This window comes from Paracoccus sp. MC1862 (assembly GCF_016617715.1).
Classification (GTDB): Bacteria; Pseudomonadota; Alphaproteobacteria; order Rhodobacterales; family Rhodobacteraceae; genus Paracoccus.
Genome location: NZ_CP067225.1, coordinates 2721889 through 2776156, shown reverse-complemented (window position 1 = coordinate 2776156; position 54268 = coordinate 2721889). Strand labels below are relative to the sequence as shown.

57 protein-coding genes are annotated in these 54268 nt (G+C 68.5%); 26 read left to right on the top strand and 31 right to left on the bottom strand.

Translation table 11 applies throughout. From position 1 onward, the window contains the following. The 10 genes from JGR78_RS13695 to JGR78_RS13650 all read left to right on the top strand — a co-directional run bounded on the left by JGR78_RS13695 (position 1) and on the right by JGR78_RS13650 (position 8187). The gene (locus JGR78_RS13695; protein WP_182793142.1) at positions 1-516 is read left to right on the top strand and encodes a ferritin-like domain-containing protein; all 516 of its coding nucleotides are present in this window, start codon (positions 1-3) and stop codon (positions 514-516) included. Positions 517-605: 89 nt separating this feature from the next. After that, positions 606-1118: a ferritin-like domain-containing protein gene (locus JGR78_RS13690; RefSeq protein ID WP_182793143.1), complete on the top strand. Its 513-nt coding sequence runs from the start codon at positions 606-608 to the stop codon at positions 1116-1118. 28 nt (positions 1119-1146) lie between these two features. After that, entirely contained in the window at positions 1147-1659 is a 513-nt protein-coding gene (locus JGR78_RS13685; RefSeq protein ID WP_182793144.1) for a DUF4142 domain-containing protein, read from the top strand. 172 nt (positions 1660-1831) lie between these two features. Beyond that, on the top strand, positions 1832-2836 hold the full coding sequence (locus JGR78_RS13680) for a patatin-like phospholipase family protein (protein WP_182804523.1): 1005 nt from the start codon (positions 1832-1834) through the stop codon (positions 2834-2836). Positions 2837-3024: 188 nt separating this feature from the next. Further along, positions 3025-3261, top strand: coding sequence for a hypothetical protein (locus JGR78_RS13675; protein ID WP_182793146.1), 237 nt, complete (start codon positions 3025-3027; stop codon positions 3259-3261). A 138-nt stretch (positions 3262-3399) separates the two neighbouring features. Beyond that, positions 3400-4560, top strand: a complete 1161-nt coding sequence (locus tag JGR78_RS13670; RefSeq protein WP_200559340.1) for an acyl-CoA dehydrogenase family protein — start codon at positions 3400-3402, stop codon at positions 4558-4560. Then, the gene (locus JGR78_RS13665; protein ID WP_182793148.1) at positions 4560-5654 is read left to right on the top strand and encodes a CaiB/BaiF CoA-transferase family protein; all 1095 of its coding nucleotides are present in this window, start codon (positions 4560-4562) and stop codon (positions 5652-5654) included. Before JGR78_RS13670 ends, JGR78_RS13665 begins: the two co-directional genes overlap by 1 nt. Next, positions 5651-6493 (top strand): MaoC family dehydratase N-terminal domain-containing protein, encoded by an 843-nt coding sequence (locus JGR78_RS13660; protein WP_234450756.1) that lies wholly within the window; start codon positions 5651-5653, stop codon positions 6491-6493. The genes JGR78_RS13665 and JGR78_RS13660 overlap by 4 nt, the downstream gene beginning before the upstream one ends. A gap of 54 nt (positions 6494-6547) precedes the next feature. Next, positions 6548-7846 (top strand): ATP-dependent protease ATPase subunit HslU, encoded by a 1299-nt coding sequence (gene hslU / locus JGR78_RS13655; RefSeq protein ID WP_182806169.1) that lies wholly within the window; start codon positions 6548-6550, stop codon positions 7844-7846. 146 nt (positions 7847-7992) lie between these two features. Further along, positions 7993-8187 (top strand): PLD nuclease N-terminal domain-containing protein, encoded by a 195-nt coding sequence (locus JGR78_RS13650; RefSeq protein WP_182793150.1) that lies wholly within the window; start codon positions 7993-7995, stop codon positions 8185-8187. A 116-nt stretch (positions 8188-8303) separates the two neighbouring features. Here the strand turns inward: JGR78_RS13650 and JGR78_RS13645 are convergent, their stop codons facing one another. After that, a complete protein-coding gene (locus tag JGR78_RS13645; RefSeq protein WP_182806171.1) occupies positions 8304-8564 on the bottom strand; it encodes a hypothetical protein in 261 nt (86 codons plus the stop codon). Between the two features lie 208 nt (positions 8565-8772). On the opposite strand from JGR78_RS13645, the gene JGR78_RS13640 reads away from it, so the two are divergent. Next, positions 8773-9213, top strand: coding sequence for an exonuclease domain-containing protein (locus JGR78_RS13640; protein ID WP_255434995.1), 441 nt, complete (start codon positions 8773-8775; stop codon positions 9211-9213). Here JGR78_RS13640 and JGR78_RS13635 read toward each other — a convergent pair. Beyond that, positions 9169-10140, bottom strand: a complete 972-nt coding sequence (locus JGR78_RS13635) for an IS481 family transposase (protein WP_200559339.1) — start codon at positions 10138-10140, stop codon at positions 9169-9171. The two genes, JGR78_RS13640 and JGR78_RS13635, sit on opposite strands and share 45 nt — an antisense overlap. 84 nt (positions 10141-10224) lie before the next feature. Here JGR78_RS13635 and JGR78_RS13630 point away from each other — a divergent pair, with 84 nt between their 5' ends. Further along, on the top strand, positions 10225-10680 hold the full coding sequence (locus tag JGR78_RS13630; protein WP_182804168.1) for a BRCT domain-containing protein: 456 nt from the start codon (positions 10225-10227) through the stop codon (positions 10678-10680). Positions 10681-10698: 18 nt separating this feature from the next. Here the strand turns inward: JGR78_RS13630 and JGR78_RS13625 are convergent, their stop codons facing one another. The 7 genes from JGR78_RS13625 to JGR78_RS13595 all read right to left on the bottom strand — a co-directional run bounded on the left by JGR78_RS13625 (position 10699) and on the right by JGR78_RS13595 (position 14183). After that, positions 10699-11013, bottom strand: a complete 315-nt coding sequence (locus JGR78_RS13625; RefSeq protein ID WP_234450755.1) for a modification methylase — start codon at positions 11011-11013, stop codon at positions 10699-10701. Positions 11014-11044: 31 nt separating this feature from the next. Continuing rightward, positions 11045-11578: a lipocalin family protein gene (locus JGR78_RS13620; protein WP_182792674.1), complete on the bottom strand. Its 534-nt coding sequence runs from the start codon at positions 11576-11578 to the stop codon at positions 11045-11047. A 113-nt stretch (positions 11579-11691) separates the two neighbouring features. Next, entirely contained in the window at positions 11692-12339 is a 648-nt protein-coding gene (locus JGR78_RS13615) for a pseudouridine synthase (RefSeq protein WP_182792673.1), read from the bottom strand. Positions 12340-12348: 9 nt separating this feature from the next. Further along, a complete protein-coding gene (locus JGR78_RS13610; RefSeq protein WP_182792672.1) occupies positions 12349-12975 on the bottom strand; it encodes a LysE family translocator in 627 nt (208 codons plus the stop codon). Next, positions 12972-13361, bottom strand: coding sequence for a GFA family protein (locus JGR78_RS13605; protein WP_182804166.1), 390 nt, complete (start codon positions 13359-13361; stop codon positions 12972-12974). Before JGR78_RS13605 ends, JGR78_RS13610 begins: the two co-directional genes overlap by 4 nt. After that, positions 13358-13750, bottom strand: a complete 393-nt coding sequence (locus JGR78_RS13600; RefSeq protein WP_182792670.1) for a GFA family protein — start codon at positions 13748-13750, stop codon at positions 13358-13360. The genes JGR78_RS13605 and JGR78_RS13600 overlap by 4 nt, the downstream gene beginning before the upstream one ends. Further along, positions 13731-14183, bottom strand: a complete 453-nt coding sequence (locus JGR78_RS13595; protein ID WP_182804179.1) for a GAF domain-containing protein — start codon at positions 14181-14183, stop codon at positions 13731-13733. Before JGR78_RS13595 ends, JGR78_RS13600 begins: the two co-directional genes overlap by 20 nt. A 111-nt stretch (positions 14184-14294) precedes the next feature. Here JGR78_RS13595 and purH point away from each other — a divergent pair, with 111 nt between their 5' ends. From purH to JGR78_RS13570, 5 genes are all read left to right on the top strand, one after another. Further along, entirely contained in the window at positions 14295-15878 is a 1584-nt protein-coding gene (purH, locus tag JGR78_RS13590; RefSeq protein WP_182792669.1) for a bifunctional phosphoribosylaminoimidazolecarboxamide formyltransferase/IMP cyclohydrolase, read from the top strand. Further along, the gene (lspA, locus tag JGR78_RS13585; RefSeq protein ID WP_182792668.1) at positions 15878-16561 is read left to right on the top strand and encodes a signal peptidase II; all 684 of its coding nucleotides are present in this window, start codon (positions 15878-15880) and stop codon (positions 16559-16561) included. Before purH ends, lspA begins: the two co-directional genes overlap by 1 nt. 30 nt (positions 16562-16591) lie before the next feature. Further along, entirely contained in the window at positions 16592-17107 is a 516-nt protein-coding gene (locus JGR78_RS13580; RefSeq protein ID WP_182792667.1) for a DUF3035 domain-containing protein, read from the top strand. 282 nt (positions 17108-17389) lie between these two features. Beyond that, positions 17390-19042, top strand: coding sequence for a pitrilysin family protein (locus JGR78_RS13575; RefSeq protein ID WP_182792666.1), 1653 nt, complete (start codon positions 17390-17392; stop codon positions 19040-19042). Further along, a complete protein-coding gene (locus tag JGR78_RS13570; RefSeq protein ID WP_182792665.1) occupies positions 19039-20340 on the top strand; it encodes a pitrilysin family protein in 1302 nt (433 codons plus the stop codon). The genes JGR78_RS13575 and JGR78_RS13570 overlap by 4 nt, the downstream gene beginning before the upstream one ends. 72 nt (positions 20341-20412) lie before the next feature. Here the strand turns inward: JGR78_RS13570 and JGR78_RS13565 are convergent, their stop codons facing one another. Further along, complete coding sequence (locus JGR78_RS13565) at positions 20413-20592, bottom strand: hypothetical protein (RefSeq protein ID WP_182792664.1); 180 nt, start codon at positions 20590-20592, stop codon at positions 20413-20415. A gap of 138 nt (positions 20593-20730) precedes the next feature. Between JGR78_RS13565 and mutL the strand changes: the two genes are divergently transcribed. Together mutL and JGR78_RS13555 are read left to right on the top strand one after the other, a co-directional pair. Continuing rightward, positions 20731-22554 carry a DNA mismatch repair endonuclease MutL gene (mutL, locus tag JGR78_RS13560; protein ID WP_182804164.1) on the top strand — a complete coding sequence of 608 codons (1824 nt, stop codon included), beginning with the start codon at positions 20731-20733 and terminating at the stop codon, positions 22552-22554. 49 nt (positions 22555-22603) lie between these two features. Next, on the top strand, positions 22604-22951 hold the full coding sequence (locus JGR78_RS13555; protein WP_182792662.1) for a DUF3775 domain-containing protein: 348 nt from the start codon (positions 22604-22606) through the stop codon (positions 22949-22951). A gap of 441 nt (positions 22952-23392) precedes the next feature. Here the strand turns inward: JGR78_RS13555 and JGR78_RS13550 are convergent, their stop codons facing one another. From JGR78_RS13550 to JGR78_RS13530, 5 genes are all read right to left on the bottom strand, one after another. After that, positions 23393-24580, bottom strand: a complete 1188-nt coding sequence (locus JGR78_RS13550; RefSeq protein ID WP_182804162.1) for a PQQ-dependent sugar dehydrogenase — start codon at positions 24578-24580, stop codon at positions 23393-23395. A 383-nt stretch (positions 24581-24963) separates the two neighbouring features. After that, a complete protein-coding gene (locus JGR78_RS13545; protein ID WP_182792660.1) occupies positions 24964-26103 on the bottom strand; it encodes a saccharopine dehydrogenase C-terminal domain-containing protein in 1140 nt (379 codons plus the stop codon). Continuing rightward, positions 26100-27161: a saccharopine dehydrogenase gene (locus JGR78_RS13540; RefSeq protein WP_182792659.1), complete on the bottom strand. Its 1062-nt coding sequence runs from the start codon at positions 27159-27161 to the stop codon at positions 26100-26102. The genes JGR78_RS13545 and JGR78_RS13540 overlap by 4 nt, the downstream gene beginning before the upstream one ends. A gap of 61 nt (positions 27162-27222) precedes the next feature. Further along, positions 27223-28053 carry an NlpC/P60 family protein gene (locus tag JGR78_RS13535; RefSeq protein WP_182792658.1) on the bottom strand — a complete coding sequence of 277 codons (831 nt, stop codon included), beginning with the start codon at positions 28051-28053 and terminating at the stop codon, positions 27223-27225. After that, positions 28053-29447, bottom strand: coding sequence for a M17 family metallopeptidase (locus JGR78_RS13530; protein WP_370576532.1), 1395 nt, complete (start codon positions 29445-29447; stop codon positions 28053-28055). The genes JGR78_RS13535 and JGR78_RS13530 overlap by 1 nt, the downstream gene beginning before the upstream one ends. Positions 29448-29601: 154 nt before the next feature. Here JGR78_RS13530 and JGR78_RS13525 point away from each other — a divergent pair, with 154 nt between their 5' ends. Next, positions 29602-30624 (top strand): aspartate-semialdehyde dehydrogenase, encoded by a 1023-nt coding sequence (locus tag JGR78_RS13525; RefSeq protein WP_182792656.1) that lies wholly within the window; start codon positions 29602-29604, stop codon positions 30622-30624. 89 nt (positions 30625-30713) lie between these two features. Here the strand turns inward: JGR78_RS13525 and JGR78_RS13520 are convergent, their stop codons facing one another. From JGR78_RS13520 to JGR78_RS13505, 4 genes are all read right to left on the bottom strand, one after another. Beyond that, positions 30714-33845 (bottom strand): efflux RND transporter permease subunit, encoded by a 3132-nt coding sequence (locus JGR78_RS13520; protein WP_182792655.1) that lies wholly within the window; start codon positions 33843-33845, stop codon positions 30714-30716. Beyond that, the gene (locus JGR78_RS13515) at positions 33845-35104 is read right to left on the bottom strand and encodes an efflux RND transporter periplasmic adaptor subunit (RefSeq protein WP_182792689.1); all 1260 of its coding nucleotides are present in this window, start codon (positions 35102-35104) and stop codon (positions 33845-33847) included. Before JGR78_RS13515 ends, JGR78_RS13520 begins: the two co-directional genes overlap by 1 nt. A gap of 106 nt (positions 35105-35210) precedes the next feature. Further along, complete coding sequence (locus JGR78_RS13510; protein ID WP_182804158.1) at positions 35211-36320, bottom strand: N-acetylglucosamine-6-phosphate deacetylase; 1110 nt, start codon at positions 36318-36320, stop codon at positions 35211-35213. Then, positions 36308-37234 carry an ROK family protein gene (locus JGR78_RS13505; protein WP_182804156.1) on the bottom strand — a complete coding sequence of 309 codons (927 nt, stop codon included), beginning with the start codon at positions 37232-37234 and terminating at the stop codon, positions 36308-36310. The genes JGR78_RS13510 and JGR78_RS13505 overlap by 13 nt, the downstream gene beginning before the upstream one ends. Positions 37235-37517: 283 nt before the next feature. Between JGR78_RS13505 and JGR78_RS13500 the strand changes: the two genes are divergently transcribed. Beyond that, on the top strand, positions 37518-38537 hold the full coding sequence (locus JGR78_RS13500) for a polysaccharide pyruvyl transferase family protein (protein WP_182804154.1): 1020 nt from the start codon (positions 37518-37520) through the stop codon (positions 38535-38537). A gap of 84 nt (positions 38538-38621) precedes the next feature. Here the strand turns inward: JGR78_RS13500 and pnp are convergent, their stop codons facing one another. The 7 genes from pnp to JGR78_RS13465 all read right to left on the bottom strand — a co-directional run bounded on the left by pnp (position 38622) and on the right by JGR78_RS13465 (position 45150). Beyond that, entirely contained in the window at positions 38622-40769 is a 2148-nt protein-coding gene (pnp, locus tag JGR78_RS13495) for a polyribonucleotide nucleotidyltransferase (protein WP_182792652.1), read from the bottom strand. 150 nt (positions 40770-40919) lie between these two features. Further along, on the bottom strand, positions 40920-41636 hold the full coding sequence (locus JGR78_RS13490; RefSeq protein ID WP_182804152.1) for a sterol desaturase family protein: 717 nt from the start codon (positions 41634-41636) through the stop codon (positions 40920-40922). A 138-nt stretch (positions 41637-41774) separates the two neighbouring features. Beyond that, entirely contained in the window at positions 41775-42350 is a 576-nt protein-coding gene (locus tag JGR78_RS13485) for a hypothetical protein (protein WP_182792650.1), read from the bottom strand. A 157-nt stretch (positions 42351-42507) separates the two neighbouring features. Next, positions 42508-42777, bottom strand: coding sequence for a 30S ribosomal protein S15 (rpsO, locus tag JGR78_RS13480; protein WP_182792649.1), 270 nt, complete (start codon positions 42775-42777; stop codon positions 42508-42510). Between the two features lie 132 nt (positions 42778-42909). Further along, complete coding sequence (locus tag JGR78_RS18515) at positions 42910-43791, bottom strand: calcium-binding protein (RefSeq protein WP_182792648.1); 882 nt, start codon at positions 43789-43791, stop codon at positions 42910-42912. A 77-nt stretch (positions 43792-43868) separates the two neighbouring features. Beyond that, positions 43869-44504, bottom strand: coding sequence for a Smr/MutS family protein (locus tag JGR78_RS13470; RefSeq protein WP_182792647.1), 636 nt, complete (start codon positions 44502-44504; stop codon positions 43869-43871). A gap of 1 nt (position 44505) precedes the next feature. Then, complete coding sequence (locus tag JGR78_RS13465) at positions 44506-45150, bottom strand: Tim44/TimA family putative adaptor protein (protein WP_182792646.1); 645 nt, start codon at positions 45148-45150, stop codon at positions 44506-44508. Positions 45151-45256: 106 nt separating this feature from the next. Between JGR78_RS13465 and JGR78_RS13460 the strand changes: the two genes are divergently transcribed. From JGR78_RS13460 to JGR78_RS13450, 3 genes are all read left to right on the top strand, one after another. Beyond that, on the top strand, positions 45257-45766 hold the full coding sequence (locus JGR78_RS13460) for an FxsA family protein (RefSeq protein WP_182792645.1): 510 nt from the start codon (positions 45257-45259) through the stop codon (positions 45764-45766). 55 nt (positions 45767-45821) lie between these two features. Then, positions 45822-46367, top strand: coding sequence for a protein-export chaperone SecB (secB, locus tag JGR78_RS13455; protein ID WP_182792644.1), 546 nt, complete (start codon positions 45822-45824; stop codon positions 46365-46367). A gap of 77 nt (positions 46368-46444) precedes the next feature. Continuing rightward, a complete protein-coding gene (locus JGR78_RS13450; RefSeq protein WP_182792643.1) occupies positions 46445-47041 on the top strand; it encodes an HD domain-containing protein in 597 nt (198 codons plus the stop codon). A gap of 18 nt (positions 47042-47059) precedes the next feature. Here JGR78_RS13450 and JGR78_RS13445 read toward each other — a convergent pair whose 3' ends face one another. From JGR78_RS13445 to JGR78_RS13435, 3 genes are all read right to left on the bottom strand, one after another. Beyond that, positions 47060-47389, bottom strand: coding sequence for an H-NS family nucleoid-associated regulatory protein (locus JGR78_RS13445; protein ID WP_182792642.1), 330 nt, complete (start codon positions 47387-47389; stop codon positions 47060-47062). 70 nt (positions 47390-47459) lie between these two features. Next, positions 47460-48014 (bottom strand): ActR/PrrA/RegA family redox response regulator transcription factor, encoded by a 555-nt coding sequence (locus JGR78_RS13440; protein ID WP_182792641.1) that lies wholly within the window; start codon positions 48012-48014, stop codon positions 47460-47462. Between the two features lie 59 nt (positions 48015-48073). After that, a complete protein-coding gene (locus tag JGR78_RS13435) occupies positions 48074-48697 on the bottom strand; it encodes an SCO family protein (RefSeq protein WP_182792640.1) in 624 nt (207 codons plus the stop codon). A 74-nt stretch (positions 48698-48771) separates the two neighbouring features. Between JGR78_RS13435 and JGR78_RS13430 the strand changes: the two genes are divergently transcribed. Both JGR78_RS13430 and JGR78_RS13425 read left to right on the top strand, forming a co-directional pair. Further along, positions 48772-50118 carry an ActS/PrrB/RegB family redox-sensitive histidine kinase gene (locus tag JGR78_RS13430; RefSeq protein ID WP_182792639.1) on the top strand — a complete coding sequence of 449 codons (1347 nt, stop codon included), beginning with the start codon at positions 48772-48774 and terminating at the stop codon, positions 50116-50118. A 79-nt stretch (positions 50119-50197) separates the two neighbouring features. Next, positions 50198-51781, top strand: coding sequence for a PAS-domain containing protein (locus JGR78_RS13425; protein WP_182804148.1), 1584 nt, complete (start codon positions 50198-50200; stop codon positions 51779-51781). 543 nt (positions 51782-52324) lie between these two features. On the opposite strand, the gene JGR78_RS13420 is transcribed toward JGR78_RS13425, so the two are convergent. Both JGR78_RS13420 and JGR78_RS13415 read right to left on the bottom strand, forming a co-directional pair. Continuing rightward, positions 52325-52987: a YggS family pyridoxal phosphate-dependent enzyme gene (locus JGR78_RS13420; RefSeq protein ID WP_182804145.1), complete on the bottom strand. Its 663-nt coding sequence runs from the start codon at positions 52985-52987 to the stop codon at positions 52325-52327. Between the two features lie 85 nt (positions 52988-53072). Beyond that, positions 53073-54125, bottom strand: a complete 1053-nt coding sequence (locus JGR78_RS13415; RefSeq protein WP_182804142.1) for a porin — start codon at positions 54123-54125, stop codon at positions 53073-53075. Between the last annotated feature and the right edge of the window lie 143 nt (positions 54126-54268).

Genomic DNA, 54268 nt, shown 5'->3' with positions numbered 1-54268 from the left:
GTGGCGACCACCAAGACCCTTGAAGACGCTTTCCATGCCGGGCTGAAGGACGTGCTCTTTGCCGAGCGCGCCTCGGTCCGTGCGCTGAAAAAGGCAGCGAAGGCCGCGCAGAACCCTGAACTCGCCGAGGCGCTGCAGAACCACGCCGGGGAAAGCGAGAACCAGATCGAGCGGTTGCAGCAGGTGTTCGAGATCCTCGGCAAGCCCGCCCGCGGCAAGACCTGCGAAAGCATCCAGGGGCTGTCGGCCGAGCTTGAGGATGATCTGGAGGAGTTCAAGGACAGCAACGCCGCCGATGCCGTGCTGATCGCCGGCGCCCAGGCGATGGAGCATTACGAGATCGCCCGCTACGGCACCCTGCGGACCTGGGCCGAACAGCTCGGCCTGCAGGACGCCGCCGGGCTGCTGAACGAAAGCCTCGAGGAAGAAAAGCGCGCCGACGAACTGCTGAGCCGGATCGCCGAACAGGCCAACCGCGAAGCCGAGGGCGAGAGCGAGGGCCAAGGCGAGGAGTGATCCTGCCGCGCCCCGGGGCGGAGGGACGCCCTCCGCCCCGGGGCCGCCTCCCGGACCGGAAAGGTCCAGCAACACAGGAGATCAAGGACATGTCCGACGAAGCACGAAGCTGGCTTGTGACCTGGCTGCGCGACGCCCATGCCATGGAAGAACAGGCCGAGGCCATGCTGACCGCGCAGGCCGAGCGGATCGACAACTATCCCGACCTGGAACAGCGCATCCGCCAGCATATCCGGGAAACCCAGGGGCAGGCCGCCCGCCTCAAGGAATGCCTCGAAGGCATGGACGAGGGCACCTCGATGCTGAAGGACACGGGCGCCAAGCTGATGGCGACCGCGCAGGCCGTGGGCGGCGCCTTCGCCGGCGACGAGATCATGAAGGGCTCGCTCGTCAGCTACACCTTCGAGCAGATGGAGATCGCCTCCTACACCGCGCTGATCGCCGCGGCCGAGCATCTGGGCGAGACAAAGGTGGCGCAGGTCTGCCAGCAGAACCTGCAGGAGGAAATCGCCATGGCCGAATGGCTGAGCACCCATCTGCCGGGCACCACCCGCGACTTCCTCGACCGCGCGGCGGCGGGCGATCCCACCGCCAAGCGGTGAAACCGCCCCCTTGCGTGAAGGAAAAACCATGAGAACGCTTGTCCTTTCCGCGGTCCTCGCGCTGGCGGGCCTTGCCCCCGCCATCGCGCAGGAGGTTCCTGCCGGCGGCGCGCAGGGGATCATCGCGCAGGATTTCGTCAACCGGGCCGCCAGCGGCGGGGTGTTCGAGATCCGGTCCAGCGAACTCGCCCTGCAGCGTTCGCAGGACGACGCCACCCGGGGTTTCGCCGAGACGATGATCCGCGACCACACGGCCAACAACGGCGATCTGCTGGCCATGGCGACGAACCAGGGGCTGCTGATCCCCAATGAACTCGCCGAGCCTCATGCGGGGATGATGGCGGTCATCAAGGGCGCGGAAGAAGACGCCTTCGATGCCGCCTATGCTAAGGGTCAGGTCGCCGCGCATGAGGCGGCGGTCGCGCTCTACGGCGCATACGCCGAGAACGGCGACAACGACCTGCTGATCGGCTATGCCCGCGACAGCCTGCCGGTGCTGCAGCAGCATCTCGAACAGGCCCGTAACCTGACGGCGCAATAGGATCGGGACCGGCCCTCTCTGCCACATCGGCGAAAACCCGGCCGATGTGCGGGGAACAAGCCATGTGTCCAGCGCAGTGCTGCCTTGATCCCGTCCATGCGGCCTGCGGGGGGGTGAACCATTCCCTCCACCGGGGATTATGCCCCCGACTCCCTCAGATCAGGAATGCGACATGGCCGAACGATCCAGCCCCGACCACTGGGCCTGCCTTGCCGGCGGCAATGCGCTGGGCGCCTTTCACCTTGGCGCCATCCAGACGCTGGTCGAGGCGGACATTCCCGTGTCCCGCGTCGCCGGCGCCTCGATCGGGGCGGTCACGGCGGCGCTGTGGCTGGGCGGCCCGCCCGAAACGGCGGCCGAGCGGATCGAGGCTTTCTGGGATCGCGCGCAGGACAACTCGGTTCTCGGCACCCTGCGGGGGATGCGGCAGATGGCGGCGCTGCGGGCGCTCTTAGGTGGCCAGCCGCTGCTGTTCCGCCCGACCCTGCCGGGGCTCTGGGCCGCCCATCCCCTTGCCCCCGACGACGACCACCTGCATTCCACGGTGCCCATGCGCCGGACGCTGCTGGACCTGATCGACTTCGATCACCTGAACGACGGCCCCGTGCGGCTGATCGTCAACGCGCTGGACCAGCAGACGGCCGAGGACGTGGTCTTCGACAGCGCCCATACCCGTCTGACGGTCGATCACCTGATGGCCAGCGCTGCCCTGCCCCTGCTGTTCCCGCCGGTCGAGATCGACGGCCGCCTGCTGGTCGCTCCGGGGCTGTCGGCGAACCTGCCCGTCGCCGCGCTGTTCCGCGACCGGCCGGAACGCGAGACGATCTGCTGGGCGCTGGACCTCTGGCCGCCGCAGGCCCGCCGCGCCACGTCCCCCGACACCCTTGTCCGGCGCGGGCAGGACCTGATGTTCGCGGCGCAGACCCGGCACGCGCTGGAACGGCTGACGCTGGAGGCCGCGCCCCCGCTGAAGGACGCGGGCATCCCCGTGGCGATCCACCACCTCGGCTATGACGGCGGCGACTGGGAGGTCGGGGCCAAGGCCTTCGACTATTCGCCCGCAGCCCTTGCCCGCCGCATCCATGCCGGAGAGGAGGCGATGCGACAGGCGCTTGCCGCCGCCGGTCCCGCGCCCGAACCGGGCCTGCAGGTCACGCGCCACGACTTCCGCAGCTGACCTGCCGACCGCCCGACATATGTGCCCGGCCCGCAACTCCCCTTGAAACTGGCCCGTTCCTCCCTCCTCGTGGCCCTGCTGGTCCCTCATGCGCCATCCCGGACAAGCCCCGGCGGCACCCTGGCGCGCCGGGCAACCCCGCATCGCCCGCGGCTGCCGCCAGACGACGCCAACACAAGAAGTCCCGGATGCTCTTCCGCACCAAGCACCTTCAGATCGACGCCAAGCCTGAGCGCCCCGACCCGTCCTCACCAAGATGCTGCAGGAACCGCTGGGCGGCAGGCACCTCTCCGGACGGCAAGGGCAGCTTCGAATATCTGGAAAACCCGCAACCGATGTCGCAGGATGACGGGATGCTGAACCCGGTCGATCCCCGGCTTTATGGCACCCCGCCGCAGCCGGTGCCGAAGACCGCAAGGGAATGAGGCCCGACCGGACCGTCGCCTGCGCATCGATCCATCCATAACTTTTTTCTATATACGCCAGCACCATCATCTATTTGCCTTATCGCATCGACCCGAGCATCTTCCCTGCTGCAACGGGCAAGCTGACAGGGGCATCTGATGATCGACCGGCCGGACCAGTATCAGGACATCCGCGACGCGGTGCGCGCCCTTTGCGCGCAGTTCCCCGATGAATACCACCGCCGCATCGACGACGAGCGCGCCTACCCTGCGGAATTCGTGGACGCGCTGACCGAGGCCGGCTGGATGGCCGCCCTGATCCCGGAAGAATACGGCGGCTCGGGCCTCGGCCTTGCCGAAGCCTCGGTCATCATGGAGGAGATCAACCGTTCGGGCGGCAACTCGGGCGCCTGCCACGGGCAGATGTACAACATGAACACCCTTGTCCGCCACGGGTCCGAGGAACAGCGCCAGAAATACCTGCCGAAGATCGCCAGCGGTGAATTGCGCCTGCAGTCCATGGCCGTGACCGAGCCGACCACCGGCACCGACACCACGCAACTCAAGACCACCGCCGTGAAGAAGGGCGACAAGTATGTCATCAACGGCCAGAAGGTCTGGATCAGCCGGGTCCAGCATTCCGACCTGATGATCCTGCTGGCGCGCACCACGCCCCTGTCCGAGGTGAAGAAGAAATCCGAAGGGCTGTCGATCTTCCTCGTCGACGTCAAGGAGGCGGTTGCCAATGGCATGGTCGTCAACCCCATCGCCAACATGGTCAACCACGAAACCAACGAGCTGTTCTTCGACAACCTCGAGATCCCGGCCGAAAACCTGATCGGCGAGGAAGGCCGCGGCTTCAAGTATATCCTGACCGGCCTGAACGCCGAACGCACCCTGATCGCCGCCGAATGCATCGGCGACGGCTACTGGTTCATCGACCGGGTGACGAAATACGCCAACGAGCGCGTCGTCTTCGGCCGCCCCATCGGCCAGAACCAGGGCGTCCAGTTCCCCATCGCCGAAAGCTTCATCGAGGTCGAGGCCGCGAACCTCATGCGCTGGGAAGCCTGCCGGCTTTACGACGCCGACCAGCCCTGCGGGGCCGAGGCGAACATGGCCAAATACCTCGCCGCGAAAGCAAGCTGGGAGGCCGCGAATGCCTGCATCCAGTTCCACGGCGGCTTCGGCTTCGCCAATGAATACGATGTTGAACGCAAGTTCCGGGAAACCCGGCTCTACCAGGTCGCCCCGATCTCGACCAACATGATCCTGGGCTATATCGGCCAGCACGTCCTCGGCATGCCCAAGAGCTACTGATGAGCACGCTTCCCCTTTCCGGCCTCACCGTCGTCGCCATCGAGCAGGCCGTCGCCGCCCCCTTCGCCACCTCGCGCCTTGCCGACGCGGGGGCGAAGGTCATCAAGATCGAACGCCCCGAGGGCGACTTCGCCCGCGGCTATGATGACGTGGCACGGGGCCAGTCGAGCTATTTCGTCTGGCTGAACCGCGGCAAGGAAACCGTCGTGCTGGATCTCGCCTCGGACGAGGGCAAGGCGGAGTTGACGCGCCTGCTCGATGGCGCCGACGTTCTGGTCCAGAACCTCAAGCGCGGCGCCTTGGCCCGGCTGGGCTTCGGCTTCGACCGCTTGGCGGCGGACTGGCCGCGGCTCATCACCTGCTCGATCACCGGCTATGGCGAGGACGGCCCGATGGCCGACCGCAAGGCCTATGACCTGCTGATCCAGGCCGAATCGGGCCTGTGTTCCATCACCGGCGGGCCGCAGGAACCGGCCCGCGTCGGCATCTCGCTGGTGGACATCGCCACCGGCGCGACAGCCCATGCCGCGATCCTCGAAGCCCTGATCCGGCGCGGGATCACCGGCAAGGGCGCGAACATCTCGGTTTCCATGTTCGACGTCATGGCCGACTGGCTGACCGTGCCCCTGCTGCAGCACGAGGGCGGCAAGACGCCCCGACGTCTCGGCATGGCCCATCCCTCCATCGCTCCCTACGGCGTGTTTTCCACGAAAGACGGCAAGCAGATCCTGATCTCGGTGCAAAGCGACCGCGAGTGGCGCAAGCTGGCCGAGGTCTTCCTGAACCAGCCCGACCTCGGCCGCGACCCGCGCTTTGCCACCAACGTCGCGCGGGTGGAAAACCGCGCCGAGACCGATGCCACCGTCGCCGCCGGTTTCGCCCGCCTGACCGAGCTTGACGCCATCGACGCGCTGCTGGCCGCCGATGTGGCGCTGGCCTCGGTCAACGACATGGCGGCGCTGTCGCAGCACCCGCACCTGCGCCGCATCACCGTGGAGACCGGGGCCGGCCCCGTCAGCTACCCCGCCCCCGGCGCGGTTTTCACCGACGAGATCCGCAGCTATGGCAGCGTGCCGGCATTGAGGGACGCATGATGGACCTGGACCTCGACCACCTGCGCGGATGGATCGGCAGCAAGGAGATCAAATCCGAAGCCGTGACGCCCGCACTGGTCGAACGCTTCAACACCACCTTCGGCCGGACCGGCGACACCGCGCCCGGCGCCCCCGCTCCGGTGATGATCCATCTCTGCCTCGCGCCTCCGGCAGCCCCTATCGACCAGCTCGGCCCCGACGGCCACCCCGCGCGCGGCGGCTTCCTGCCGCCCGTCCCCCTGCCCCGCCGGATGTGGGCCGGCGGCAGCTTTTCCTTTCACGCCGACATCCGCATCGGCGAGACCGTCACCCGCCGCTCGACCATCCGCGACGTCGCGGTGAAACAGGGCCGCACCGGCACCCTCTGCTTCGTGACCGTCGAGCACCGGATCGAGAGCGACTCGCGCCACGTCCTGACGGAACGGCAGGACATCGTCTACCGCGACCTCGACGCAGCCAGCAGCCCGCCGAAAGCGCCGCCGCCCCCGGCCCCCGAGGGCACCCACCGCATCACCGTCGAACCCACCGCGCCGCTGCTATTCCGCTACTCGGCCCTGACCTTCAACGGCCACCGCATCCACTACGACGCGCCCTACACCCGCGAGGTCGAAGGCTACCCCGGCCTCATCGTCCACGGCCCCCTGCAGGCGTCCCAGCTTGTCCATCTCGCCGAAAAGATCGGCGGCCGCGTCCCCGCGCGCTTCGACTTCCGCAGCCTGTCCACCATCTTCGACACCGCCCACTACAGCCTGAACGCGACCGAGGACGGCGACAGCCTGAACCTCTGGACCGCGCGGGCGGATGGCCCCGTTGCGATGCAGGCCCGCGCAAGCTGGTGACTTGGCGTCCGCGCCTGCGCTGCCTAAGTCAGCCGCAAGCAACCTGAGGACGCCATGACCGACCTGACCCCCCGCGAGATCACCGCCGAGCTTGACCGCTTCATCATCGGCCAGGCCGAGGCCAAGCGCGCGGTGGCCGTGGCCATGCGCAACCGCTGGCGCCGCCAGCAGCTTGCCGACGACCTGCGCGACGAGGTCTACCCCAAGAACATCCTGATGATCGGCCCCACCGGCGTCGGGAAAACGGAAATCTCGCGCCGCCTCGCAAAGCTCGCCCACGCCCCCTTCGTCAAGGTCGAGGCCACCAAGTTCACCGAGGTGGGCTATGTCGGCCGCGACGTCGAACAGATCATCCGCGACCTCACCGACGCCGCCATGGTGGAAACCCGCCAGCGGATGCGCGAGGCGGTAAACTCCCGCGCCCGCGAGGCCGCCGAGGCCCGGGTGATCGAGGCGCTGGCCGGCGAGAACGCCCGCGACCAGACGCGCGAGCTGTTCCGCGGCAAGCTGCGCCGGGGCGAGCTTGACGACACCGTGATCGAACTGGACATCAACGACACCTCCAACCCCCTCGGGATGGAGATTCCCGGCCAGCCCGGCATGGGCCAGATGATGGACCTCGGCGCGCTGATGAAGGCCTTCGGCGGCCGCCGCGTGCGCCGCAAGGTGTCGGTCGCGCAATCCTACGACCTGCTGATCGCCGAGGAGGCCGACAAGCTCTTGGACGACGAACAGATCAAGGCCGCCGCTCTCGACGCCGTCCAGCAATCCGGCATCGTCTTCATCGACGAGATCGACAAGGTCTGCGCCCGCGCCGAGACCCGCGGCGGCGACATCAGCCGCGAGGGCGTCCAGCGCGACCTCCTCCCCCTGATCGAGGGCACCACGGTCAGCACCAAATACGGCCCCGTCCGCACCGACCACATCCTGTTCATCGCCTCGGGCGCCTTCCACATCGCCAAGCCCTCGGACCTGCTGCCGGAACTTCAGGGCCGCCTGCCCATCCGCGTCGAACTGCGCGCCCTGACGGAACAGGATTTCGTCCGCATCCTGACCGAAACCGACAACGCCCTGACCCTGCAATACGCCGCCCTGATGCGGACCGAAGGGCTTGAGATCACCTTCACCGCCGACGGCATCGCGGCGCTTGCCCGCATCGCCGCCGACGTGAACGGCAGCGTTGAAAACATCGGCGCCCGCCGCCTTTACACGGTGATCGAGCGCGTGTTCGAGGAACTCTCCTTCACCGCCCCCGACCGCAAGGGCGAGGCGGTGACGGTGGACGCCGCTTTCGTCGAATCGCAGCTTGGCGACCTCGCGCGCTCCGCCGACCTGTCGCGCTACGTGCTGTAGGGGCCGCGCCGCCGCGGGGGGCTTTCGTCAAGGCGCAGGCCCCCCTTCACCCTTGCGCGCAGGGGGAACCGCAGGCGGCCCCATCCGTTGAGCGGCGACGCAAACGCCGGGCCGCCCACGCGCCCGCTGCAACGGAGCCTTGGACGATGAGTTTCGTGAACGGCCTTTTCGGCTTCATCATCTTCATTCTGGACATCTGGGCCATCGCCTCGATCATCCGGTCGCCGGCCGGGACGGGGTCCAAGATCCTGTGGGTGCTGCTGGTGGCGATCCTGCCGGTGCTGGGTCTCATCATCTGGTGGTTCGCCGGGCCGAAAGCCGACCAGGCCCGCCGGCTCTGAGCAGGGGGCATCGCGGCCCTTGCCCCTGCCCCCCGTCCGCGGGGAACACGCGCCGGAAAGCGGCGCATGGCAGTCCCCGGGCGGCCCCTGTTGCAGGGGCCGTTTCCGTTTGTGGCCTACAGGTCCAGCCCGAACTGCCGGGACTTGTCCTCCTCGCGCGCGGGCTTGCGGAAGGTGTCGGCGCGGGCCAGCGGTATCCGCACCGCGCGTTCGCGCAGGGCCATGGCTTCCTCGACCGTCACGATCTGGATGCGCGGCACCGGGTCAAAGCCGTCAAGCTGGAACTGTCCCGCCCCTGCCGCCTCGGCCTTCATCGGGCCGGTCGGTTCATGCAGGGTCAGGAACACGCCGATATCGGCCTTTTCGCGGTCGATCACCCCGCGCTACTGGTCGATGTGGTTCCTTTGCCGATCCTTGCCGCCCTTGACACTGACCAGCGCCACGTTGGTCTTGCCGAAGGGCAGCCGCCCGTCGATGCCGCCGTCCGCACCCTTTTTCCCTAATCGCCACGGCTGCGCATCCTACTAGGACTTGCCGCATATCCTGCCTCCGGCAATGATCAATTAGGCTTGTAGAGGAGGTCCTATGAAATTCGTTGTTGTTGACGTTGAAACCGCTAATCCGCGGATGAGCAGTATTTGCCAGATTGGCATTGTCACATTTGAAAATGGCGTTGAAGTTGACGCAGAGAGCCACCTTATCGACCCCCAAGACTACTTCGATCCCGTCAATGTAGCCATTCACGGGATTACGGCAGAAGCCGTGGCAGGCGCTCCCTCCATCCGAGACCTCCATGGTCGTCTTTGCGAACTCACCTCCGAAAACGTTGTAGCCTGTCACACGCATTTTGACCGGGTTGCTTTAGGCAGGGTCTGCGACCTCCATTCTCTCCCAGCACTATCATGCAAGTGGCTTGACACGGCTCGCGTTGCCCGGCGAGCCTGGACGCAGTTCTCGAAGTCTGGCTACGGACTCTCGAACCTAGCTGTCACATCCCGTGTGATTATACGGCTGTTTCCTGAATAGCTCTGGTCTTTCGTGATGCCAGACCTTGAGGGCATCGATGGGTGTTCGACCTTTGAGGACAGACTGGGGCAGCTGGCCGTTGTAGAGGCGGACATAGCGCAGGATGGTCTGCTCCAGGTCCTCGCCACTGCGGAAGCGGTGGCTCTGCAGGATGTCCTCGATCCGGCCATTGAACCGCTCGACCATGCCATTCGTCTGCGGTCGCATCGGCGGCGCCAAGCGGTGTTCGATGCCGAACTCGGCGCAGAGCCGGTCGAACTCGTGGTTGCCGGTGGCGGCGCGGCGGCGCAACCCGAAGAGCCGGTCGGTGAACTCCTTGCCATTGTCGGTCAGCACCCGGGCGATCTTCATCGGCGCCGCGCGCTCCAGATCACGAAGGAAACGGCGTGCGTTGGCAGCCGTCTTCGCCGGGTAGACGCGCACGAAGACCCATCGGGTGGCGCGGTCGATCGCGACGAAGAGGTAGCGCCGGCGGTCCTCGTCGGCCATCTGCGGCAGGTATTTGACGTCGATGTGGAGGTAGCCGGGCGCATAGGCCTTGAAGGGCTTGTGCGCGGGCTGCGGCGCGGCAGGCTTCAACTCGCGCAGGTTGCCCGCCCCGTGCCGCCGCAGGCAGCGGTCCAGCCCCGAGCGCGAGACGTCCGGGTTGAGGAACTCGCGCACCACCGAGAGCAGGTCATCGAGCGGCAGCAGCAGGGACCTGCGCAGCGCCACCGCCACGGCCTCCTGCGCCGGCGTGAGCGTGGTCTGAAGCCGGTGCGCCGTGTGGCTCAGGTCATGGACGCTGTCGCGCTTGCGCCATTTCCAGACCGTCTGCTCGGAGATGCCGTAGCGCTCCGCCACTATCCAGGCCGGCTCGCTGCTCGCCTGGATCGCAGCCCGGATCCTCGGTGTCGTCGTCGCCTGCTTGTGCAGAGAGATCAGCATGCTCGCCTCCCGTCCCGGACGTCTCGCAGGATCGATCTTGCCATGAAGAGGGCGGTCCGGCGAGGGTCTATGTGATCGTCCGGGATGGGACACCTAGCCAAACACTTCGACATAAACTTCCAACACCACGATGCCCTGCATGACGCCCGCACAGCCGGACTGATCCTGTTGAGGGCCATTGAGGAAACAGGGCGTGATCCTGCCGAATGGATCCGCTTCTGCAACTACGTACCCAGCGATGCACCTATCCGGCGCGAGGGCGGCGAGGATGGACCTCTCACCGGTGAGAGCATCGTTTTCACCGGCGCACTGGAGATACTCCGCAAAGAAGCTGCTGACTTGGCTAGTGCCTCTGGAGCCGCCGTCGAGGCCAATGTGACGAAGGGCACGACGATCTTGGTCGTCGGAGACCAAGACCTTGACCGGCTTGCCGGGCACGGCAAAAGCACAAAGCACCGGAAAGCCGAGAATCTGATCGGAAGTGGGCAGGCTCTGCGCATCGTAGGTGAAGCGGACTTCATGAGGATGTGCGCCGTATAATATCGGGCAGTGGTGGGTCTATCGCACAAGTGCTGCCGTTATACTCGACGCACTCAGATTATCTTGCCCTGCCACCTCCAGCATCGTCGCGGCGTCGGTGTGGCCGCTGTTCCGCACCGACTGGAACGCCGTCTCGGCCTCATCGCCCCAGTGCCAGGTGTCGTCGAAAGCCTCGATCTGCGCCGCCGACTGGTCGCCGGTCGCGCTGCGGAACAGCACGTTGTAGCTGGCGTTGGAATTGAACGGCGGATCCAGGTAGATCAGGTCCACCGACGCATCTGCGATATGGTCGCGCAGGACCGCCAGGTTGTCGCCGTAATACAGGTGGTTCAAAGCCGTCCTCTCGCGCCCAATTCGGGCGAGGCTAGCCGCCGTGACTGACCCGGATCAACCCCTCGACCGCGAAGCCCCGGTCCTGCGCGATCCCGACGAGCTGCCGGTAAAGCTCCTCCTCCATCCCCGGCTGGCGGGACAATATCCACAGGTAGCCGCGGTCCGGGCCAGAGATCATCGCCCACTGGTAGCCCTGATCCAGCGCAAAGACGTGGTAGCCGCCGGGAAAGCCGGGGAAGAAGCTGACGGCAAGGCTCGCCACATCCGGGTCGCCCTTGAAGCGGGCGGTGCCCTCGATGGACGTGCGGCGGCCGTTTTTCACGCCGCTGTTGACCACCCGCACGCTGCCGTCCCCGTTCAGCGCATAGTCGGCGGTCACGTCGCTCATGCCGCGCTCGAAGCGGTGGTCGAGGCGGGCGATCTCGTACCAGCGGCCCATGTAGAGCCGGGCGTCGAAGCCGGTGACAGGTGTGATGCCCTGCGGCACGCGGGTCATGATCGCGCGGGAACAGGCGGACAGGGCGGCAAGGGCGGCAAGCCCGGCGGCGATGGTGCGGATACGCATGGGTGAACCTCCGTCAGTCGGGGGTCCAACGCCCCGAGGGGGCGGAAGGGTTGCGTCTGCATCACCCGTGCATGGGATGTGCATCGGTTGTGCATGGCCCGTGCGTGGCGAAATCAGAAGGGCGGAGGCGCCGAGAAGCTCAGCGTCACGTTGCTGTCGGGATGCCGCAGCCGCAGCGCCTCGGCATGCAGCATCAGCCGCGGGTGGTCGGCGGCAGCGCCTTGGGCATACAGCGGATCGCCCAGGATGGGGTGGTTCAGGCTTGCCATGTGCACCCGCAACTGGTGGCTGCGCCCGGTCAGCGGGTAAAGCCGAACGCGGGTTTCGGCGTCGCTGGCGCGGATCACCCGCCAGTCGGTCTGCGCCGGGCGGCCCGTTTCGTGGTCCACCTTCTGCCGCGGCCGGTTCGGCCAGTCCACGATCAGCGGCAGGTCCACCCGGCCCTCCTTGGGTTCCAGCCTTCCCCAGAGCCTTGCAATGTAAGCCTTTTTCACCAACCGCCGCTCGAACTGCTGGCTGAGGTGCTTCTGGGCAAAGGGCGTCAGCCCGAAGACCATGATCCCCGAGGTGTCCAGGTCCAGCCGGTGCACCAGCAGCACGGTCGGAAAGGCACCGCGCAGCCGGTTGATGAGGCAGTCGGCCCGGTCCTCTCCCCTCCCCGGCACCGACAGCAGGCCGGCAGGCTTTTCCACGATCAGGATCTGGTCGTCGTGGTGGATCAGGCGGGGCTGTTCGGGGTTCGGCTGATAGACGAAGCTCATGGCCCCGGATTACCGGGCCACCAGCCGCACCGCCAGCCCCGCGAACATCACCGCGGCGATGCGGTTGAGGATGCCCAGCCGCCTCGCCAGCCGCATCCCCAGCCAACCCGCCGCGATCCCGTAAGCCATTGTTATCAATGCGCCTGTAAAGGCGAAGACCAGCCCGAGGCCCAGAAGCTGGTGCCAGATCGGCCCATGCGCGGGGCTGGTGAACTGCGGCAGGAAGGCCAGCAGGAACAGCACCGGCTTGGGGTTCAGCACGTTCGACAGCGCCCCCCGCCGGATCACGTCGCGCGAGCGCACCACGATCCGCGTAGAAGGGTCCGGCGCGGGCGCGGTCCAGGCCTTCCACGCCAGATACAGCAGGTAGCCCGCCCCGATCCACTTGATCGCCGACAGCGCCTCGGGGTGGGTGGCGATGACCGCGCCAAGGCCCAGCGTCGTCAGGGTGACGTGGAACAGCACGCCGATGCCGACGCCCAGGCCCGCCATGGCCCCGGCCCTCGGCCCGCCCTGGATGCCCGAGGCGGTGGCGAAGAACACGTCCTGCCCGGGCGCGGCGTTCAGCACCAGCCCGCCGGTGACAAAAGCCACAAGCTGCGCCGTGGGGATGTTGCCCAGCGTGTCCCAGATCATTGCCGTTCCTCCTGCGGCACGCCGTCCGCGATGTCGTAATAGTCGCCCTTGTCGCCGACCCAGATGTGGCGCTGCAGGCGCAGGCCCGTGGGCGGCTCGAGGCAGCCCAGCGCCACGTCGGTCTCGCCCCGCCCGAAGGCGCGCCAGAAGATGGAACTGCCGCAGGTGGCGCAGAAGCCCCGCTCGGCCTTGTCCGAGGATCGGAACCAGCGGACGTGATCCGCGCCCTCGATGGAAAGCCGGTCGTCGGGGACGGGGACGGCGGCCCAGACATGGCCCGACCAGCGCCGGCACTGGCTGCAGTGGCAGGCGGCGATGTCGTCCAGATCGCCCCGGATCGTGACCCGGATGGCGCCGCAGAGGCAGCGGGCGTGGCGCGTGGTCATGACTGCGCCTGCTGCGGCAAACCGTCGGTGATGTCGTAATAGTCGCCCTTGTCGGCCACGTAGATATGCCCTTCCAGCCGCAGCCCGGTTGGGGGGTCGATGACCCCGCCCGAGACCGCAACCCTGTCTTCCCCCAGCCTGCGCCAGAACAGGGATGATCCGCAGGTGGCGCAGAAGCCCCGTTCCGCCTTGTCCGACGACCGGAACCAGCGCAAGGGCTCTCCCGTGATGGCGGCATCGCGCAACTCGGCAGAGACCCAGACATGCCCGCTCCATCTGCGGCATTGGGAACAGTGGCAGGCGGTCGCCGGCTCGGCGGTCAGCCGTCCGGTGAAGCTGACGCCGCCGCAAAGGCAGGCGCCGCTGATCTCAGAGCCTTCCGAAGACATCCCGCATCATCCCTTCCAGCGCCGCCGCGTCGTCCTGATTGAACGCATCCGGCCGGTCGCTGTCTATATCCAGCACGCCGATCAGGCGGTCGTTTGCGCCGAAGACCGGCACCACGATCTCCGACCTGGTCGAGGAGGAGCAGGCGATATGGCCCGGGAAAGCCTCGACGTCGGGGACAAGCTGCGTCTGGCGGGTGCGGGCCGCGGCCCCGCAGACCCCGCGCGAGAAGGGGATCACCAGGCAGCCGTGGCCACCCTGATAGGGGCCGATCTTCAGCATCTCTGGCCCCGTAACGCGGTAGAAGCCGGTCCAGTCGAAGCGGTCGTCTGCATGGTGCAACTCGCAGGCGACAGTGGCCATGCACGCGATCTCGTCGGTTTCGCCCTCGGTCAGGGCACGGATTCGGGCGGAAAGGGCGGCGTAATCGGTCATGCGCGCCACGCTACAGCCGCGCCCTTCGGCGGAAAAGGGGCGGCGCGCTGGACTGTCGCGGTCCGTGACGCTAGGGACGGCGCGATTCCCTTGCCGCCGAAGGCCCGTCTCATGACCGACCGCATCGACCTGCGCCGCGCGCTGATCTCCGTTTCGGACAAGAAGGGGCTTGTCGGCTTCGCCCAAGCCTTGGCCGCGCGCGGGGTCGAGCTTCTGTCCACCGGCGGCACGGCACGGGCACTGCGCGAGGCCGGGCTGAAGGTGCGCGACGTGTCCGAACTCACCGGCTTCCCCGAGATGATGGACGGCCGCGTCAAGACGCTGCATCCGGCGGTCCACGGCGGGTTGCTGGCCCTGCGCGACAATGCGGATCACCGCGCCAGCATGGACGAACACGGGATTGCCCCGATCGACCTGCTGGTGGTCAACCTCTACCCCTTCGAGGAGACGGTGGCGAAGGGGTCCGCCTACGACGACTGCATCGAGAACATCGACATCGGTGGCCCGGCGATGATCCGCGCGGCGGCCAAGAACCACGCTTTTGTGACGACGGTCGTGGACGTGCAGGATTACGGCGCGGTGCTGGCCGAACTGGACGCCAACGGAGGCGCCACCACCCTGCCCTTCCGCAAGCGCATGGCGCAGACGGCCTATGCGCGGACGGCGGCCTATGACGCCGCCGTGTCCACTTGGATGGCGCAGGCCGTTGGCGAGGAGACCCCGCGCCGCCGCGCCTTTGCCGGTACGCTTGCCCAGCCCCTGCGTTATGGCGAGAACCCGCATCAGGCTGCTGCCTTCTACACCGACAGCTCGGCCCGCCCCGGCGTGGCGACCGCGCGCCAATGGCAGGGCAAGGAACTGTCCTACAACAACATCAACGACACCGACGCGGCCTTCGAGCTCGTGGCCGAGTTCACCGAAGGCCCCGCCGTCGCCATCATCAAGCACGCCAACCCCTGCGGCGTGGCCCGCGCCGAGACGCTGGAGGAAGCCTATCGCCGCGCCTTCGACTGCGACCGCACCTCGGCCTTCGGCGGCATCGTCGCGCTGAACGGCAGGCTGGACGCGGCCACGGCCCGCGCCATCACCGAGATCTTCACCGAGGTCGTCATTGCGCCGGATGCCGATGACGAGGCCCGTGCGATCTTCGCCGCGAAAAAGAACCTGCGCCTGCTGACCACCGGGGGCCTGCCCGACGCGCGTGCGGGCGGACTGACCTTCCGTCAGGTGGCGGGCGGCTTCCTGGTGCAGACGCGCGACACCGGCCATGTGACGCCTGCCGAGCTGCGCGTTGTCACCCAGCGACAGCCCAGCGAGGCCGAGCTTGCCGACCTCATGTTCGCTTGGACCGTCGCCAAGCACGTCAAGTCGAACGCCATCGTCTATGCCAAGGACCGCGCCACCGTCGGCATCGGCGCAGGCCAGATGAGCCGGGTCGATTCGACCCGCATCGGCCGTCGCAAGTCCGAGGACATGGCCGAAGCGCTGGGCCTTTCCGCCCCCCTGACCGAGGGCGCGGCGGTCGCATCCGACGCCTTCTTCCCCTTCGCCGACGGCATTGAGGCGCTGGCCGAGGCCGGCGCGCGGGCGGTGATCCAGCCCGGCGGGTCCATGCGCGACGAGGAAGTCATCGCGGCGGCCGATCGCGGCGGCCTCGCCATGGTCTTCACCGGACAGCGCCATTTCCGCCACTGATGACCGACACCGACGAACCCCAGCCGAAGAAGCCGCGCGCGAAGCTCGCCGCGCCGGAGAGCGACGCTGCGCCGAAGTCTACGCGTCCCGCAGGCACCGCGCCCAAGCGGCGGCGCAAGCCCGCGCCTCCGCCTCCGCCTCCGCCGACGCCGAAGGTCAGCCTCTGGTGGGCGGCGGGGACTGCGCTCGTGATCCTCGGGCTCGACCAGTTGACGAAATGGATCGTCGTGCAGGCGCTGAACCTGGTCGAGGTGCAGGCCATCGACGTGATCGACCCCTGGCTGAACCTGCGGATGGCCTGGAACCAGGGGGTGAACTTCGGGCTGTTTTCCTCGGATGTCGAGGTGATGCGCTGGGTGCTGATCGGCATCGCGGTCGTCATCTGCGTCTGGGTGGCGGTCTGGCTGCTGCGCGCGCGGCCCGGAAAGCTGGCGCAGGTCGCGGCGGGGTTGCTGATCGGCGGGGCGCTGGGAAACGTGATCGACCGCGTGGTCTATGGCGCGGTCGCGGATTTCCTGAACATGTCGCTGCCCGGCTGGCGCAATCCCTACAGCTTCAACGTGGCCGACATCGCCATCTTCGCGGGGGCGCTCGGGCTGGTCTTCCAGCCGGGGCCGCCGTCCGGGCCGGAACCCGCCACGCCCCGCGACAAGGTCCGTGACGGCACGGGCAAGACGCGCTAGAACGGCGCCGACGCTTTCCAAGGTGGTGCCATGCGGGTTCTTCTGCTGACTCTCTCGGTTCTCGCGCTTGCGGCCTGCGCGGGCGACGGCCGGCTGATGAACCTGACGGCCTCGGACGACGGACCCGAGGAATTCGCCATCGTCCCCACCCGGCCGCTGCAGATGCCGCCCGATCTGGCGCAGTTGCCTGCGCCTACGCCGGGCGGTGCCAACCTGACCGATCCGAACCCCGAAGGCGACGCCATCGCCGCACTGGGGGGAAATCCGGGCCATCTGGCGCAACAGGGCATCGGCGCGGGCGACGGGGCGCTGGTGGCCCATGCCGCGCGGGCGGGTGTGACGCAAGGCATCCGGCAGGTCACCGCCGCCGAGGACCAGGCAATCCGCGCCCGCCGCGGCCGCCGCCCGCTGGAGGTGCTGGCCGGCACCAACGTCTATCACCGCGCCTACGAGCCGCAGACGCTGGACAGCGAGGCCGAACTGGAACGCTGGCGCCGCACCGGCGTGCAGGTGCCGACGGCGCCGCCTGTGGCCGAAACGCGCTGAAGGGGTCTCGTCTTTCGGCCTCAAATATCCCGGGGGTCCGGGGGCAGCGCCCCCGCCTTCGGGGCTTTCCCTGATGTCACGGTCGCATCGGGGGGATTTCCACCCCCCATGAATGGGGCCAAGGCCCCATTCATCCCTCCGAGGATACTTGACGCCGAAAGACAGGACCTGGCCTTTCCGGTCATTCCCGGCTCGTTCACCACGGCTTGACCGGCGGCCGGCTTGCGCGCGCCGCGCCGAGCGGCCACCCTCTGTTCCGCACCCGCAACCGGAGGCCGCCTGATGCGCCGCACCCTTGCCTTCCTTCTCGCGACCGCCGCCACGCCCGCTCTGGCCGAGATGCCGCCCGGCATCAGCCATTTCACCTTGGACAATGGGCTTGAGGCCGTGGTGATCGAGGATCACCGCGCCCCCGTGGTCGTCCAGATGCTGTGGTACCGGATCGGATCGGCCGACGAGCAGCGGGGCAAGTCGGGCCTCGCGCATTACCTGGAACACCTGATGTTCAAGGGCACCGAGAAGCTTGCGCCCGGCGAGTTGTCGCGCACGGTCACCGCGAACGGCGGTCGCGACAACGCCTTCACCAGCTATGACTTCACCACCTATTTCCAGCGCATCGCCTCGGACCGGCTGGATCTGGTCATGGGGATGGAGGCCGACCGCATGGCGAACCTGCGGATCGGCGAGGACGACTGGCAGGCCGAGCGCCAGGTCGTGCTGGAGGAACGCGCCCAGCGCACCGACAGCGACCCCCGGGCCCTGTTCGGCGAGGAACGCGCGGCGGTGCAGTATTACAACCATCCCTACGGCCGCCCGGTGATCGGCTGGCGGCAGGAGATGGAGGCGCTGACCCGCGAGGATGCGCTGGAATGGTATGACAACCATTACGCGCCGAACGTGGCGGTGCTGGTCGTCGCGGGCGACGTGAGTGCCGACGAGGTGCGCGCGCTGGCCGAAAAGCACTATGGCCCGATCCCCCCCAAACCCGAGGCCCCGCGCGACGCGCGCCCGCAGGAGCCCGTGCAGCGGGCCGAGCGGCGCATGACCATGTCCGATCCGCGCGTGCCGCAGCCGGTCCTCAGCCGCAGCGTGATCGTCCCCGAACGCAACCCCGGCGACCAGAAGACCGCAGCCGCCTTGAGCGTGCTGGCCGAACTGCTGGCGGGCTCGGCCCAGACCTCGTTCCTGGGGCAGCGGCTGGTGCTGACGGGGCAGGCGCTGTGGGTTGGGGCGGGTTATGACGGGCTCAGCGTCGATCCCACGACTTTCTCGGTCTCGATGGCCTATGCGCCGGGGGGGGACGATGCGGCGGCGGAGGCCGCGCTGGAGGCGGGCATCCGCGATTTTCTGGCCGAGGGCCCGGACCCGGAGCAACTGGAACGCGTCAAGACGCAGTTGCGCGCGGCGCAGATCTACAAGCAGGACTCGGCACATGCCCGCGCCTATGACTATGGGCAGGGGCTTGCCGTCGGGCTGACGGTCGAGGACGTGAACGACTGGCCCGAGATCCTCGCCGCGGTGACGGCGGAGGATGTGCAGGCGGTGGCCCGGCTGGTGTTCGAGGACCGCGCCGAGGTCACGAGCCTGCTGAAGCCCGCAGATCCCGAGCAGATGGCGGGGGCAGAGATTGCCGCGGCTGCCACGGGCGCGGGCGCGGGCGCGGGCGAGTCGCCTGCAGATGGTGCTGGAATGCCAGCGGCATCCTCGGGCATGGCTGCAGAGACCGCGCCCGGCGCTGGCCCCTTGCCCGGTCCAACGGAAGCCGCAGCAGAGGCCCCAGCCGCCGCGTCCTCCTTGCCCGAAGAAGCCCCCTACCCCGACACTGCCGCCCCCGGCACCAATACGCCGGCGCCCATGCCCGCCGACACGCCGCACCCGGCGCAACCGGCGCCCGCCTCGCCCCAGCCCGCGCCGACCGAGGAGCAGACCCGATGATCCGCAGCTTCCTTTCCGCGCTGACTCTTGCGCTGCTCGCGGCCCTTCCCGCCCGCGCCATCGACATCCAGGAGATCACCTCTCCGGGCGGGATCACCGCCTGGCTGGTCGAGGACAACACGATCCCCTTTGTCGCCGTCGAGATCGCCTTCCGGGGCGGCGCCTCGGTCGATGCCCCCGGCAAGCGCGGCGCGGTCAACCTGATGACCGCCTTGCTGGAGGAAGGCGCGGGCGAACGCGACGCCGTGGCCTTCGCCGAAGCGATGGAGGAGCTTGCGGCCTCGGCCAGCTTCGACGCCTCGGACGACGCGGTCAGCGTGGGTCTGCGCACCCTGACGGAGAACCGCGACGCCGCCGCCGACCTGCTGGCCGATGCGCTGGCCCGCCCCCGCTTTGACCCCGACGCCATCGAGCGGGTGCGCGCCCAGGCGCAATCGCTGATCCGGGCGCAGGACAGCGACCCCAATGCCATCGCCTCGAAAGAGATGGCCCGGCAGACCTGGGGTGACCACCCTTATGGCACCGTCCTGACCGGCACTGCCGAATCGGTCGCAGCCCTGACCCGTGACGACCTTGTCGCTGCCAAGGACCGGGTGCTGGCCCGCGACCGGGTGCTGGTCTCGGCCGCCGGCGACATCGACGCAGCGGCGCTGGGGCTGCTGATCGACCGCATCCTCGGCGATCTTCCGGCCGAGGCGAGTGCACCGCTGCCGCCCGAGCCGGAACTGCTGCTGACGGGTGAGACCACGGTCATCGACTGGAACAGCCCGCAGACAGTGGTCAGCTTCGCGCAACGCGGGCTGCCGATGGATCACCCCGATTACTTCGCCGCCTTCGTGCTGAACCACATCCTCGGCGGCGGCGGCTTCTCGTCCCGGCTGATGGAGGAGATCCGCGAAAAGCGCGGTCTGACCTATGGCGTCGGCACCGGCCTTGCCAACATGGTGCTGGGCGAGACATGGGCCGGCGGCATGGCCACGGCGAACGCCCGCACGGGCGAGGCGGTGGCGCTGGTGCGCGCGGTCTGGCAGGGTATCCGCGACGGCGTGACCGAGCAGGAACTGACCGACGCCAAGACATACCTCACCGGCGAATATGCCCTGCGGTTCGACGGCAATGGGCGGATCACAGGCATCCTGTCGGGGATGCAATTGATGGGGATGCCCCGCGACTATGTGAACACCCGGAACGAGAAGATCGCCGCTGTCACCGCCGAGGATGTCCGCCGCGTCGCGCAGGAGGTGCTGGACCCCGAGGGGCTGGAATTCGTGCTGGTGGGCCGCCCCGAGGGGATGTGAACGCCGGTATGGGCCATGCAGAAAGGCGCAGGGACTGACCCTGCGCCTTTTTGTTGGAATGCCGGGCGGGGATCAGGGATTGACCTGAACCGCCCCCGACCCGCCCAGGGCCGCCCCGGCCACGGCGCCCACGGGGCCGCCCACGACCGCCCCGGTCGCGGCGCCGGTGGTGGCGCGGGTGGCGGTGTTCGGCCCGCAGGCGGCGACGGTCAGGGTGGCGGCGGCCAGCAGCATCGCGGTCATCGTCTTCATGGCAGTCTCCTGTCAGATCATGTTCAAGAAAGTGAGATCGGGAAATCAAGCCATTCGGGGGCGTTGCGGTTCCAGAATAATCCGGGCGCGGGGGCGAAACGTTTACGCCCGGCTCCGGGGGCTGCTATATCCGGGGCGATGACGCGCCCTGACCCCCGCATCCCTCCGGTGATCCGCCAGCTCGACGAAGCCACCGCCAACCGCATCGCGGCGGGCGAGGTGGTGGAACGCCCGGCCTCGGCGGTGAAGGAGCTGGTCGAGAACGCGCTGGATGCGGGCGCGACCCGGATCGCCATCGCCATCGCGGGGGGCGGCAAGCGGCTGGTCCGGGTGACGGACGACGGCTGCGGCATGGCCGCCGGGGACCTGCCGCTGGCGCTGGCCCGCCATGCCACGTCCAAGATCGACGGATCGGACCTGCTGGACATCCGCAGCTTCGGCTTCCGGGGCGAGGCGCTGCCGAGCCTCGGCGCCGTGGGCCGCCTGACAATCACCAGCCGCGCCGAAGGCCACGAGGCCGCGCGCATCGCGATCGAGGGCGGCCGGATCGAGCCTGCCCGCCCCGCCGCCGCCAACCGCGGCACGGCCGTGGAACTGCGCGACCTGTTCTTCGCCACGCCCGCCCGGCTGCGCTTCCTGCGGACCGACCGGGCCGAGACGCAGGCCATCGCCGAGGTGGTCCGCCGCCTTGCCATGGCCGAGCCTTCGGTCGCCTTCACCCTCACCGACGAGGATGAGGCCCGGGTGCTGTTTCGCGCCGATGCCGAGCAGGGCGACCTGTTCGACGCCCTGTCCGCCCGCATCGGCCGCGTCATGGGGCGCGAGTTCATCGAGAACGCCATCCCGCTGGACGCCGAGCGCGACGGGCTGCGCCTGACCGGCCTTGCCGCCCTGCCCACCTATTCGCGCGGCGCGGCAGTGGCGCAGCATCTTTATGTCAACGGCCGCCCGGTGCGGGACAAGTTGCTGACCGGGGCGCTGCGGGCGGGCTATTTCGACGTGCTGCCGCAGGGACGCCATCCGGCGGCGGTGCTGTTCGTCCATTGCGACCCGCAGGGCGTCGACGTGAACGTCCATCCGGCCAAGGCCGAGGTCCGCTTCCGCGAACCGGATGCCGCCCGCGGGCTGGTCGTCGCCTCTCTGCGCCACGCGCTGGCCGGGGCGGGGCATCGCGCCTCCTCGACCGGCGGAGCGGCCACGCTGGCGGCGATGCGGCCCGCGCCGGGGTTGTCGTCCTGGCGCAGCCCCTCGCCGTCGCAGGCCGCGCTCGCGGCGGCCCATGCCGCGCAGGCGCCGCTGATGCCCATCGCCCCGCAGGGCTTTGCCGAGGCACCAGACCCCACCTTCCCCGCCGCCGCGCGGATCGAGCCGGAGGCCGAGGCACCCCATGCCCCCCTTGGCGCGGCCCGGGCGCAACTGCACGGCAATTGGATCGTGGCGCAGAGCCGCGACGGCATCGTGATCGTGGACCAGCACGCCGCCCACGAGCGGCTGGTCTATGAACGGCTCAAGTCGCAGGCGGCGGGGGCGCGGGTACCGTCGCAGGCGCTGCTGATCCCGGCCATCGTGGATCTTGGCGCCGATGCCGAGCGGGTGCTGGCGGCGTCCCTCGATCTGGACCGGCTGGGACTCGTGATCGAGCCCTTCGGCCCCGGCTGCGTCGCGGTGCGCAAACTGCCCGCCGCGCTGGGGCAGGCGGATGCCACGGCGCTGTTGCGCGACATTGCCGACGACCTGGCGGAACAGGGCGCCTCGGACCGGCTGCAGGGGCGACTGGACGCGGTGCTGTCGTCCATGGCCTGCCACGGCTCGGTCAGGTCGGGCCGCAGCCTGACGGGCGAGGAGATGAACGCCCTGCTGCGCGAGATGGAACGGACGCCGCGTTCCGGCCAGTGCAACCACGGGCGCCCGACCTGGGTGGAGCTGAAGCTTTCGGATATCGAGCGGCTGTTCGGGCGCTGATTGACGCGGCCCCGCCTGCGGGCGAGAACCGGGGAAAAGGGGAAGTGCCATGCTGGAACTCGGCGCCGACAAGATCGCCTTCGTCATCCTCCGCGCCCGCGACTATGACCACGGGCCGGACGGGCGCGGCGGCCGCAACGCCTTTGAGCTGCGTGATTTCATCGCTGACCTGACCGAGGACGAGCAGGCGGAACTCACCGCCGTCATGTGGATCGGCCGCGGCACCTTCGATGCGGATGACCTCGAGGAAGCGATCTCGACCGCCAAGGCGGAAAAGACCACGCCCACCGAGGACTACCTGATGGGCGAGCCGCATCTGGCCGACCATCTGGAAGCCGGTATGGAGGCGCTCGGCCTGACCCCCGGCGCGGAAGAGGACGATCTGCTGCGGGGGTGAGGCGGGTCCGCGCTGCCCGAAGGACACCCGATCTGCCGCCAGCCTTGATCCGTAACGGATCAAGGCCTGCACAGTCTGCAAAGGGGCCGTTGCAGCGCAGGGTTCGACCCCATTCATGCAGGAGACCCGCAAACGCGAAAACCGCTTGGTCGGCTCGCCGTGGGGTTCGCCGGCATGTCATCGGTAGGCGAGGTCGAACCTGCCCCTGCAACGCCGCCGTGGAAACCCGGCCGTGGCGCCGGGCCGGCATCAACCTGCCTGGCAGGGGCGGGTGAAGCCGAGTCAATGGTGGCATGACTTCATCGGTCTTTCGCACAGGAAGCCAAGGTCATCCGCGCGGCAGGCAACCACATGCGGCGCGATGACGGGGTGGTTCACTGCAGGGAACCCGGCGACGACGGCAGGGTGAGGCTATCCCTCACCATGCCCCGGCCCTTGAGATCACTCGCGCGTCACCCGCACCAATTCCCCATCCGGCTTGTCGGTCAGCAGCATGACCGCGCCATCGGCGGCCAGATCCACGTCGCGCACCCGGCCGATGCCCTGCAGGTGCCGTCCTTCCCCCCCGACCCGGTCGCCGTCCAGTTGCAGTCGCACCAGCCCGTGATCGCCCTGCATCGCGCCGGTGAGGATCTGCCCCTGCCATTCCGGGAACATCTCGCCCCGGTAGAAGACCATGCCCGAGGGGGCGATTACCGGGTCCCAGTAATAGAGCGGCTGCTCCATCCCGTCCGCCTGGGTGATGCCGTCGTTGATCGGCTCGTCCTGGTAAGAGACGCCGTAGGTGATGACCGGCCAGCCATAGTTCTTGCCGGCCTCGATGCGGTTCAGTTCGTCCCCACCCTTCGGCCCATGCTCGATGGTCCAAAGCTGGCCGCTGCCGTCCAGCGCCGCCGCCTGCACGTTCCGCAACCCCTTGGCCCAGATTTCGGGCAGGCCGAGGTCGGGGTTTCCCTCGGCCGGCTCGCCGGTCATGGCGTCGATGCGCAGCAGCTTGCCCAGGTGGTTGTCGTCCTGCTGCGCGCTGTCGCGGATCGGCACGTCGGAGCGTTCGCCCAGGGTCACGAACAGGTTGCCCTGCCCGTCCAGAAGCAGCCGACTGCCGAAATGCTTGTCGCCGTCATAGACCGGCACCTGCGCGAAGATCGGCTGGACGTTTTCCAGCGTGGCGTTGTCCTGCGACAGCGTGGCGGTGGCGACCGCCGTGTGGTTGCCGCCCTCGGCCGGGGCCGCGTAGCTGATCCACAGCCTGCGCGTTTCGGCGAAATCGGGGGCGATCAGCACGTCCAGAAGCCCGCCCTGCCCGCCGGCCGAGATTTCGGGTAGCCCGCCGATGGGGTCGGACAGCGCGCCCTCGGCGGAAACGATCCGCAGCCTGCCCGGCCGCTCGGTCACCAGCCAGCCGCCGTCGGGCAGTTGCGCCATGCCCCAGGGATGTTCCAGCCCGTCGGTGATCACGGTGGTTTCCAGCGCGATGTCGTCGGCCAGCACGGGCGCGCGTGTCTGCCCCTCAAAAGCCGGGGTCTGGTCGGGCGCATTCGGCGGCGCGGCGTTGAAATCCTGGGCCGCGGCGGCGACGGGCAGGGCGAACAGCGCGGCAAGCGCCGCGGTCGAGCGGAGGAATGGCATGGGCAACTCCCTTGTGTCTGCCCTGCAAACCGGAGAACGGCGGATTTGTTCCGGCGTCTGACCGAAGCGTGAAGACAGAGGGTGCCGCCCCTGCATCCACAAGGGACGCCGTTCCCGGCGTCGCTGGAGGGAACGGGCTGCTGCCCCATCCGCTTTCGGAAACTTTTGCGACGGAAAATGGCTCGGGGGCGCTTGAGCAGGGCGCGCCGTGACGCAGAGCCGTGCAATCACCGGGAAGGACGGCCGATCGGCTCAGGAGGCGGAGTGGAGGCGCCTCAAGGATTGACCGGCACCGGGCGCGCCGGCAGGGGCAGGCGGCCGGGCCAGCCTGCACGGGCGATCCATGCCGCGCAAGCTGGCCGGGAACGACCAGGGCTGCGGCCTCAGGCCTTCAGATGATCCACCTTCGCCATGTGGTCGGCGATCTCGCCCGTCTCGACCAGCCAGCGGCCGATCAGGTCGGGATCGTCGGGGGCGGCGTGGACTCCGGCAGGGAAGGCGCCCGCCAGCACCGCCTCGACCGCCAGCGCGACCGGGATCGAGACGAGCTGCGCCATCGCGGTGCCGTTCTTGTCGCCCTGCGCGTCCAGCACCCATTCCTTGTCGAACACAGCCTCGTTCCCCCGCATCGCGGCAAGACGGACGAACAGCACGACGCGGTCGGGCTCGCCCTCGGCATAGGCGTGCCGGGACCAGAACTCGTCGGCCATCTCGCGCAGGCGGGCGTCGCCTTCCGGACCGGCTAGGCCCTCGACCTCGGCGAAGACATCGGACCAGGCCTCGGACCAGCCCTTCAGGCGGATGGTTCCGCGCACGAAATCCCGGATCTCCCAACCGGGATCGAAGCCATACTGGCCGATGAAGGCGGTGGAATCGCGGTTCGGATAAACCTCGAAATGCTCGGGCACCGGCAGCGGCGCCTCGTAGGGCTCGATCGCGTGCCAGGGGCGTTCAACCTTCCGCTCCTCGCCGTCGCGGATCGACAGCGAGGGCGATCGCAGCGCCCGCAGAACGCCCAAGGGCGACCATGAGAACTTGTAGCGGAACGGGTTCGGGTGCCGGGGGATGCCGCCGCAATAGCTGGTAAAGCTGATCCGGTCGCCGGGCCGGGCCACATGGCGGTAGTCGGCGACCAGCTCATGCGCCATCAGGTGGTCGATGCCGGGGTCCAGCCCGACCTCGTTCACCAGCGCCACGCCCGCGTCCATCGCCGCCTGCTCCAGCGCCGCCATCTCGGGCGAGATGTAGGAGGAGCTGACGAAATGCGCCTTTTTTTCGATGCAGATGCGGGCCACGACCGGGTGCTGGTCGGCGGGCAGCATGGACACCACCACGTCGCCGGGCTGGACGGCCGACGCCAGCGCCTGCGAGGTGTATTCGCGGATGTCGGTGGCCAGGTCGCCCACGGCCTCGCGGGCCTTTTCGACCGTGCGGTTCCAGACGGCGACAGGGACCTTGCCCTTCAGCAGCCGACGCAGGCCGGGGATCGAGGAAAGTCCGGTTCCGACCCAGTGGATCGTCATGGCGCAAGCCCTTTCAGATGGGTGTCACAGATATCGGCGGCGCGGCCCCAGGCGCCGGTGTCGATGGCGTCGAGCGCCCGCAGCACCGGCAGCAGTTGCGCCGCATAGTCAAGGCTCGATTCCCGCGGCAGCATCGAGGGCAGGTTGTCGATGGCCATGACGTCGAGGGCTGGGTTCTCGGCCACGCGCAGGACGGGGGCGCCCCATGTCGTGGTGCGGTCATAGACGCGGACCGGGTTGAACTCGCTTGTGGGGTCGCAGGCGATATCGCCGATCACGGTCAGGGCGCGACCGGGATTCACGGCGCTTTCGGGGACGAAGACCGGGCAGCCGGGCTGGGCGAGGATGCAGTTGAGGAAGACCTCGTGCAGCAGGATTTCCGGGAAGGGGCCGCCGTCTGCGGTTTCGGCCATGTCCCATTTCGTGACGCGCACGCCCACCTCGGCACACAGGTCGGCAGCCCCGCTGCCCACGCGGCCTTTCGCGCCGATGACGATGGCGCGGGGGCGGGCATGGCCGGTGCCGTCCAGTTCCGCCCGCAGCGCCGCAGTCAGCGCGTCCTTGTGGGGCCAGGTGCGGACGGGCGCGCAGATGCCGCCCCGCTGTTGCGCGGCCCAGGCCTTCAGGGATACCGCGGCACCCGCATAGCCCGCCCAGTAGCCGAAGGCCGCAAGGCGGCGACCCTTGTCGTCCAGCAGGTATTCAAGATCGTAAAGCCGCCCGCCGCCGTCGCGGAAGCGGCGCAGCAGCACCTGCCCCGAGGGCTGGCCCTTGAAGGCATGGCCGAACATGATGTGGCGGTGCATCAGGGGGCTGCCGTCCCCGGGGAGTTCCTTGAGGCCGAAGATGATGGCGTCCACGGGCGCCTCGGGCCACGATCCTTCCGGCGCGATCGAGGCGCCGGCGGCGCGATAGTCGGCGGTCGGGATCACGCGGCGGGGGCTGTCTTCCACGGTGACGCGGAAGCCGCGGCGGATCAGGTCGCGCACGCCCTCGGGGGTGATGCCGACCCTGTCCTCGTTGGGGCGGCTTTCCGCCCGGACCCACAGATGCACCATCAGACCCCTCCTCCTGCTGCCGATGGTCCGCAACGTGTCATTCGGCAATGCTGCGCGACAGTTACGGAAAGGCGATGCGGTCGTCCAGACGCGGACGGCGCGCGCCGAGGAAGGGGCCGTCGCCGGCGGCGGCGATGCGGGCGATGGCGGCGGCGATGTTTTCGGTGATGACGGACATTGTCCATGCGGTGGCGTGGATCATTGTCGTTTCGTCCAGTGCCATTGCGACATGGCCCGGCCAGAACAGCAGGTCACCGCGCTGGATGTTGTCCGCGACGGGGAAGGCGTTGCGCTGAAGGTCGCTGTCGCCGGGACAGGCGATCCCCGCCCCATGCAGAGCCGCCTGCGCCAGCCCCGAGCAGTCGATGCCCCCCCGGCTGTTCCCACCCCAGAGATAGGGCGTGCCGAGAAGGCGCAGCGCGACCTGGGCCGGGTCCTCGGCGGGGCGCTCCGAGATATGCTGGATCGGCACGAACAGTCCGTCCGCCAGTTGTGCAAAGCGGCCCTCGGTTGCCGTGACCGACAGGCGCGCGCCCATGGGCAGGCTGCCCCGCTCGGGCTGCTTGAAGTCGGGCGCGGGGTAAAGATGCGTGGCCGGTGCCGTCACGCGATGGGTGATCGGGGGCATGTCCGCCGTCAAAGCGAAAAGGGTCACCCAGCCGCAATAGCCGTCCGCCACCGCCTGCACGAAGCCCCAGCCGTCGCGCTCCTCGATCAGCGTCACATCCGCGCCGTGCAGAAGCTGGCGGTCCCTTGCGCCTCCAGGTGCGCGCAGCAGGTCGGCCACGGGCGCGGCCAGCCGCATCGGGCGGCCATCCGTGACCTCATCCCGCGCGATCCCCGATCCACGCAGCGCCACGCGGTCGGTCGCCGGAGTCAAGCGGCGATCCATCAGGCGATCTTCGGCAGCGCGTGCAGGATCGCCCGCATCCCCTGCCCCACGCCGCCCTTGGGCCGCCCCGGCGCGGCCGAGGGCTGCCAGCCGTAGATGTCGAAATGCGCGTAGGCCCCCGCGCCTTCGGTGAAGCGGCGCAGGAACAGCGCGGCGGTGATCGCGCCCGCGAAGCCTCCGCCCGGCGCATTGTCGAGGTCTGCGATGGCAGGCTCGATCATGGCCTCGTAAGGCTCCCAGAAGGGCATCCGCCAGATGGGGTCGGCGTGGTCGCGGCCCGCCTGATAGAGTGCATCCGCCACCGCCTCGTCGTCGCAGAAGAAGGGCGGCAGGTCCGGGCCCAGCGCCACCCGCGCGGCCCCCGTCAGCGTCGCCATGGACAGCAGCAGGCGCGGGCTGTCCTCGGCGGCATAAGCCAGCGCATCGGCGAGGATCAGACGGCCCTCGGCGTCGGTGTTGTTGACCTCGACCGTCAGGCCCTTGCGGCTGGTCAGCACGTCGCCCGGGCGGAAGCTGTCGCTCGCAACGGAGTTCTCCACCGCGGGGACCAGCACCCGCAGCCCGCCCGCGCGACCCAAGCGTGCCAGCGTCTCGGCCAGCCCCAGCACGTTCGCGGCCCCGCCCATGTCCTTCTTCATGATGAGCATCGAGGCCGAGGGCTTGATGTCCAAACCCCCGGTGTCGAAGCAGACCCCCTTGCCGACCAGCGTGACCGCAGGCCCCTCGCCCGGAAAGCGCAGGTCGATCAGTCGGGGGGCGCGGCCCGGCCCGGCAGCGCGACCCACGGCGTGGATCATGGGGAAGCCTTCGGCCAGCGCCTCGCCCTGGGTCACCTCGACGGATGCGCCGTGCCGGGCGGCCAAGTCACGGGCGGCGGCTTCCAGATCGGCCGGGCCCATGCCGGATGCGGGCGTGTTGATGAGGTCGCGCGCCAGGTATTCGCCGGCGGCCATCGCCAGCACGGCCTCGCGGTCCACGCCCTCGGGGCAGACCAGCCGCCCCTTGGGCGGCTCGGCCTTCTTGTAGCGGTCGAAGCGGTACTGCGCGAAAAGCCAGCCGAGCGCCCCATGCGTCAGGTCATAGTTCTCCGGCACGCTCTCGAGATGCCACGTCCCTTCGGGCAGCCCCTCGGCGGCGCGAGCCAGCGTGAAGCGCTCGCGCGCAGGGCGGTCGGCGGGCGTGGCGGGCTTGCCGATCCCGAACAGCGCGCCCGCGACCCCGCCCTCGCCCGGCAGCAGGCAGATCTGGCCCGGCTTCCCAGCGAAGCCCGAAGCCGTCGCGAAGGCGGACTCCACACCCTCGGGCCAGACCGGCCCTTCGTCACCCTGGGCGACCAGCCACAGGGGACGGCTTTCGGCATCGGCGGGGGCGAACTCGGGCTCGGTCATCGGCATCTCCTGTCCTGCCGGACAGTTTCTGCGGCTATCCGGGCCGGAAAGAAAGACCGGCGGCTTCTTTCTGGCCCAAATACCCATTCCGGCCTCGCAGCCTTCACTTCGCCCGCATTATCAGCTATGCCCCGCCGTCTTGTTCGTGAAAGGGACGTCGATGGGTTACAAGATCGTCGTCGCGGGGGCCACGGGGAACGTGGGCCGCGAAATGCTGAGCATCCTGGCCGAGCGCCAGTTTCCTGCCGATGAGGTGGTGGCTCTGGCCTCGCGCCGGAGCCTTGGCACCGAGGTCAGTTTCGGCGACAGGACCCTGAAGACCAAGGACATCGAGGGCTTCGACTTTTCCGGCTACGACATGGCGCTGTTTGCCATCGGGTCCGAGGCCACGAAGAAATACGCCCCCATCGCGGCCAGCCAGGGCTGCGTGGTGATCGACAATTCGTCCTTGTATCGTTACGACCCCGCGATTCCGCTGATCGTGCCCGAGGTGAACGCCGACGCGATCGAGGGTTACCGCAACAAGATGATCATCGCGAACCCCAACTGCTCGACCGCCCAGATGGTGGTGGCGCTGAAGCCGCTGCATGACCGGGCGCGGATCAGGCGGGTGGTGGTGTCCACCTACCAGTCGGTGTCGGGCGCGGGCAAGGACGGCATGGACGAGCTCTGGTCCCAGACCAAGGGGATGTATGTCCCGGGGCAAGAGGTCGCGCCGAAGAAGTTCCAGCGCCAGATCGCTTTCAACGTCATTCCCCAGATCGACGTCTTCATGGAGGACGGCCAGACGAAAGAGGAATGGAAGATGGTCGCCGAAACCAAGAAGATCATGGACCCGTCGATCAAGGTCACGGCGACCTGCGTGCGTGTCCCGGTCTTCGTCGGCCATTCGGAATCGATCAACATCGAGTTCGAGGATTTCCTGGACGAGGACGAGGCCCGCGACATCCTGCGCGAGGCGCCGGGCGTGCTGGTCATCGACAAGCGCGAACCTGGCGGCTACGTTACCCCGGTCGAATCCGCGGGCGAGGACGCGACCTACATCAGCCGCATCCGCCAGGACCAGACGGTCGAAAACGGCCTGAACCTGTGGTGCGTCAGCGACAACCTGCGCAAGGGCGCGGCCTTGAACGCCGTCCAGATCGCCGAACTGCTGGGCAACCGCATCCTGAAGAAAGGATAAGGGACTTCCGCGAACGGTCCGGTGGACTGTTCGCAAAGGGCGGTTCCCGTTTCGAACCCTTCAAAGCCGCCTCACCAAGGCGGCTTTTCTCATGCGGTCGCCTGCCCTGCGGGCTGCGCATGGGTGCCGGCCAGCGGCCGGTTGCCGGTCAGGCGGCGGACGGCGACGTAAAGCCCCGGGATCATGAAGATGCCGAGGAAGGTGGCCGAGATCATCCCGCCCATCACCCCGATCCCGATCGAGTTCTGCGCCGCGGCCCCCGCCCCTGAGGCGATCGCCAGCGGCAGCACGCCGAGGATGAAGGCCAGCGAGGTCATCAGGATCGGGCGCAGGCGCAGCTTGGCGGCCTCGATGGCGGCATCGACGGTGCTGCGGCCCGCGACCTCGAGATCGCGGGCGAATTCCACGATCAGTATGGCGTTCTTGGCCGCAAGGCCGATGGTCGTCAGGATGCCGACCTTGAAATAGACATCGTTCGACTGCCCGAAGATCAGCGCGGCCAGCACCGCCCCCAGGATGCCGACCGGCACCGACAGCATCACCGCGAAGGGCACCGTCCAGCTTTCGTAAAGCGCGGCGAGGCACAGGAAGACCACCAGCGCCGACAGCGCGTAAAGGAAGGGCGCCTGGTTGCCCGCCTGGCGTTCCTGATAGGCAAGCCCGGTCCAGGCTACGCCATAGCCGCCGGGCATCTGGGCGACCAGTTCCTCCATCGCATCCATGGCCTGTCCCGAGGTCGCGCCGGGCGCCTCGTTGCCGGAAATCGAGATCGCGTTGGTGCCCTCGAAGCGCGACAGCCGGGGGGCGATCGGTTCCCAGCGGGTGGACATGAAGGCGCTGAAAGGCACCATCTCGCCCGAGGCGTTGCGGGCATACCAGTCCTCGAGGTTCTCGGGCTGCATGCGGAACTCGGCCCCCGCCTGCACGATCACCGGGCGCAGGGTGGCGCCCATGGCGAAGTCGTTGACCTCGCGCCCCGAGAAGATCGTGGCCAGCATCCCGTTCACCTCGGAGAGGCTCAGCCCCAGCGCCTCGGCCCGCTGTGGGTCGATGTCGAGCCTGAGCGCGGCGGTGTCCTCGTCCCCCGAACTGCGGACGTTGGCCAGTTGCGGGTGGTCGTTGGCTGCCTCCTCCAGCGCCTGCGCGGCCTCGCGCAGCGCGGCCGTGCCTTGGGCCGACTGGTCGATCAGGAACATCTGGAAGCCGGCGCTGTTGCCAACGCCCTGGATCGGCGGCGGCTGGACGAAGTTGATGCGGCCTGCGCGATGGTTGGCGAAACGCTCGGTGGCGCGCTGGACAAGGGCCTGGGCCGAAAGCTCGGGGTCGCCGCGCTCGTCGAAGCCCTTGAGCCGCACGAACAGGGTGGCCCGGCCCTGCCCGGTCCCGGAAAAGCCGAAGCCGAGGGCGCCGAAGGTCGAGGCGACGGCGGGTTCCTCGTTCAGCAGGTAGGTTTCGATCTCCTCGACCACGGCCAGCGTCTGCTGGGTGGTCGAGCCTTCCGACAGGTTGATCTGGGCCATCAGCACGCCCTGATCCTCGGTCGGCAGAAAGGTCGAGTTCATCCGCGTGAAAAGCTGCCAGACCACGACGCTGATGACGGCCAGCAGCAGCACCACCAGCAGCGGGTGACGCACGGTGCGGGCGATGACCCGCGTGTACCAGTCGGTTGCCCGGTCGAAGCCGCGGTTGAACCAGCGCGCGGGCGCGAAGCGTGGCGGTCCGTGATGGGGGCGCAACAGCGTCGCGGTCTGGGACGGCGTCAGGATCAGGGCCGCCGCCAGCGACAGCATCATCGCGGTGATGATCGTGACCGAGAACTGGCGATAGACGACGCCAGTCGAGCCGACCATGAAGGCCATCGGCAGGAACACCGCTGACAGCACGACCGCGATGCCGATCAGCGCGCCGGTGATCTGGCGCATCCCGACCTCGGTCGCGCGGACGGGATCAAGGCCGTCCTCGCGCATGATGCGTTCCACGTTTTCGACCACGACGATGGCGTCGTCCACCAGCAGGCCGATCGCCAGCACCATGGCGAACATGGTCAGGGTGTTGATCGTGTAGCCGAAGGCGAACAGCACGGCGAAGGTGCCCAGCAGAACCACGGGCACCACGACCACCGGGATGATCGTCGCCCGCCAGCTTTGCAGGAAGACCAGGATCACCGCGATGACCAGGACGACGGCTTCCAGCAGCGTGTGGTAAACCTTTTCGATCGACTGTTCGACAAAGGGCGAGGTGTCATAGGCGACCCGCAGTTCCACCCCATCCGGCAGGGCGGGCTGCAGCGAATCCAGCACCGCGCGCACGCCCGCCGCGGTGTCCACGGCGTTGGCGCCGGTTTCCAGGTTCACCCCGAAGCCCGAGGCATTGGCGCCGTTGAAGCGGCTGTTGGCGCCATAGGCTTCCTGGCCGATCTCGATCTCGGCCACGTCGCCCAGCCAGACGTTCGAGCCGTCGGCGCCGGTCCGCAAAAGGATGCGGCGGAAATCCTCGACGCTGGTCAACTGGCTTTGTGCCGTCATCGTGGCGGTGAACTGCTGGCCCGGCACCACCGGCTGGCTGCCGAGCGAGCCGACCGAGACGGTCGAGTTCTGTTCCGCCACCGCCGCCGTGATGTCCGAGGGCGTCAACTGGAACTGCGCGAGCCGCAGCGGGTCCAGCCAGATCCGCATGGCATAGCCCGAGCCGAAGATGTCGATGCCGCCGACCCCGTCCACGCGCTTGACCGGGCCTTCGACGACCTCCTCCAGCAGGTTGCCGAGTTCGACCGTGGAATAGCGCCCGTCGGTCGAGACCAGCGAGCCCACCATCAGGATCGACGAGGTCGAGCGCGTGACCGACACCCCGTCCGACTGCACCGCCGAAGGCAGGCGCGATTCGACGCTGCGGACCCGCGACTGCACGTCGTTCAGCGCATCGGTCGGGTCCACGCTGTCGTCGAAGGTCAGGGTCAGCGAGGACCGGCCGCGGAAGGACGAGGATTCGAAGTAGAGCAGCCCTTCCAGCCCGGTCAGCGTGTCCTCGATCTGCGTCGTGACCGAATTCTGCACCGCCTCGGCGGTCGCGCCGGGATAGCTGGCCGAGATGCGGATCGTCGTCGGCGCGATGTCGGGATATTGGGACACCGGCAGGCTCAGCAGCCCCCAGACCCCGGCCAGCATCGTCACGATCGCCAGCACCCAGGCGAAGACCGGGCGATGGATGAAGAACTGCGCCATCAGTTGGCGACGCCGACGGGGCGCGGGGCCGGGGCCGCCGCCACCGCCGGCACGGGCGCAACCGCGCCGGATGCCGGGACGGGGACGGGGACGTCCTGGAAGGCGGTGGCCTCGGGTCCGGGGACCTCGCGCACCACGCCCTCGGGGTCGATGGTGACGGGAATTGTGGTGATCTCGTCGCCGTCGTTCAGGTTGGTCAGCCCGTCGAGGATCAGCAGGTCGCCTGCCTCGACGCCGTCGATCACGATCCAGTTGCTTTCATGGGTTCCGGCCTCGGTCAGCACGACCTCGACCGCGCGGCTGTCGCGGGCGACAAAGGCCGTCAACTGGCCCACGGCGGATCGCCGCGTCGGACCCTGCGGGACCAGCACGCCTTCCACCGCGCCGACGGTCATCTGCACGCGCACGAACTGCCCCGGCAGGATCAGGCGGTGGGGATTGGGGAACTCAAGCCGGAAAGGCACCGTGCCGGTGGTGGGCGAGACCTCGCGCCCCGGCGCGACGAAGCGCCCGGCCTCGGGATAGACCTGCCCGGTTTCCAGGATCAGCGCGGCCTCGCGCCCCTCGACCCGGACCATCCGGCCTTGCGCCCGCTGCTCGCGGTTGCGCAGGATGCGGGCGCGGGAATCCGAGACATCGACATAGATGGGGTCGATCTGCGTGACCGTGGTCAGCACGTCGCCCTGGTTGGCGGTGACGAGATCGCCGATCGAGACATTGGCGATGTCGGGCACGCCGTCGATGGGGCTGCGGATCTCGGTCCGGTCCACGGCAAGCTGGGCCAGCGCGCGTTCGGCCTCGGCCGCGGCAAGGCTGGCGCGGGCGTTGGCCAGCGCGACCTGCACGGTTTCAAGCTCGGCCCGGCTGACGCCGCTGCCCTGCAGGCGGTCATAGCGGTTGACGGTGGCGGTGGCGCCCTGGACGGCAGCCTCGGCACTGATCACCGCGGCCTCGGCGGCCGAGAGCGTGGCGGCAAGCTGGTCGTCGTTCAGCCGGAAAAGGACGGTCCCCGCCTCGACCGAGGTGCCGGGCTGATAGGCGATCTCGACGATCTCGCCGCCCACCTGCGGGCGGATGCCGGTTTCCTGATAAGCCACCGCGCGGCCGGGCAGGGTGACGGTCACTGGCACCGTGTCGCGCTGCAGGGTGGTGACGCCCACCTCGCGCGGGTCCTGCGGCGCGCCTGGCCCGGAACCCGGAGCCTGCGCGGCGGCGGGAACAGGGGCGATCATGGCGAAGGCAAAAGCCGCCACGACCATCCCCGCCTTGCGGCGCGGCCGGAGCCTCCACGAAATCGGTCGCAGTCGGAATATCATGGGTTTCAGCATCGCAGCCGTCCCGATGCCCGGCAAGGGCACGAAATCGTCAGAAAAGCGTGTCGAGCCAGCCTGCGAAGCCCAAGGTCCCGTCGAGCACGGCGATGTGATCGGCGGGGGCGCCCGGCGCCAGGACCAGCGGGGCCAGCCCCATCGCCCTGCGGGGCACATCACCCGCCATGGCGATGCAATCCGCAAGCCCGACACCGCCCTGAAGATGCAGCCGCGCAAGCCCGGTCACCATATCCAGATGCGCCCCCGCCAGCGCGCCGTCCGCGTTGACCAGCCGGCCGTCACGCAGCTCGACCCGGCGGCCGTAAAGGGTGAAGGCCACGGGGCCGCCGACGCTGGGCATCGCGTCCGACACGATGAAGCAGCGCCCGGCCCGCGGCCGCGCGGCCAGCGCCAGCCGCAGCATGGCCCAGTCCACATGGATGCCGTCGGGGATAAGGCCAACATAGGCGTCCGACAGGATCGCGGCGGCGGCAAGGCCGGGTTCACGGTGATGCATCGGCGGCATCGCATTGAACAGATGCGTGGCCATGCCGATGCCGTCGGCGAAGGCCAGTTCCGCCTGCGCCACCGTGGCCGAGGAATGCCCGGCGGACAGCACCACCCCCAGCGCCCGCGCACGGGCCAGCAGCATCGGATCCGCCAGTTCCGGCGCCAGCGTCAGCAGCACCGGGACGCCGGCGGCGCGCAGCCGCGCCAGCACCGCCAGCGTGCGCTCGTCTAGGGGCCGGATATGCCGGGCGTCATGGGTGCCGCGCCGCTCGGGGGCGATATGCGGGCCTTCGATGTGGATGCCGGCGATGCCCGGCATCCCCCAGGCCGCGATCACGGCATCGGCGGCGGCCTCCATCACCTCGGGCGCGTCGGTGATCACGGTGGGCAGGATCGCATGGGTGCCCAAAGACCGATGCGCCGCCCGGATCGCGGCAAGACCGGCGGGCGAGGGGTCCGCGTTGAACAGCACCCCGCCGCCACCGTTCACCTGCAGGTCGGTGGCGCCCGGCATCAGCAGGTGAACCCTGCGGTCGGGCCTGTCCGGGCCGAGCGGTCCCGCAGCCGCGATGCGGCCGTCCTGCAGGCGGACCGCCCATCCTTCCCGCAGCGCGCCGCCCGCCCACATCAGGTCGGCGGCGATCAGGGCCTCCACGGCATCTCGCCTTGGGCGGTCATGCGGGCCAGCAGCGCCGCGCCCCGGACCCCGCTTGCATCCCCGTGCCGGGCCAGGCGGAGGATGGGAAGGGGCGTGCCGGGCATCAGCCGCGCCGGAAGCGCCGCCTGAAGCCGCTCGACGACGCCGGGCATCTGCGACACGCCGCCGCCGAGAACCACGATCTCGGGGTCGATGGTCATCTGCAACGTTTCCAGCGCCTCGGCGGCAAGGTCGGCCCAGACGGCCAGCACCGCCTCGGCCGCGGCCTCATGCGCGCGGGCGGCCAGTTCGGGGGCGGTGATCTTCCCCAGCCCCATATGCGCGGCCAGCCGCGTCAGGCCGGGCCCCGCGACATAGGCCTCGATGCAGCCGGGCCGCCCGCAGCCGCAGGTCCACAGGTCCAGACCGTGCCGCGCAAGGGCGCGGGCGGGCATCCCGCAATGGCCGATCTCGACCGCGATGCCGCCTGGGCGCCGCGCCGGGCGGCCGTCAAGGCAGACGCCGGCGGCAAAGCCGGTGCCGATGATCATCCCGACCGCCGCCGCATGGCCGTCGGCGGCGCCGCCGTTCGCTTCCGAGAAGGCCAGCGCCATGGAGTCGTTCATCACCGGCAGCGGCCGTCCCGCAACCTCGGTCAGCCTTGCGGCCATGTTCTCGCCGCTGATCGGCAGGTTGGCGGTCCGGGCGATGCCGCTGTCGGGTTCGACCACGCCGCTCATGGCGATGCCGATGGGCAGGTCGGTGCCCGAGCGGTCCCGCAGCCAGCCGACCAGCCCGCCCAGCGCCGCGAAGAAGCCGTCGGCGCTGTCGCGGGGCGTCGGCACCCGGCGCGTGTCGATCGTCCCGAGGCCGGCGTCAAACAGCCGCGCCTCGATCTTGGTGCCACCGATGTCGAGTCCGCCGCAGTCCATGGTCCCTCGCGTTTTTTCCAGTTCCTAGCGCCCAGGGGACGGCTTGCCAAACGCCCTGCGCCGGCCGAGTTAGAAACAAATGCAGAAGGAAAGCCATGACGGTGGTGCCGGGCATCGTGGTGAAGGGTTCGGGCCTGCCTGATGTGGCGGCGATCGGGCCGGTTCGGGCCGAACCATGCGGAAGTCCTGCGCCCCCGGCCCGAAGGCGCCCTGCCCCCGGGATGTGCCGGGGGCCGGGATGACCCCACCCCGGCCGCCTTTCAGCGCAAAGGAAGATCCCGCCTTGCTCCACCACCCCGCAGGCCCGTCCTTCCGCCGTGCGCTGGTCACTGGGCATTTTTCGACCGTCGGCGACATCGAGGTTCTGCACCGGGTCGAGGCCCGCCTGCACAAGCTGGGCATTTCCTTCGATATCGCGCCCTATACGCTGGACCTGCTGGGGCTTGATCCCTCCTGGGTGGACGCGGCCGGCCTCGATCCGGCCGGCTTCACCCATCTGATCGTGGTCTGCGGACCCTATGCGCCCGATTACCCGGTGAAGTTCCCGCATGTCCTTGCCCGGTTCCGGCATTGCACGCAGGTCGGGGTGAACCTGACGATGGTTGCGCCCCTGTCCGGCTGCAACCCGTTCGACGCGCTGCTGGAACGCGACAGCGACCGAATGGTGCGGCCGGATCTGAGCTTTCTGCAGGAGGTGGCGCGTGTTCCGGTGGTAGGGCTGTGCCTCGCCCGGTCGCAGCGCGAATACGGGACGCGCCAGATGCACGACATGGCCGAGCAGCGGCTGCGCGCGCTGCTGCGGCGCGGGGGCGCGGCGGTGGTCGAACTGGACACCACCCTGCCCCGTTCCGCCAACCGCACCGGGATCGGCAGCCCGGCCGAATTCGAATCGATCCTCGCGCGGTTGGATGCGCTGGTCACGACGCGGCTGCACGGCACGGTGCTGGCGCTGAAGAACGGGGTGCCTGTGCTGGCCGTGGATGCGATCGCCGGGCGCGACAAGGTCACGCGGCAGGCGGAACTGCTCGGCTGGCCCGAGATCCATGCGCTGGAAACCGCCAGCGACGCGCAGCTTGATCAGGCGCTGGCCCGCTGCCTGCAGCCAGAGGCGCGGGACCGCGCGCAGGCCTGCGCGGCGCGCGCCCGCGCGTTGCTGGCCGGTCACGGGGACGACTTCGCCGCGGCGCTGCAGGCAGAGGCCCGGCCGGAACGCCGTCCGCCGGTCGCCTCGCGCAAGGGCCGGCTCAGCCAGTTGGCCGCGCGCTGGCGGCACTGGAAACGCGGGCGGTTTCCCCGGAGGTAGGGCGCGGCATTTCCGGCGCCTGAAATGACGAACGCCCCGGCCGTTTCCAGCCGGGGCACGTGATGGGGCAGAGAAGGGGCGGGCTTACTCGGCCTGCGCCTCTTCCTTTTTCGGCTCGGAGATCTCCTCGCCGGTGTCCTGATCGACCATCTTCATGCCAAGGCGCACCTTGCCGCGGTCGTCGAAGCCCAGAAGCTTGACCTTGACCTCCTGGCCTTCCTTCAGCACCTCGTTCGGGTGCGTCAGGCGCTTGCCGGAAATCTGGCTGACATGGACCAGCCCGTCGCGCTTGCCGAAGAAGTTCACGAAGGCGCCGAAGTCCACCAGCTTGACGACCTTGCCGGTGTAAACCTTGCCTTCTTCCGGCTCGGCCACGATCGAATAGATCATGTCATAGGCCTTCTTGATCGAATCGGCATTGGCCGAGGCGATCTTGATCGTGCCGTCATCGTTGATGTCGACCTTGGCGCCCGAGGTTTCCACGATCTCGCGGATGACCTTGCCGCCCGAGCCGATCACTTCGCGGATCTTGTCGGTGGGGATGGTCATCGTCTCGATGCGCGGGGCATGGGCCGAGAACTCGCGGCGGCCTTCGGTCAGGGCCTTCGACATCTCGGACAGGATGTGCAGGCGACCGTCTTTCGCCTGCGCCAGCGCCTGTTCCATGATCGCGGGGGTGATCCCCTGGACCTTGATGTCCATCTGCAGGCTGGTGATGCCGTTTTCGGTGCCCGCGACCTTGAAGTCCATGTCGCCCAGATGATCCTCGTCGCCGAGAATGTCGGTCAGCACCGCCCAGTTGTCGGCGTCCTCAAGGATCAGACCCATGGCCACGCCCGCAACCGGCGCCTTCAACGGCACGCCTGCATCCATCATCGCCAGCGAGCCGCCGCAGACCGAGGCCATGGACGACGAGCCGTTCGACTCGGTGATCTCGGAAACAAGGCGGATGGTGTAGGGGAAGTCGGTCGCCGCCGGCAGCACCGCCTGCAGCGCCCGCCATGCCAGCTTGCCATGGCCGATCTCGCGGCGGCCGGGGCTGCCGACACGACCCACCTCGCCCACCGAATAGGGCGGGAAGTTGTAGTGCAGCAAGAAGTTGGACCGCGAGTTGCCGTGCAGCGCGTCGATGATCTGCTCGTCGTCGCCGGTGCCCAGCGTGGTCACGACCAGCGCCTGCGTCTCGCCGCGGGTGAACAGCGCGCTGCCGTGGGTACGCGGCAGGATGCCCACTTCCGAGTCGATCGCGCGGACGGTACGGTTGTCGCGGCCGTCGATCCGGGTGCCGCCGCGGATGATGTCGCCGCGCAGGATGCCCGATTCCAGCTTCTTCAGCGCCGAGCCGAGGTTCGGGTCGGCCAGTTCGGCCTCGTTCAGACCGGCAACGATCGTTTCACGCACGGCCTGGATCGCGTCGCGGCGGTCGGCCTTGTCGATGATCGCATAAGCCGCGCGCATCCCTTCCTCGCCCAGCGACTTCACGCGGGCGGAAAGCTCGGAATAGTCCGGCGACTGGAAGTCGAAGGGCTCTTTCGCGGCTGCCTCGGCCAGATCGACGATCAGGTCGATCACCGGCTGCATCTGCTCATGGCCGAACTTGACGGCGCCGAGCATCTCTTCCTCGGTCAGCTCGTAGGCTTCCGATTCGACCATCATCACGGCGTCCTTGGTGCCGGCGACGATCAGGTCAAGGCGCTGCTCGGGGTTGGACCGCAGATGGTCCATGTCGGCCACGTCCGGGTTCAGGACGTATTCGCCGCCGGCAAAGCCCACGCGCGCCGCCCCGATCGGACCCATGAAGGGCACGCCGGAAATCGTCAGCGCGGCCGAAGCGGCGATCATCGCGACGATGTCGGGGTCGTTGACCAGGTCGTGCGACAGCACCGTGCACATGACCAGGGTTTCGTTCTTGAAGCCGGGCGCGAACAGCGGGCGGCAGGGGCGGTCGATCAGGCGGGCGGTCAGCGTTTCCTTTTCGGTCGGCCGCGCCTCGCGCTTGAAGAAGCCGCCCGGGATCTTGCCGGCGGCATAGTATTTTTCCTGGTAATGGACGGTCAGGGGGAAGAAGTCCTGACCGGCTTTCGGTTCCTTGGCGAAGGTCACGTTGGCCATGACGCTGGTTTCCCCCAGCGTGGCGATGACGGACCCGTCAGCCTGGCGGGCAACCTTGCCCGTTTCCAGGGTGAGCGTTTCCTGCCCCCACTGGATCGATTTCTTCACTTCGTCGAACATCTGGTTTCCTCAGGGGCGCGCCGGCCCTCCGGCCGCCCGTGTCATATGGCGGCCCCATTGCCGCCTCCCCCAATCCTTAAGCGCGGCCGGGGGCGGGCCTCACGTCGCAGATTGACCGGGCATACAGGAAAACGGGGGGTGAGGAAAGTCTTATCCGTGGCGGCGGCCAGGCCATCCCGGCAGACCCCAGGCCTTGCGGGCGAGGACAAGCCGCAGGTCGTCGGGGTCCATGCCCAGCGACATCATGGTGTCGCGGTCATAGCGGGCGCGGGCCGCTTGCGGGTCGTGGCCGGTTCCGAACAGCCGGTCGATCCAGCCCATGCCGGCGCTGACGTGAAAGGTCGCATGGTGGTCCTGGTAGTGGTGCGCCAGATGACTGCGGGTGACGTGGCGGCCGAACCGCCCCTTCGGCAAGTTCACATGCGCGAGCGTGTGGCAGTATTCGTAGAACACATAGGCCGAGACCGACCCCACCCACAACGCCACGACCGAGAAGCCCGCCGCCGCGCCGATCCCCATGAACAGCGCCAGCGCCAGCGTGTGCAGCCCCGCCGAGACCAGAGCGAAGACCGCCGCGAACCATCGGTTGCCGCCTGTCAGCAGGTCGGGGTCGGTGGGAAACTCGTGATGGCCGATATGGTCGCGGTAAAGCTGGTTGAAAGGACCCTGCATCTGCGGCGGGCGGCGGTGATACAGGAAGCGGTGCATGGCATATTCGACAAGGAACTGCAGCGCGACGCCATAGGCCAGCGCAACCAGCAGGACCGGCTGGAAGCGGGTCACCAGCACCGCCATCCCGATCAGCCACAAGGGGGCCAGCCGCTGGAGATGTCCCATCCGGGAAACGATGCGCCAGACCTCGAACATGGCCGTCTCCTCGCAAAGCCAGTGGAACAAGGGAAGCGCGGCTGGCAGGCAGCCGTCAAGACTGGCGTGGCGTCAAGCGGAAGGCCACCTCGAGAGGCGGCCTTCGGTGGTCGTCTGGCCTTTCCGGCCCGATGTCCGTCACACGCGCACAAGCGTCCTGGGTTCGGCCGCTTCGGCGACGGGAACGGCGGCGGCAGGCCGAGAAGGGGCCGCGGATTGGGAAGCCTCGGGACGCTCGGCCATCCGGGCGATCTGCTCGATCAGCCCCAGCCTGTTTTCACGGCCAAGCGACTGGATCGCCCAGGCGCGCGCCGCGGCCTCGTCGTCGAACCCGATCGCCGGGTCCGGCACGTTGTCCGTGGCAGCCTGCGCCCTGGGCGGGATGGCGGCATCGGCGATCCAGCGGGACCCCCCCTGCGCCACCACCGGGCTGCCTGACAGGGTGGAGGCAGGCGCCCCCGCCTGCCCGGCCGAGGCCGCCGTGGTAGCGGTCATCCAGGAGGGGAAGGCGTCCCGTGCGTCCGAAGCGGCAGCGGCCTGCTGGGCGGGAGCCGACAGGTCGAACCGGACCGCGGTCTCGGCGGGCGGGGGAGCCTGCGGGCCGTTCTGCGCCTGCGGGGGCGCGTCGTTGCCCCCCTTCCTCGCCGCGTTCATGAGATGCACCAAGGCACTGACAATCTGGCCTGGCGGGGTATGGGAAATGTTGATGGGCATGATGTTCGCTCCGTTTTGTCACGAACACAGGATTTCCGCCCGGCCGTTAAGATGCCAGAAACCAATACCGGGCATTTTAAGGGTTCATGAACCCTCCCCCGGAACCAGAAACGCCCGCGGCTTTCGCTGCGGGCGTGGGGTCGGCAAGGCAAGGGCCTTAGCGGCGCAGGCCCAGACGCGCGATCAGGTCAGTATAACGCGCCTCGTCCTTGTTCTTCAGGTAATCCAGCAGCTTGCGTCGCTGGGCGACCATCATCAGAAGGCCACGGCGCGAGTGGTTGTCCTTCTTGTGGGTCTTGAAATGCTCGGTCAGCGTCGCGATGCGCGAGCTGAGGATGGCCACCTGCACCTCGGGCGAGCCGGTGTCGCCGGCTTTGGTGGCATATTCGCCCATGACGCGGGCTTTTTCCTCGACGGTGATCGACATCGGGGACTCCTGTTTGCAAAAGGGTGATGGCGCAGGCCGGGATGTCGTCCAGCACAGGCCCATGGAGGTCATCCGCCCGAATCGCCGGAACGGATGGGCGCGTATAGGCGAAGTTTGCGCCGAAAGAAAGCCTCAGGCCGCGCGCAGACCGATCTGCGCGGCGTCGAGTCCCGCGGCGTTCAGCACATGGACGACCGCCGTGCCGTTGAGGCGCACATAGGCCGAGCCATCGGGTTGCGGGTCCAGCGTGACAAGGGCTTGTTCCAGATCGGTCCTGGAAAGAACCAGATCCAGCCGGTCATGCGCGGCGTCGAAATCGCCCAGCGTGGCGGGCGGCTGGCCCGCGATGCGGTCGGCGGGAAGCTCGAACAGGTCGTTGCCCGCCCCGCCCTCCAGCCAGTCATCGGCGGCGCCGATCAGCGTGTCGTCGCCCTCGCCCCCGTGCAGCCAGTCGCGCTCGGCATCCTCGTCATCCGCGATCAGCAGGTCGTCGCCCGCGTCGCCCGACAGGTCGTCGGTGCCCGCCCCCGCTTGCAGCGTGTCATTGCCCTCGCAGCCCGACAGCCAGTCGGCGCCATTGCCGCCAAGCATCAGGTCACCGCCCTCGCCGCCGATCAGGGTGTCGTCGCCGGAACCGCCATCCAGGCGGTCGTTGCCGCCTTCCCCGGCCAGCAGATCGTGGCCCGCACCGCCCAGCAGGGTGTCGTTGCCGAAACTGTCCAGCGCGTAATCGCCATGGATCACGTCGTCGCCGTCGCCGCCCGACACGAGGTCATGGCCGCTGCCCGCCCGGATGTCGTCGTCGCCCCCCGCCCCGTCGATGCAGTCGTCGCGCTCGAATCCTTCCAGCCATTCGCCGGCATCCGAACCGGTGATCGGCTCGGGTCCGGGTTCGGGCAGGTCCGGCTCGGCTGCGGGATCATCCTGATCGTCCTGATCATCCCCGCCGTCCGAGGTCAGGTCGAAGGCGAAGGCCAGCATCATCACGCTGGCAAGCGAAAGCAGGACGAGCATGCGGAAGCCCCGGTCAGAACGCGGCAACGGCCGCCGGACCTTCCTAGCCGCGAATCAGCGGGGCGGATATGCAAAGGTTACGAAAGGGTTAAGGCGCGCCTGCCCCCCCGTGGGCGGCGCAGCCAGACGTAATAGGCCCCGCCGCCGCCATGGCGGACATGGGCCGGGACGACCTGCAGCACGGCAGGCGAAACCGGCGCCATCTGCAGCCAGTGCGGCACCTCGTGGCGCAGTGCGCCCGAACGGAAGGGCAGCGGCCCGTGGTCGCCCCTGCCCTTGCCGGTGATGACCAGCACCAGCCGGTGGCCCACCGCCTGCGCGCCCAGGATGAAGCCGGTCAGTTCCGCCTTGGCCACCGCCAGGGTCATCCCGTGCAGGTCGATCCGCGCATCCGGCCGCATCTTGCCGCGCGTCAGCGTGCGGTGGGTCTTGGCGTCCATCCGCAGCGGCTGCGCGGCGAGCCGCTCGGCCGTGGAGGGCACGACGGCGACATGGACCGGCGGCGATGGCCGGTCCCGCCCGAGGCTGAAGTTCTGAGGCAGGGCGGCGGGGCGCGGCGCGGGTGCCGTGAGCGCAGGCGGCGCGGGTTCAAGGGGCGGCGCCACGATCCGCCGCCGCTCGGTCGCGGCCATGGGGGTCACGCTGCGCGCGACTTGTGCCCACAGCGCCTTGTCATCCTCGGACAACCCGCCCCGGCCGCGGCGGCGGGACATCTCAGGCGGTCGCGACCAGTTGCCAGTTCGGGTCGTCCTGACCCATCCGGCGAGCAAAGGTCCAGACGTCGCGCTGCTTGCGCGCGGCCTTGGGATCGCCCTCGACCACATTGCCCGCGGCATCGCGATGGACAGCGATCAGCTCGCCCACGAAGCGGACGGAAATCTCGCCGGTGCCGCTTTGCGGATCGAAGCTCGCCCCCTGCAGACCGGTCTCGCGGGTGCCGAGATACTGCACCTCGGTGCGGATGCCCTGCGCCTGCCGCTGCTGGATCACTCCCTCGAAGGCCTCGGCCACCTGCGGGGCAAGGAAGGGGCGGACCTCGGACAGGTCGCCGCGCTCGAAGGCGGTCAGGATCATCTCGTAGGCCTGACGGGCGCCGGCAAGGAAGGGGCCCACGGCAAAGGACGGCTCGGCCCGCTGCATCGCGGTCAGCGCCTCGGCGGCGGGGGTGCCGGGCTCGGCATGGTCCAGCACGTCGCTTTCCTCGGGCGCGGGCGCCGCCACGGGGGTGGGCCGGCTGGCCTGGATCGGCTGCGGCGGACGCTCGAACCCCTCGCGTGTGCCGAGGACATTCCGCAGGCGCATGATGAGAAAGACGGCGATGGCCCCCAGCACGATGATCTGTAGCATCGTATTCGACATTATCCGCGTGCGCCCCTGGCGTTAGGTCTGGTCTGATCTGAACGTCTGATTATGTAGGTGGCAGAACCCGCCAAGTCCAGTTGCGGGCCGATCACGAGGTTCAACGATGTGGTTCCTGATCCTGTTCGTCATGTGGCCGATCCTCGAGATCGCGCTCTTCATACAGATCGGCGGCGAGATCGGGGTCGGCGCGACCATCCTGTGGGTGCTGTTGTCGGCGGTCCTTGGCATCTGGGTGATGCGCCGGCAAGGGGCGGCTGCGATGGCCGACCTGCAGCGCGCGGTCGAGGAGTTCCGCGACCCCGGCCAGCCCCTCGCCCATGGCGCGCTGATCATGCTGGCGGGCGGGCTGCTGGTGCTGCCGGGCTTCTTCACCGACGCGCTCGGCATACTGCTGCTGATCCCGCCGGTGCGGGGACTCGTGCTGCGGACGCTCGGCCGCAGGGTGCGGGTCACGCAGGCGGGCTTCGGCACCGGCCGCCACGGCACCCCGCGGGGCCGGCCCATGGTGATCGACGCCGAATATGCCGTGGTCGAGGACGAAGACCCGGACGGGCCGCCGCCCGCGCTGCCGCCGCGCGGAACGCGCCGCCCTTCCGGCTGGACGCAGCATTGAGCGGGGGCGGCCGCGATGCTAACAGGCGCAGGAACCGCTGACGCGAGGATGGAAGATGACTGACGAGACCACGAACGGCGCCGCCTCCGGCGCAGCCACCCCGCAGGCCCAGCCCGGCCAGCCCGCTGTCCGCCTGAACATCCTGGCCCAGTTCACCCGCGACCTGTCCTTCGAGAACATCGTCGCGCAGAAGGGCCTCGGCGGCGATGTCTCGCCCGAGATCCAGGTGCAGGTCAGCCTCGACGCCCGCAAGCGTCAGGTCGAGCATCAGTACGAGGTGATCTGCAAGTATCGCGTGACCTCGCAGAACGCCTCGGACAAGGCCAAGCTGTTCCTGTGCGAACTGGACTATGCCGGCGTCTTCCACATCGAGGGCGTGCCGGAGGAGCAGATGCACCCCTTCCTGATGATCGAATGCCCGCGGATGCTGTTCCCCTTTGTCCGCCGCATCCTGTCGGACGTGACCCGCGACGGCGGCTTCCCGCCCTTCAACCTCGACCCGATCGACTTTGTGGCGCTTTACCGGCAGGAGGCCGCGCGCCGGGCGCAGGCCGAGGCGCAGTCGGGCGCCGAACGCCCGCAGGGCCAGCCCCTGTCCTGAGCCATGCGCCGTAATCGCCTGACCGGGCCGCCCTGCGTGGGGCGGCCTTTTTCCATCCCTTTGCGGGAGAGCCGCTGATGGCGCGTGCAAGGGCATGGCAGCGGATGCTGTCGGGCCGCAGGCTGGACCTGCTGGACCCGACGCCGATGGATGTCGAGATCGGCGACATCGCCCACGGGCTTGCCTTTGTGGCGCGCTGGAACGGCCAGACCCGCGGCGACTGGGCCTATACAGTGGCCGAGCATTCGCTGCTGGTCGAGGAGATCCTGTCCCGTCTCAACCCCGGCATCGCGCCGCAATGGCAGCTTGCGGCGCTGCTGCATGACGCGCCGGAATATGTGATCGGGGACATGATCTCGCCGGTCAAGGCGGCGCTGGGTCCGGGATACCGCGAGATGGACACCCGCCTCGCCGCCGCGATCCACCGCCGCTTCGGCCTGCCGGCGGCGATCCCGGCGCCGGTCAAGGCGCAGATCAAGCGGGCCGACCGGATCTCTGCCCGGCTCGAGGCGGTCGAGATCGCGGGCTTCACCCCGGCCGAGGCCGACCGCCTGTTTCCTCTGCGCCGTGGCGCGACCACGGACGGGCTGAGGATCAGGCTGCGCCCGCCTGTCGAGACGCGCGCAGCTTTTCTGGATCGCTTCGCCGCGCTGACCGCCCGCCTGGACGGCTGACCCCGGCGCGGCGTCCTGTCAGGCCAGCAGGTCTTCCAGCGACCTGCCCGCCTCGATCTGCTCGATCACCCAGCGCGGGCGCCGGCCGCGGCCCGACCATGTCTGGTTGGGATCGTCGGGGTGAGCGTATTTGGGCTGGCCTTCGTTGGCCGCCGCGGCGCCACGGCGGCCGCGGCCCCCGGCGCCTGTCAGTTCGGACAGGTTGAACCCCATATCACGGGCGGTCCGCTCAAGCGCGGCCATGGCTTCTTTCCGGCGGCGGGTTTCGTAAGAACTGATCGCCTTGTCGATCTGGGTGCGAAGCGCCCGCAGATCTTCCAGCGACATCGAGTCCACGTCGAGTTCCAAATTCCATTCCTTTCGCGCGAAATGCGGAGCACTGAATGACAAATAACGTTTCTCCGCGCAACTGCAATATTCAGCGCGGCCCGCGCTTGGCCAAAATTCTCTGCAATGTCCGGCGATGCATATGCAGCCGCCGCGCCGTTTCACTAACATTGCGGTCGCATTGCTCGAACACGCGCTGGATATGTTCCCAACGCACCCGGTCGGCGGACATCGGGTTTTCAGACGGAGGCGGCAGTGCCGAGGCCTGTGCCAGCAGCGCCGCGGTCACTTCATCGGCATCGGCGGGCTTTGACAGGTAATCGGCCGCGCCCATCTTGACCGCCGCAACGGCGGTCGCAATCGCGCCATATCCCGTCAGCACGACAATGCGGCAATCCTCGCGCCGGGAACGCAGCGCGTCCACCACATCCAGGCCGCTGCCATCCTCAAGTCGCAGATCCACAACGGCATAGGCGGGCGCGCGGGCCGCCACCTTGTGGCGCGCAACTTCCACGCTGGTCGCAATTTCCGTGCGAAATCCGCGCCGTTCCATTGCCCGGGCAAGCCGGGTCACGAAAACCTCGTCGTCATCGACCAGCAGAAGGCTGGGATCGTCGCCAATGCCGGTCGTATTCTCTGCGTTCATCCTGATCTCGCTGCAATGGCCGTTTTCATGATCCGTATCCTGCCGATCCAGCAACCGGATCAGGCCGCCTCGACAAAACAGGCAATTTGATCGGCCATCTGCTCCGGGCTGGTATCGCGGGTAAAGAACTCGACCGTGCCATGGCCGGGAAGAACAAGAAAGCTGTTTGTCGTATGATCAACCAGATAGCTCTCCTTGTCTTCTTCATCGTTCAGACGGAAATACCCGCGCCAGGCGCGGCTGACTGCCGTCACCTCCTCGACGCTGCCGGTAATTCCCAGCATGTCGGGGTGCATCGCATCGGTGAAGTCGCGCAATTGTTCGGGGGTGTCGCGGGCGGGATCGACCGACATGAACACCGGCTTCACCGACATTCCCCGCTCGCTCAGGATATCCGCGGCGCCGGCATTGCGCGCCGAGTCCATCGGGCAGACATCCGGGCAATAAGTATAGCCCATGTAGAAGATCGAGGGCCGGTCGAAAACCTGGGCATCCGTCACCCGCGCGCCGTTCTCATCCGTCAGGATGAAGCTGCCACCCAGCGCTTCGATGCCGCCGGCCACGTTCGAACGGCGGCACTGCGCAAACTGATCTCCCGATGCCGGACGCAGCCACAGCCATCCAGTCAGCAGCACCAGCACCGTGGCAAGAAGCCCCAGCATCATCAATCGGCGTTCCGTCATGGGTCGATCCTCTTCATTGCCGCGTCGCGTTCCGGTGGCTATCAAGCGCGGACCACCAAGGCGAGGGCGACATCATGCCACCGAAGTCCCAAGGGCGCCACGAGCCTTTGCCCGGTGCCGCCCGGCCAGGGCTGCGGCGGCTGGCCGGCGCCGGTCCCATCCGGCCCCGGCGCCTGATCACCGCGCGCTGGATCGCGCTGGCAGGCCAGGCGGCCGCGGCGGCGGGCGCCTGGGGACTGGGGGCGCGTTTCCCGTTGATGGCGGTCCTGCTGGTGCTGGCGGCGGCGATCGCGATGAATCTGCTGCTGACGGCGCGAAGCCGGCCTGTCGACGCGCGCCATGCGCTGGCGCAGCTTGTCTTCGACACGCTGCAGACGGGGGCGCTGCTGACGCTGACCGGCGGCATCGGCAACCCCTTCGCCCTGTTCGTGCTGGCGCCCCTGACCATCGGCGCGACGGTGCTGCCGTTGCGCCACATCCTTGCGCTCGCCGTGGCCACGACGGCCATGCTGATTGCGATGACGGCGCTGGCGGTGCCGCTGACCTTCCTGCCCGACATGGCCCCGCGCCCCGAGATCGCCTTGCATGTCGGCCGGGTGCTTGAGCTGTTCATCGGCGGGGCCTTCTTTGCGCTCTGCGTTTATGGCGTCTCGGCCGACCTTCGCGCGACCTCGGACGCGCTGGCGGCCACGCAGATGGGGCTTGCCCGAGAACAGCGGCTGCAGCATCTGGGCGGTGTGGTCGCCGCGGCGGCGCACGAGATGGGCACGCCCCTGGCCACCATCAAGCTGATCGCGGGGGAATTGGCCGACGAGTTCGCCGACCGCCCCGAGATCGCCGCCGACCTCGCCGAACTGCGCCGCTCGGTGGACCGCTGCCGCGACATCCTGCGCGGGATGGGCCGCGCGGGAAAGGACGACCTGCTGCTGCATTCGGCGCCCTTGGCCGACGTGCTGGGCGAGGCCGCAGGTCCCCACAGCCAGCGCGGCGTGCGGATCGCGATGGATCTGGGCGCGGCCGGCGCGCTTGCCGTCCAGCGCGATGCGGGGCTGATCCATGCGATCCGCAACCTGATCCAGAATGCCGTCGATTTCGCCGCCGCCCAGGTCGAGATCAACGCCAGCCGCGCGCGCGGGCGGATCACCGTCGAGATCCGTGACGACGGTCCCGGCTACCCTCCGCATCTGCTGGGCCGCTTGGGCGAACCCTATCTTTCCACCCGCAAGGCGGGATCGGCGGCGGGTCCCTACGAAGGCATGGGGCTTGGTCTGTTCATCGCCCGCACGCTTTTGGAACGCAGCGGCGGGACGGTGGCCTTCTTCAACCGGGACGGTGCCGTGGCACGGGTGTCTTGGCCCGAAGACGCGATTCTCGCCGATGACCGTGCGGCGCTTGGTCCCAATCCGACAATCACCGATTGAACGCATGGGGCTCGCGGCTTAACCCTTGGTTAAGGCGGAGGATGCTAGCAGGGTCGCCGAACAGACGCAGAAGGCGGCCATGGACGACGCGATCACGGTGATGATGGCCCTTGCGGCAGGGGTGGTCTCGGTTCTCATCGGGCTTGCGCTGGCACATCGGATCGGCGGTCCCCGGCACTCGCCCCGCGCGGGGACGCGCGCCCGCCCCGAGGCCGAGCCGATAGCCTTTCTGTTCCGCAACCGCCAGCTGACCGACGCGACCGGCTCGGCGCGCACCCTTCTTGACGTGCTGCCAGGCGAAGGCGATTGGCAGAAGCTCTGGCTCTGGCTCTGCCAGCGTTTCGATGATCCCCAGCGGCTGCTGGATGTGGCGGCGGCCGAGGGCACGGCCACGCTGGGCGGCGCGGGCATGTCGGTCCTGCGGCTGACGCTGCAGGACCTGGGTGACGGCCTGACCCGGGTCGAGGTCGTGGACCCCCGGCTGGAACACGCGGCGATCGCCGTCAATTCCCACTCGCTCGCCGCCATGGAGGACGAGCTTGAGGTCTTGCGTGAATCGGTCGACCGCGCCCCAGTGCTGATCTGGCGCGAGAATGCGGAAGGCGCCGTCACCTGGGCCAACGCCGCCTATCTGGCCGAGGCCGAGGCGCAGTTGACCGGCGAGGTGCGCTGGCCGCTGCCGCGTCTGTTCACCCTGCCGCAGGAAACGGGCGGCACCCCCCGCGCGCAGATCGGGGGCGACGACCAGATGCGCTGGTTCGATTGCCACCTGCAGCCGGGCAACGGTCACCGCACGATCTTCGCGGTGCCCGCCGACAATGCCGTGCGGGCCGAGCGCAGCTTGCGCGAGTTCGTGCAGACGTTGACCAAGACCTTCGCTGACCTGCCCACCGGCCTTGCGATCTTCGACCGCGACCGGCGGTTGCAACTGTTCAATCCGGCGCTGATGGACCTGACGGGCCTTTCCATCGGCTTTCTGACCGCCCGGCCGACGCTTTACGCGTTGGTGGACGGGTTGCGCGAATTGCGGATGGTGCCCGAACCCAAGGACTATGCAAGCTGGCGCAACAGCATCGCCACGCTCGAGGCCGAGGCCGCCTCGGGCCGCCATGTCGAGACCTGGTCGCTTCCCGGCGGCCAGACCTATCGCGTGACCGGCCGGCCCCATCCCGACGGCGCCATCGCCTTCCTGTTCGAGGACATCACCGGTGAGATCGCGATGACTCGCCGCTTCAGGGCCGAGCTGTCGCTGGGGGCCGAGATCCTCAATGGCATCGACGCGGCGGTTGCCATCTTCGACGCGGATGGCCGGGTGCTCAGTGCCAACCGGGCGTTTGACGGCACATGGGGTCCGAAGGCCGCCGACAGCCTGCGCGGCTATCTCGAGTTGTGGCGGCGGATCGCGGCGGACAGCCCCGGTTATCACAGCCTGTACGCGGCTCTGGGATCGGAACGGGCCGAGGGTCCGCTGCAGGGCGCCATCGCGGGACCCGACCGCGTGATCCTGTCCTGGCGGGTGCGCCCACTGTCCGCCGGTCGCCGCATGGTGCAGTTCGTTCCCGCGGTGGCAGGCGGGCTGCCGGGCGACATGGCCCTGCCGCTTGCAGGGCGGGATGCGGAGGACGCGATCAACCGTCCCCTGCGCGCGGCCGCAGGCGCCTGAGAAAGACCCCCTTCTGGGCCTTCATGACTCGACGCGGCAAGGGGGATGCGGATGAGCCGGGCTGATGCCTCGGGGCCATCTGTCCGAGAAAGGATGCAGCCTGCCGGTTTCGGGCCAAACGAGGCGGCAGCAAGGACCAAGGAGGCTGGCCTCCAGGATTGAAAATGATGCAGGCACGGCCCGGAGAGCCCCCTGCCATAGCCCATGAACGCCCTCCTGCAGCCGACGCTTACTGCGCTACAGACCGGCGGGCCTCAATCGCTTCCTCAGGCTGCCTGCTTCAGCCGTGCCTTTCAATTGCACGGCCTTTCATCTGTTTCGCCTCGTTGGTGCGCGCGAATGCGGAGCCGCCGGGCGGGGCGATTTCCAATGCCCGTTCCAAGCCTTCATGCCGCCGTCCCGATTCCTGTCGGCAGGCCGGCAGCCACGCCCTTGCGCGGGCGCGGCAGCGAAGCCCGGACTGCGGCTGCACGGGTCAGACCTGCTGCCAATGGCGGGCGATCCTGCCGAGCCGCGCTGGTGACGATGCCCCGTCAGGTCGCCTCAGCCGTCCGTGCCTGCGGGCCTTGCGCCGAAGATGGCGCTGCCGATCCGGACATGGGTCGCGCCCTCGGCAATGGCGGTCTCGAAATCGCCGCTCATTCCCATCGACAGGTCCGAAAGGCCGTTCCGGCCGGCAATGTCCCGCAGCAGGCGGAAATGCGGTGCGGGATCTTCTTCATCCGGGGGAATGCACATGCAGCCCGCAAGCGGCAGGTCGAGGCCCCGGCACATGGCGATGAACGTGTCCGCCTCTGCAGGCGGGATGCCGGCCTTCTGCGGCTCGTCGCCGGTGTTGACCTGCACGAACAGCCGGGGCGCGCGGCCAAGCTCCTGCACGATCCGCCCCAGCCGCCTGGCCAGCGAGGGCCGGTCGAGGCTGTGGATCGCGTCAAAGGTCTCGACCGCGGCGCGGGCCTTGTTGGACTGCAGCGGCCCGATCAGGTGCAGCTCGATCCCGTGCCGCCCCTCGCACAGCGCGGGCCATTTCCGCTGCGCCTCCTGCACATAATTCTCGCCGAAGACGCGCTGCCCGGCGTCCAGCGCCGTCCGCACCCGGTCATCGGGTTGCAGCTTGCTGACCGCGATCAGCGTCACCCCCGCCGGATCGCGGCCCGCCTCTGCCGCCGCCGCTGCAATGCGCTGCCTGATTTCGCCAAGGCTCATCACCGTCCCTCCTGCGATCAGGGGGTCGCAAATGAAAAGAGCGGGCGCAAGGCCCGCTCTTTCCAGTTTACGATCCGGTAGCGGATCAGAAGTTGAAGCGAACACCCATGTCGGCGGACACGCGCTCCTGATAGTCGCGCTGCAGCGACGCGCCCAGACGGGCACCGCCGAGGTCGTAGTTGACGCCGATACCCAGAGCGATATCGGTTTCTTTCTGCGACCAGTCGCCGTCGTTGTTGGCGACATAGGCTTCGATGTTGGTCAGGCCGTCGGCCAGGGTGTAGTCGCCATACAGGGTGACGGTGTTGCCCAGGTCGTCGATGACGTTCACGAAGTCCGCATTGCTGGAGTCGGTGCCGACGATGCCGCCGACATCGCCGTTGTCATAGAAGTTCAGGCCGATGCGGGCGTTTTCCATGACCGCGTAGCGGGCCCCGACGAAGAAGACGTCGTGATCGTCCCAGCCGGCGGCGTTCATCGACGCGGCAGCCGACAGTTCCAAGCGATCGTTCCACTTGTAGTCGGCGCCGATGCTGAGCTCTTCCTTCTGGTTGAGCTCAATCGGAAGGCCGGTATCCGGATCGATTCCGTCGGTGGCTTCCGCAGCGCCCGACTGGCTCGGGTCGACATAGGAGGCGCGGACCGTCAGCGCGTCAAACGAATAGCGCAGGCCGATCCCCAGCCGGTCATCATCGGCATAGGGCGAGCTTTCATAGGCGAAGAAGGCGCCCAGCGGGTTGCCGCCGACCGAACGGTCGGTATAGCCGAGTTCCGTCGCATAGACCAGGCCGACGGTGTCCATCGCGGTGTCGACGTTGCCGATCTCGACGGTGAGGCCCTGGGTGGTGATCCACAGCTTGCCGGCGTTGGTCGAGGCGTTTTCGCCGCGGGTGGCGTTGCCCTGGTCCCACTGCAGCCGGAGGCGGCCGCCGAATTCCAGACCGCCGTCGGTTTCGGTCGTCGCGTCGAGGTTCATCCGCAGGCGCGAGATGACCTGCGAGTCATTGTTGCCGACCGTCTGGATACCGTCTTCGTAATAGATCACGCCGGTCCGGCCGTAGCCCGAGATCGTCACGTCGGCAGCCGCGACGCCAGCGGACAGCATCACTGCGGTCGTGGCGAGAAGAGCCTTTTTCATGATTCCGTTCCCTCTTGTCTCATTCGTCCCCAAGGCGGCATGAACCACCCTGGGTGTGAGCATCTTGTTCCCCCTTCCACCCTTGCGATGCAACGACTTACCCCCTTCCGAGGCTTTTCGGCATGGCTGTGATGCACCCCGGC

Bases quoted from the DNA above. Each gene is read 5' to 3' on its own strand.
- JGR78_RS13690 (WP_182793143.1), top strand. From the start codon at position 606: ATGTCCGACGAAGCACGAAGCTGGCTTGTGACCTGGCTGCGCGACGCC.
- JGR78_RS13685 (WP_182793144.1), top strand. From the start codon at position 1,147: ATGAGAACGCTTGTCCTTTCCGCGGTCCTCGCGCTGGCGGGCCTTGCC.
- JGR78_RS13680 (WP_182804523.1), top strand. From the start codon at position 1,832: ATGGCCGAACGATCCAGCCCCGACCACTGGGCCTGCCTTGCCGGCGGC.
- JGR78_RS13675 (WP_182793146.1), top strand. From the start codon at position 3,025: ATGCTCTTCCGCACCAAGCACCTTCAGATCGACGCCAAGCCTGAGCGC.
- JGR78_RS13670 (WP_200559340.1), top strand. From the start codon at position 3,400: ATGATCGACCGGCCGGACCAGTATCAGGACATCCGCGACGCGGTGCGC.
- JGR78_RS13665 (WP_182793148.1), top strand. From the start codon at position 4,560: ATGAGCACGCTTCCCCTTTCCGGCCTCACCGTCGTCGCCATCGAGCAG.
- JGR78_RS13660 (WP_234450756.1), top strand. From the start codon at position 5,651: ATGATGGACCTGGACCTCGACCACCTGCGCGGATGGATCGGCAGCAAG.
- hslU (WP_182806169.1), top strand. From the start codon at position 6,548: ATGACCGACCTGACCCCCCGCGAGATCACCGCCGAGCTTGACCGCTTC.
- JGR78_RS13650 (WP_182793150.1), top strand. From the start codon at position 7,993: ATGAGTTTCGTGAACGGCCTTTTCGGCTTCATCATCTTCATTCTGGAC.
- JGR78_RS13640 (WP_255434995.1), top strand. From the start codon at position 8,773: ATGAAATTCGTTGTTGTTGACGTTGAAACCGCTAATCCGCGGATGAGC.
- JGR78_RS13635 (WP_200559339.1), bottom strand. From the start codon at position 10,140: ATGCTGATCTCTCTGCACAAGCAGGCGACGACGACACCGAGGATCCGG.
- JGR78_RS13630 (WP_182804168.1), top strand. From the start codon at position 10,225: ATGGGACACCTAGCCAAACACTTCGACATAAACTTCCAACACCACGAT.
- JGR78_RS13620 (WP_182792674.1), bottom strand. From the start codon at position 11,578: ATGCGTATCCGCACCATCGCCGCCGGGCTTGCCGCCCTTGCCGCCCTG.
- JGR78_RS13615 (WP_182792673.1), bottom strand. From the start codon at position 12,339: ATGAGCTTCGTCTATCAGCCGAACCCCGAACAGCCCCGCCTGATCCAC.
- JGR78_RS13610 (WP_182792672.1), bottom strand. From the start codon at position 12,975: ATGATCTGGGACACGCTGGGCAACATCCCCACGGCGCAGCTTGTGGCT.
- JGR78_RS13605 (WP_182804166.1), bottom strand. From the start codon at position 13,361: ATGACCACGCGCCACGCCCGCTGCCTCTGCGGCGCCATCCGGGTCACG.
- JGR78_RS13600 (WP_182792670.1), bottom strand. From the start codon at position 13,750: ATGTCTTCGGAAGGCTCTGAGATCAGCGGCGCCTGCCTTTGCGGCGGC.
- JGR78_RS13595 (WP_182804179.1), bottom strand. From the start codon at position 14,183: ATGACCGATTACGCCGCCCTTTCCGCCCGAATCCGTGCCCTGACCGAG.
- purH (WP_182792669.1), top strand. From the start codon at position 14,295: ATGACCGACCGCATCGACCTGCGCCGCGCGCTGATCTCCGTTTCGGAC.
- lspA (WP_182792668.1), top strand. From the start codon at position 15,878: ATGACCGACACCGACGAACCCCAGCCGAAGAAGCCGCGCGCGAAGCTC.
- JGR78_RS13580 (WP_182792667.1), top strand. From the start codon at position 16,592: ATGCGGGTTCTTCTGCTGACTCTCTCGGTTCTCGCGCTTGCGGCCTGC.
- JGR78_RS13575 (WP_182792666.1), top strand. From the start codon at position 17,390: ATGCGCCGCACCCTTGCCTTCCTTCTCGCGACCGCCGCCACGCCCGCT.
- JGR78_RS13570 (WP_182792665.1), top strand. From the start codon at position 19,039: ATGATCCGCAGCTTCCTTTCCGCGCTGACTCTTGCGCTGCTCGCGGCC.
- JGR78_RS13565 (WP_182792664.1), bottom strand. From the start codon at position 20,592: ATGAAGACGATGACCGCGATGCTGCTGGCCGCCGCCACCCTGACCGTC.
- mutL (WP_182804164.1), top strand. From the start codon at position 20,731: ATGACGCGCCCTGACCCCCGCATCCCTCCGGTGATCCGCCAGCTCGAC.
- JGR78_RS13555 (WP_182792662.1), top strand. From the start codon at position 22,604: ATGCTGGAACTCGGCGCCGACAAGATCGCCTTCGTCATCCTCCGCGCC.
- JGR78_RS13550 (WP_182804162.1), bottom strand. From the start codon at position 24,580: ATGCCATTCCTCCGCTCGACCGCGGCGCTTGCCGCGCTGTTCGCCCTG.
- JGR78_RS13545 (WP_182792660.1), bottom strand. From the start codon at position 26,103: ATGACGATCCACTGGGTCGGAACCGGACTTTCCTCGATCCCCGGCCTG.
- JGR78_RS13540 (WP_182792659.1), bottom strand. From the start codon at position 27,161: ATGGTGCATCTGTGGGTCCGGGCGGAAAGCCGCCCCAACGAGGACAGG.
- JGR78_RS13535 (WP_182792658.1), bottom strand. From the start codon at position 28,053: ATGGATCGCCGCTTGACTCCGGCGACCGACCGCGTGGCGCTGCGTGGA.
- JGR78_RS13530 (WP_370576532.1), bottom strand. From the start codon at position 29,447: ATGCCGATGACCGAGCCCGAGTTCGCCCCCGCCGATGCCGAAAGCCGT.
- JGR78_RS13525 (WP_182792656.1), top strand. From the start codon at position 29,602: ATGGGTTACAAGATCGTCGTCGCGGGGGCCACGGGGAACGTGGGCCGC.
- JGR78_RS13520 (WP_182792655.1), bottom strand. From the start codon at position 33,845: ATGGCGCAGTTCTTCATCCATCGCCCGGTCTTCGCCTGGGTGCTGGCG.
- JGR78_RS13515 (WP_182792689.1), bottom strand. From the start codon at position 35,104: ATGGTCGTGGCGGCTTTTGCCTTCGCCATGATCGCCCCTGTTCCCGCC.
- JGR78_RS13505 (WP_182804156.1), bottom strand. From the start codon at position 37,234: ATGGACTGCGGCGGACTCGACATCGGTGGCACCAAGATCGAGGCGCGG.
- pnp (WP_182792652.1), bottom strand. From the start codon at position 40,769: ATGTTCGACGAAGTGAAGAAATCGATCCAGTGGGGGCAGGAAACGCTC.
- JGR78_RS13490 (WP_182804152.1), bottom strand. From the start codon at position 41,636: ATGTTCGAGGTCTGGCGCATCGTTTCCCGGATGGGACATCTCCAGCGG.
- JGR78_RS13485 (WP_182792650.1), bottom strand. From the start codon at position 42,350: ATGCCCATCAACATTTCCCATACCCCGCCAGGCCAGATTGTCAGTGCC.
- rpsO (WP_182792649.1), bottom strand. From the start codon at position 42,777: ATGTCGATCACCGTCGAGGAAAAAGCCCGCGTCATGGGCGAATATGCC.
- JGR78_RS18515 (WP_182792648.1), bottom strand. From the start codon at position 43,791: ATGCTCGTCCTGCTTTCGCTTGCCAGCGTGATGATGCTGGCCTTCGCC.
- JGR78_RS13470 (WP_182792647.1), bottom strand. From the start codon at position 44,504: ATGTCCCGCCGCCGCGGCCGGGGCGGGTTGTCCGAGGATGACAAGGCG.
- JGR78_RS13465 (WP_182792646.1), bottom strand. From the start codon at position 45,150: ATGTCGAATACGATGCTACAGATCATCGTGCTGGGGGCCATCGCCGTC.
- JGR78_RS13460 (WP_182792645.1), top strand. From the start codon at position 45,257: ATGTGGTTCCTGATCCTGTTCGTCATGTGGCCGATCCTCGAGATCGCG.
- secB (WP_182792644.1), top strand. From the start codon at position 45,822: ATGACTGACGAGACCACGAACGGCGCCGCCTCCGGCGCAGCCACCCCG.
- JGR78_RS13450 (WP_182792643.1), top strand. From the start codon at position 46,445: ATGGCGCGTGCAAGGGCATGGCAGCGGATGCTGTCGGGCCGCAGGCTG.
- JGR78_RS13440 (WP_182792641.1), bottom strand. From the start codon at position 48,014: ATGAACGCAGAGAATACGACCGGCATTGGCGACGATCCCAGCCTTCTG.
- JGR78_RS13435 (WP_182792640.1), bottom strand. From the start codon at position 48,697: ATGACGGAACGCCGATTGATGATGCTGGGGCTTCTTGCCACGGTGCTG.
- JGR78_RS13430 (WP_182792639.1), top strand. From the start codon at position 48,772: ATGCCACCGAAGTCCCAAGGGCGCCACGAGCCTTTGCCCGGTGCCGCC.
- JGR78_RS13425 (WP_182804148.1), top strand. From the start codon at position 50,198: ATGGACGACGCGATCACGGTGATGATGGCCCTTGCGGCAGGGGTGGTC.
- JGR78_RS13420 (WP_182804145.1), bottom strand. From the start codon at position 52,987: ATGAGCCTTGGCGAAATCAGGCAGCGCATTGCAGCGGCGGCGGCAGAG.
- JGR78_RS13415 (WP_182804142.1), bottom strand. From the start codon at position 54,125: ATGAAAAAGGCTCTTCTCGCCACGACCGCAGTGATGCTGTCCGCTGGC.